Annotated in this window: 40 protein-coding genes, 1 other RNA gene and 1 pseudogene; 19 read left to right on the top strand and 23 right to left on the bottom strand. The window is 66.9% G+C overall.

Annotation, left to right across the window (positions count from 1 at the left end; translation table 11 throughout):
* From Q0996_RS13200 to Q0996_RS13190, 3 genes are all read left to right on the top strand, one after another.
* The coding region (locus Q0996_RS13200) for an ABC transporter ATP-binding protein (protein ID WP_299620265.1) at window positions 1-1,043 on the top strand (1,043 nt) is incomplete at its 5' end.
* A complete protein-coding gene (locus Q0996_RS13195; protein WP_299620262.1) occupies window positions 1,036-1,893 on the top strand; it encodes a DUF427 domain-containing protein in 858 nt (285 codons plus the stop codon). The genes Q0996_RS13200 and Q0996_RS13195, both read left to right, overlap by 8 nt.
* A 357-nt stretch (window positions 1,894-2,250) precedes the next feature.
* On the top strand, window positions 2,251-3,495 hold the full coding sequence (locus tag Q0996_RS13190) for an alanine--glyoxylate aminotransferase family protein (protein WP_299620259.1): 1,245 nt from the start codon (window positions 2,251-2,253) through the stop codon (window positions 3,493-3,495).
* Window positions 3,496-3,515: 20 nt separating this feature from the next.
* On the opposite strand, the gene cphA is transcribed toward Q0996_RS13190, so the two are convergent.
* The 3 genes from cphA to Q0996_RS13175 are packed head-to-tail and all read right to left on the bottom strand — an operon-like array spanning window position 3,516 to window position 7,997.
* Window positions 3,516-6,248, bottom strand: coding sequence for a cyanophycin synthetase (gene cphA / locus Q0996_RS13185; RefSeq protein WP_299620256.1), 2,733 nt, complete (start codon window positions 6,246-6,248; stop codon window positions 3,516-3,518).
* A 49-nt stretch (window positions 6,249-6,297) separates the two neighbouring features.
* Entirely contained in the window at window positions 6,298-7,545 is a 1,248-nt protein-coding gene (locus Q0996_RS13180) for an MFS transporter (RefSeq protein WP_299620253.1), read from the bottom strand.
* A gap of 53 nt (window positions 7,546-7,598) precedes the next feature.
* Window positions 7,599-7,997 (bottom strand): GFA family protein, encoded by a 399-nt coding sequence (locus Q0996_RS13175; RefSeq protein ID WP_299620250.1) that lies wholly within the window; start codon window positions 7,995-7,997, stop codon window positions 7,599-7,601.
* A 346-nt stretch (window positions 7,998-8,343) separates the two neighbouring features.
* Here Q0996_RS13175 and Q0996_RS13170 point away from each other — a divergent pair, with 346 nt between their 5' ends.
* Window positions 8,344-9,072, top strand: a complete 729-nt coding sequence (locus Q0996_RS13170; RefSeq protein ID WP_299620247.1) for a DUF1194 domain-containing protein — start codon at window positions 8,344-8,346, stop codon at window positions 9,070-9,072.
* Here Q0996_RS13170 and Q0996_RS13165 read toward each other — a convergent pair.
* Window positions 9,069-10,154: a phosphatidylserine/phosphatidylglycerophosphate/cardiolipin synthase family protein gene (locus Q0996_RS13165; protein ID WP_299620244.1), complete on the bottom strand. Its 1,086-nt coding sequence runs from the start codon at window positions 10,152-10,154 to the stop codon at window positions 9,069-9,071. The genes Q0996_RS13170 and Q0996_RS13165 overlap by 4 nt on opposite strands.
* Window positions 10,155-10,407: 253 nt before the next feature.
* Between Q0996_RS13165 and Q0996_RS13160 the strand changes: the two genes are divergently transcribed.
* Window positions 10,408-11,412 (top strand): adenosine deaminase, encoded by a 1,005-nt coding sequence (locus tag Q0996_RS13160; RefSeq protein WP_299620241.1) that lies wholly within the window; start codon window positions 10,408-10,410, stop codon window positions 11,410-11,412.
* A gap of 39 nt (window positions 11,413-11,451) precedes the next feature.
* Here Q0996_RS13160 and Q0996_RS13155 read toward each other — a convergent pair whose 3' ends face one another.
* The 7 genes from Q0996_RS13155 to Q0996_RS13120 all read right to left on the bottom strand — a co-directional run bounded on the left by Q0996_RS13155 (window position 11,452) and on the right by Q0996_RS13120 (window position 22,389).
* Window positions 11,452-13,596, bottom strand: coding sequence for a hypothetical protein (locus Q0996_RS13155; protein ID WP_299620238.1), 2,145 nt, complete (start codon window positions 13,594-13,596; stop codon window positions 11,452-11,454).
* Window positions 13,597-13,840: 244 nt separating this feature from the next.
* Complete coding sequence (locus Q0996_RS25485) at window positions 13,841-15,142, bottom strand: ABC transporter permease (protein WP_322096706.1); 1,302 nt, start codon at window positions 15,140-15,142, stop codon at window positions 13,841-13,843.
* A gap of 3 nt (window positions 15,143-15,145) precedes the next feature.
* Window positions 15,146-16,129, bottom strand: a complete 984-nt coding sequence (locus Q0996_RS13140; RefSeq protein ID WP_299620235.1) for an ABC transporter permease — start codon at window positions 16,127-16,129, stop codon at window positions 15,146-15,148.
* Between the two features lie 87 nt (window positions 16,130-16,216).
* The gene (locus Q0996_RS13135) at window positions 16,217-17,767 is read right to left on the bottom strand and encodes an ABC transporter substrate-binding protein (RefSeq protein WP_299620232.1); all 1,551 of its coding nucleotides are present in this window, start codon (window positions 17,765-17,767) and stop codon (window positions 16,217-16,219) included.
* A gap of 99 nt (window positions 17,768-17,866) precedes the next feature.
* Window positions 17,867-19,366, bottom strand: a complete 1,500-nt coding sequence (locus tag Q0996_RS13130; protein WP_299620229.1) for a sulfatase — start codon at window positions 19,364-19,366, stop codon at window positions 17,867-17,869.
* A gap of 3 nt (window positions 19,367-19,369) precedes the next feature.
* Window positions 19,370-20,452: a M14 family metallopeptidase gene (locus tag Q0996_RS13125; RefSeq protein WP_299620227.1), complete on the bottom strand. Its 1,083-nt coding sequence runs from the start codon at window positions 20,450-20,452 to the stop codon at window positions 19,370-19,372.
* Window positions 20,453-20,865: 413 nt separating this feature from the next.
* The gene (locus Q0996_RS13120; RefSeq protein WP_299620224.1) at window positions 20,866-22,389 is read right to left on the bottom strand and encodes a catalase; all 1,524 of its coding nucleotides are present in this window, start codon (window positions 22,387-22,389) and stop codon (window positions 20,866-20,868) included.
* A gap of 168 nt (window positions 22,390-22,557) precedes the next feature.
* On the opposite strand from Q0996_RS13120, the gene Q0996_RS13115 reads away from it, so the two are divergent.
* Window positions 22,558-23,484, top strand: a complete 927-nt coding sequence (locus Q0996_RS13115; protein ID WP_299620221.1) for a LysR substrate-binding domain-containing protein — start codon at window positions 22,558-22,560, stop codon at window positions 23,482-23,484.
* 76 nt (window positions 23,485-23,560) lie between these two features.
* Here Q0996_RS13115 and Q0996_RS13110 read toward each other — a convergent pair whose 3' ends face one another.
* Window positions 23,561-25,147, bottom strand: a complete 1,587-nt coding sequence (locus tag Q0996_RS13110) for an alkaline phosphatase (RefSeq protein ID WP_299620218.1) — start codon at window positions 25,145-25,147, stop codon at window positions 23,561-23,563.
* A gap of 302 nt (window positions 25,148-25,449) precedes the next feature.
* On the opposite strand from Q0996_RS13110, the gene Q0996_RS13105 reads away from it, so the two are divergent.
* Complete coding sequence (locus Q0996_RS13105; RefSeq protein WP_299620215.1) at window positions 25,450-27,453, top strand: PAS domain S-box protein; 2,004 nt, start codon at window positions 25,450-25,452, stop codon at window positions 27,451-27,453.
* Window positions 27,454-27,599: 146 nt separating this feature from the next.
* On the opposite strand, the gene Q0996_RS13100 is transcribed toward Q0996_RS13105, so the two are convergent.
* On the bottom strand, window positions 27,600-29,375 hold the full coding sequence (locus Q0996_RS13100; protein WP_299620212.1) for an SLC13 family permease: 1,776 nt from the start codon (window positions 29,373-29,375) through the stop codon (window positions 27,600-27,602).
* Between the two features lie 465 nt (window positions 29,376-29,840).
* Between Q0996_RS13100 and Q0996_RS13095 the strand changes: the two genes are divergently transcribed.
* From Q0996_RS13095 to Q0996_RS13080, 4 genes are all read left to right on the top strand, one after another.
* Entirely contained in the window at window positions 29,841-30,323 is a 483-nt protein-coding gene (locus Q0996_RS13095; RefSeq protein ID WP_299620209.1) for a hypothetical protein, read from the top strand.
* Between the two features lie 51 nt (window positions 30,324-30,374).
* Window positions 30,375-31,799: an NAD(P)/FAD-dependent oxidoreductase gene (locus tag Q0996_RS13090; RefSeq protein ID WP_299620206.1), complete on the top strand. Its 1,425-nt coding sequence runs from the start codon at window positions 30,375-30,377 to the stop codon at window positions 31,797-31,799.
* 103 nt (window positions 31,800-31,902) lie between these two features.
* Window positions 31,903-32,667 (top strand): TVP38/TMEM64 family protein, encoded by a 765-nt coding sequence (locus tag Q0996_RS13085; protein WP_299620203.1) that lies wholly within the window; start codon window positions 31,903-31,905, stop codon window positions 32,665-32,667.
* Window positions 32,668-32,778: 111 nt separating this feature from the next.
* A complete protein-coding gene (locus Q0996_RS13080) occupies window positions 32,779-33,822 on the top strand; it encodes a TAXI family TRAP transporter solute-binding subunit (protein WP_299620200.1) in 1,044 nt (347 codons plus the stop codon).
* A 279-nt stretch (window positions 33,823-34,101) separates the two neighbouring features.
* Here the strand turns inward: Q0996_RS13080 and Q0996_RS13075 are convergent, their stop codons facing one another.
* Window positions 34,102-34,761, bottom strand: a complete 660-nt coding sequence (locus tag Q0996_RS13075; protein ID WP_299620197.1) for a glutathione S-transferase family protein — start codon at window positions 34,759-34,761, stop codon at window positions 34,102-34,104.
* Between the two features lie 157 nt (window positions 34,762-34,918).
* Between Q0996_RS13075 and Q0996_RS13070 the strand changes: the two genes are divergently transcribed.
* Both Q0996_RS13070 and Q0996_RS13065 read left to right on the top strand, forming a co-directional pair.
* Window positions 34,919-36,310 (top strand): M17 family metallopeptidase, encoded by a 1,392-nt coding sequence (locus Q0996_RS13070; RefSeq protein WP_299620194.1) that lies wholly within the window; start codon window positions 34,919-34,921, stop codon window positions 36,308-36,310.
* Between the two features lie 101 nt (window positions 36,311-36,411).
* Window positions 36,412-36,768 carry a MarR family transcriptional regulator gene (locus tag Q0996_RS13065; RefSeq protein WP_299620191.1) on the top strand — a complete coding sequence of 119 codons (357 nt, stop codon included), beginning with the start codon at window positions 36,412-36,414 and terminating at the stop codon, window positions 36,766-36,768.
* A gap of 153 nt (window positions 36,769-36,921) precedes the next feature.
* On the opposite strand, the pseudogene Q0996_RS13060 reads toward Q0996_RS13065, so the two are convergent.
* The 8 genes and pseudogenes from Q0996_RS13060 to Q0996_RS13025 all read right to left on the bottom strand — a co-directional run.
* Window positions 36,922-37,140, bottom strand: a pseudogene (locus tag Q0996_RS13060) (GIY-YIG nuclease family protein); the annotation flags it as partial.
* 147 nt (window positions 37,141-37,287) lie between these two features.
* Window positions 37,288-38,217 (bottom strand): glyoxylate/hydroxypyruvate reductase A, encoded by a 930-nt coding sequence (locus Q0996_RS13055; RefSeq protein WP_299620188.1) that lies wholly within the window; start codon window positions 38,215-38,217, stop codon window positions 37,288-37,290.
* A 34-nt stretch (window positions 38,218-38,251) separates the two neighbouring features.
* Window positions 38,252-39,877: an ABC transporter ATP-binding protein gene (locus tag Q0996_RS13050; protein WP_299620185.1), complete on the bottom strand. Its 1,626-nt coding sequence runs from the start codon at window positions 39,875-39,877 to the stop codon at window positions 38,252-38,254.
* Complete coding sequence (locus Q0996_RS13045; RefSeq protein WP_299620182.1) at window positions 39,877-41,040, bottom strand: ABC transporter permease; 1,164 nt, start codon at window positions 41,038-41,040, stop codon at window positions 39,877-39,879. Before Q0996_RS13045 ends, Q0996_RS13050 begins: the two co-directional genes overlap by 1 nt.
* A 1-nt stretch (window position 41,041) precedes the next feature.
* Complete coding sequence (locus Q0996_RS13040; protein WP_299620179.1) at window positions 41,042-42,148, bottom strand: microcin C ABC transporter permease YejB; 1,107 nt, start codon at window positions 42,146-42,148, stop codon at window positions 41,042-41,044.
* A 44-nt stretch (window positions 42,149-42,192) separates the two neighbouring features.
* A complete protein-coding gene (locus tag Q0996_RS13035; protein WP_299620176.1) occupies window positions 42,193-44,031 on the bottom strand; it encodes an extracellular solute-binding protein in 1,839 nt (612 codons plus the stop codon).
* A gap of 293 nt (window positions 44,032-44,324) precedes the next feature.
* Window positions 44,325-45,128, bottom strand: coding sequence for a histidinol-phosphatase (hisN, locus tag Q0996_RS13030; protein WP_299620174.1), 804 nt, complete (start codon window positions 45,126-45,128; stop codon window positions 44,325-44,327).
* A 26-nt stretch (window positions 45,129-45,154) separates the two neighbouring features.
* Complete coding sequence (locus Q0996_RS13025) at window positions 45,155-45,703, bottom strand: cytochrome c family protein (RefSeq protein ID WP_299620171.1); 549 nt, start codon at window positions 45,701-45,703, stop codon at window positions 45,155-45,157.
* Between the two features lie 310 nt (window positions 45,704-46,013).
* On the opposite strand from Q0996_RS13025, the gene Q0996_RS13020 reads away from it, so the two are divergent.
* Both Q0996_RS13020 and Q0996_RS13015 read left to right on the top strand, forming a co-directional pair.
* Window positions 46,014-46,778 carry a 3-deoxy-manno-octulosonate cytidylyltransferase gene (locus Q0996_RS13020; protein ID WP_299620268.1) on the top strand — a complete coding sequence of 255 codons (765 nt, stop codon included), beginning with the start codon at window positions 46,014-46,016 and terminating at the stop codon, window positions 46,776-46,778.
* A 219-nt stretch (window positions 46,779-46,997) separates the two neighbouring features.
* Window positions 46,998-47,873: a prephenate dehydratase gene (locus Q0996_RS13015; protein WP_299620168.1), complete on the top strand. Its 876-nt coding sequence runs from the start codon at window positions 46,998-47,000 to the stop codon at window positions 47,871-47,873.
* A gap of 19 nt (window positions 47,874-47,892) precedes the next feature.
* Here Q0996_RS13015 and nudC read toward each other — a convergent pair whose 3' ends face one another.
* Window positions 47,893-48,825, bottom strand: a complete 933-nt coding sequence (nudC, locus tag Q0996_RS13010; RefSeq protein WP_299620165.1) for an NAD(+) diphosphatase — start codon at window positions 48,823-48,825, stop codon at window positions 47,893-47,895.
* Between the two features lie 123 nt (window positions 48,826-48,948).
* Here nudC and Q0996_RS13005 point away from each other — a divergent pair, with 123 nt between their 5' ends.
* The 4 genes from Q0996_RS13005 to Q0996_RS12990 form a co-directional block, all read left to right on the top strand.
* On the top strand, window positions 48,949-49,656 hold the full coding sequence (locus tag Q0996_RS13005) for a DUF6134 family protein (protein WP_299620162.1): 708 nt from the start codon (window positions 48,949-48,951) through the stop codon (window positions 49,654-49,656).
* 80 nt (window positions 49,657-49,736) lie between these two features.
* Window positions 49,737-49,831, top strand: an RNA gene (gene ffs, locus Q0996_RS13000) — signal recognition particle sRNA small type.
* A 138-nt stretch (window positions 49,832-49,969) separates the two neighbouring features.
* Window positions 49,970-51,892, top strand: a complete 1,923-nt coding sequence (locus Q0996_RS12995; RefSeq protein ID WP_299620160.1) for a DNA polymerase III subunit gamma/tau — start codon at window positions 49,970-49,972, stop codon at window positions 51,890-51,892.
* Window positions 51,889-52,069: YbaB/EbfC family nucleoid-associated protein (locus Q0996_RS12990; protein WP_299620158.1), on the top strand; the 181-nt coding region annotated here is incomplete at its 3' end. The genes Q0996_RS12995 and Q0996_RS12990, both read left to right, overlap by 4 nt.

Genomic DNA, 52,069 nt, shown 5'->3' with positions numbered 1-52,069 from the left:
AAGCCCGTCTCAGCCTCGACGCCGTCACCCGCGTCTTCGGCGGCGGGACGCTGTGGCACCGCCTCGGTTTGGCGCGGGAGCAGGTGCTGCGCGCCGCCGACGGCGTGAGCTTCGGGATCGGCCGCGGCGAGACCGTGGCGCTAGTGGGCGAATCCGGCTCCGGCAAGTCGACCCTGGCCCGCATTCTCATCGGCCTGGACGGCGCGACGGCGGGGCGGGCGCTCTACGACGGCCGGGACATCGCCCGCCTGCCCGCCCGGCGCCGGCCGGAGGCGCTGATCCGCGCCCTGCAGATCGTCTTTCAGAACCCCGACGGCACCCTCAATCCCGCGCACCGGGTCTACCGCATCCTGGCCCGCGTCGTCCGCCGCCTGGGGCTGCGCGACCGCCACGCGGTCAGCGCGTGGGTGGCCGAACTGCTGCGCCTCGTCCGCCTGCCGCCGGAGGCCGCCGGGCGCTATCCCCACGAACTCTCCGGCGGTCAGCGCCAGCGGGTCGCCATCGCCCGGGCCTTTGCCGGAGAGCCGGAGCTGATCATCGCCGACGAACCGGTCTCGGCCCTCGACGTTTCGGTGCAGGCGGCCATCGTCAACCTGCTGGCGGATGTGCAGGACAGCGCGCGCACCGCGATCCTGTTCATCAGCCACGACCTGGCCCTGGTGCGCCATGTGGCGGACCGGGTGGTAGTGCTCTACCGCGGCCAGGTGATGGAGTCCGGCCCCGTCGAGGCGGTCTTCGCCGCGCCGAGCCACCCCTACACCGAATCCCTGCTCGCCGCGGTGCACCCGCCCGACCCGGATCACCGCCCGATGGTGCTCGCGGCACCGGAGGAGGGTGCCGAACAAGCGCCGCCTCTGGCGGGCTGTCCCTTCGCGCCGCGCTGTCACCGGCGCATCGGCGCGCGCTGCGTCGAGCAGGCGCCGCCGCGCCGCGCCCTCGGGCAGGGTGATCATCAGATCCTCTGCCATCACGAACCGGCGGCCCTGGCGACGCCGCCCCCGCTTGCCAGCTTTCCCGAGACGGAGGCCTCGATCGATGCGTAAACCTCATCTCCTGGGCCGTGGTCCCCACCTGCCGGTGCTCGACCGGGTCGTCCAGTACGACTTCGAGCCGGGCTATGTGGTCTTCACCATGCCGGCGCCCAAGCGCCTACGGGTGGAGGCCGGCGGCACCCTCCTCGCCGATACCGTCGAGGGCCTCATCCTCTTCGAGTCCGACCACCTGCCGATCTACTATTTCCCCGTCGGCGACGTGCGCATGGACCTCTTCGAGCGTAGCGAACGGCGCACCAGGTGTCCCTTCAAGGGCGAGGCCGCGCATTACTCCCTGAAGGGACAGGGCGACGCCTACGACGATATCCTCTGGCGCTATGCCCAGCCGCTGCCCGCCTGTCCGCCCATCGGCGGCTATGTGTCCTTCTACTGGCACGAGGTCGATCACTGGTACGAGGAGGACGAGGAGGTCTTCGTCCACGCCCGCGATCCTTTCCGGCGGGTCGACTGCCTGCCGTCGAGCCGCCGGGTCCAGGTCTTTTTCGACGGCGAGCAGGTGGCTGATTCCCGCCGCGGTGTCTTTCTCTTCGAGACTGGGCTGCCGACCCGCTACTACCTGCCGCTGGAGGACCTGCGCGCGGACTTGCTGCTGCCCAGCGACATGTCGACCCGCTGCCCCTACAAGGGCGAGGCCAGCTATCACCGCATCAAGGTCGCGGAGGAAGCCCGCGACGGCATCGTCTGGTGCTATCGCAACCCGGTGCCCGAAGCGGCGCGGATCAAGGGGCTGGTCTGTTTCGCCGACGAGTTCGTCGACCACATCCTGGTCGACGGCATCGAGCAGCCCAAACCGGTCACCGCCTTCTCCCACGGCTACAACTACCACGGCCACAAGGATTAGAATTTTTCGCGATTTCTGGTCTCGCTTTTTTGCAGGAGCCTGACCTAATACGAAGCCTTGTCCGTCAACGGGTCACGGCCCTTCCACCTACCAAACCGTCATTGCCGGGCTTGTTCCGGCAATCCATGGCGGTCCGAGTCTCGGTCTTTCCATGGACCCTCGGGACAAGCCCGAGGGTGACGATGTGGGTGGGAAAGGTCTTGGCAAGCCATTGAAATCAAATCATTCAATTCGAACCAGACACCAAGAACGATTCTCACCGAAATCGCAGCCCCCTCGTCGTGTGCCGGGCTTGCCCCGGAGAGCGGGCGCGCATAGGCTCCTTTGGCCGCTGCCAATGACATGCTGGATTGCGCGATGACTCTGCGTAACGGACGGGAATTCCTTGCCATTCCGGGGCCCACGACGGTGCCCGACGAAGTGCTTCAGGCCATGCATCGCCCGGCCATCGAGATCTATGCCGGGGCGCTGCTGGATGTCACCACGAGCTGTCTGGACGACCTGCGGCGGATCTTCAGGACCGAGGGCCGCACCTACATCTACGCCGCCAACGGGCACGGTGCCTGGGAAGCCGCCCTCAGCAACACCCTGTCGCGCGGCGACAAGGTGCTGACCCTGGGCTCCGGCCTCTTCGCGCCGGCCTGGGGGGAGATGGCGGCCTCCCAGGGCCTTGTGGTCGAGGAACTGCCCGCCAGCTACCGCCACGCGGTGGACCCGGCGGCGGTGGAGGCACGGCTGCGCGCGGACACCGCGGGCGAAATCAAGGCGGTCCTGGTGGTCCAGGTCGACACCGCCTCCAGCGTCGTCAACGATATCCCGGCGATCCGCCGGGCCATCGACGCCGCGGGCCATCCCGCGCTCTACATGGTCGACGCCATCGCCTCCCTGGGCACCATGCCTTTCGAGATGGATGCCTGGGGCATCGATCTGGCGGTCACCGGCTCGCAGAAGGGCCTGATGACGCCGCCGGGGCTCAGCTTCGTCGCCGCCGGCAAGCGCGCGCTGGCGGCCCACGAGACCGCCGACCTGCGCACCTTCTATTGGGACTGGACCCAGCGCGAGGGCCCAAGGCACTACCAGAAATACTGCGGCACGCCGCCGGAGCACCTTCTGTTCGGGCTGCGCAAGGCCATGGACATGCTCTTCGAGGAGGGCCTGCCGGCGGTCTTCGAGCGCCACCGCATCCTGGCCGAGGCGACGCGGCGGGCGGTTGCCGTCTGGGCCGAGGGCGGAGCACTTTCCTTCAACGTCGTCGAAGCGGAAGCCCGCGCCAACTCGGTGACGACCGTGTTGCTCGACGGCCACGATCCGGCGGCGTTCCTGACCTACGCCGACAAGGTTTGCGGGGTGGTCCTGGGCATCGGCATCGGCGACCTCACCGGCAAGGCCTTCCGTATCGCCCATATGGGCCATGTGAACGCGCCGATGATCCTGGGCACCCTGGGGGTGGTGGAGACCAGCCTTTCCGCCCTCGGCATTCCCCATGGCAAGGGCGGCGTTCAGGCCGCTGTCGACTGGCTGGCGGAAGCCGCACCCGCGGCTGAGGTCGCCGGCGGGGCCGGTGGGCTCGGTACGCCGCGGGCTGCCGCGCCGGGAGAATAGAGTCTGGACGAGCGGCGCGTCTAACCAGCGGCCTTGCCGCCGTAGTCTACGATCCGTTGCCAGCCCCAGTCCAACAGCCCCGTACATATCAGGAGCAGATCGCCCGCTTCGGCGATCTCGAGTCCTTTGTCGATGGCGGCCCGGTCGGAATCGATGGTGAGGATGTTCTCCGCCGCGATGTCTCTTGCCAGCAGCGCCTGGGCGAGGCGTTTGGGGATTTCCTCGGAAGGAAAGCCGCGGACGGATTCCAGATCGTCGCTGCGTCTGACGTTGCGCGAGCAGATGAAGACGTCGAACTGGCCGGCGACGATCTCTGCGATCTGCGGAATGTGGTCGCCATGGCGATGGCCCGTGCTGGCCAGCACGCAGATGCGTCGCCCCTCGGCCTTCATCTCACGCACCGTCCCGCAGATCATCGCCAGACCTTCCGGGTTGTGGGCATAGTCCAGGACCGCGGTGAAGGGGTGCCCATCGAAGACGTTGAATCGGCCCGGATTGTCCGCCGGGTCGGTACCGAAGGTGGCGAGCGCCGCAGCGATGCCCTCATTCGACAGGCCGAGGCCGTGGGCCAGGCCGACGGCGAACATCGCATTCTGCACGTTGTGCCTGGCTGCCCCGCCCAGGGTGGCCGGGACCGCCTTGACCGGCAGGACGGCCTCGTGCGTCTCCCGGCTGTGCAGGGTGATCGTCGGGTCCCGGTCCACCGCTTCCAGGGTGACGGCCAGGCCGCCTTGGTCCAGGTGTTCGCGCAACAGCGGGCTGAGAGTTCCTGCGGAGACGAGGCAGACCTGATGCACCTCCTTGTGCCGTGCCAGGGCGAGACAGCGCGGATCGTCGGCGTTGAGCACCGCCAGCTTGCGGGCGGCTTCGGCGACCCGGCCCTTGAGGGCGGCCATCTCGTCCAGGCTGTCGATGCCGTTGAGGCCGACGTGGTCCGAGGCCACGTTGATGACCGCCCCGACATCGCACCAGTCCACCGCCAGGCCGCCCTGGAGCAGGCCGCCCCTGGCGCTTTCCAATACCGCCGCCTCCACCGTGGGGTGGCGCAGCAGCACGCGCGCGCCGGTGCCGCCGGCGAAGTCACCCTTGACGGCCATCCTGCCGTTGATATGGACGCCTGCGGTGGTGACCAGGCCGATGACCTCGGCGCCGATCTCCGTGCCGGCGCGGCGCAGGATATGGGCCAGCATGCGCGAGGTCGTCGTCTTGCCGTTGGTCCCCGTCACCGCGGCGATGGGAATGCGCCCGTTGTGCCGGTCGGGGAACAGCAGGTCGACGATCGGCCCCACCACATCGCGCGGCGGGCCCTCGGCAATCTGATGCGGGCGCAGCCCCGGCGAGATGTTGACCTCGCAGATCGCGCCTCCCACCTCCCGGTAGGAGCGGCCGATGTCCGGGGTCAGAAAGTCGATTCCCACCACGTCCAGCCCGACCACCCGTGCCGCCCGCTCCAGCATCCAGCGGTTCTCCGGGTGCACATTGTCGGTCACGTCGACGGCGGTGCCGCCGGTTGAGATGTTGGCGGTCCGGCGCAGAGAGACGACCTCGCCGGCGGGCGGAACGCTGTCGGAGGTGTAGCCGCGCTCCTTCAGCAGACCCTCGGCCTGTTCGTCCAACTCGACCCGGTTCATCAGCTTGCTGAAGCCTTCGCCGCGCCGAGGGTCCGCGTTCAGCGTTGCCAACAGTTCGGCGATGCTGCTTTGCCCGTCGCCGGTGACCGCGGCGGGGATGCGCCTGGCCGCGGCGATCATCCGGCCGTCCACCACCAGCACCCGGTGGTCGTCCCCGGGAATGTGCTTTTCCACCAGCACCTGGGCGCTGTGGCGGCGGGCTTGGTCAAAGGCCGCGCCCACCGCCTCGTCGTCGCCCAGGTTCAGCGAGATGCCCAGGCCCTTCTTGGAGTCCTGCGGCTTCACCACCACCGGATAGCCGATCTGCCGGGCCGCCCGCACCGCGGCCTCGGCATTGAGTACGCTGATCTGCGCGGCAACGGGGAAGTGGGCCTCGCCCAGAACCTGGCTGGTCGCCGCCTTGTCCCTCTGGATCCAGGTCGCGATGGCCGAGGTCCGGTCGGTGACCGACTCGCGGATGCGCCGCAGGTGGCGGCCCTGGCCGAATTGGACGATGCGCTGGTTGCGGTTGAGGATGAACCAGGGGATGTCGCGCCGCTCGGCCTCTTCGACGAGTGACCTGGCGGTCTGGTCGAGGGCCATCGCGCCGGCGCGGCGCCGGAAGGCGGCCAGCGCCGTCTCGGGCTCGAAGGTCTTGGGCAGGCGATGTTGGGGCCGTGCGTCCGGCGGCAGCAGGGCCAGCACCAGGTTGATGGCCAGGTGGCCGGCCAGCAGGGCGATGTCCGGGTCGTGGTAGCGGTAGAAGATGTCCTGGACCTTGCCCTGGCCCTTGCGTCTGGTGCCGGCCAGCATGACCGCTTCGCCCAGGCTGCGCTGCAGCTCGACGGCGATGCGCGCGGCCACGTAGCCCAGGGGAAGCTGTGGGAATGAGCGCAGCTCTGTTGCGAAACCCGCGGCCTGGTTGTCCCGCCCGGGATGCTCGGCCAGGCCCGGCAGCAGCTTGAGCAGCGCCTCGGCCGCCTCCGCGCCGGCCTGGCTGTTGGGCCAGTAGGCCGGCCCTTCGACCCGCACGGCGATGTGGGCCAGCGGCTCCGCCGCAAGCAGGTTGGGCCCAAGGTAGGCGCGCGCCTTTTGGATGATCATGTAAGCCTGGACCGAGCTGCTCCCACCGCCGCGCAGCATAGCGGTTGCCTGCAATGACGTCCAAGCGCCAAGGACTTCGCCTGGCCTGTCAACCGGGCTGGGGCCGCACCTTCCTCGGCCGCTCCGCCAGGCGTGCCAAGGCCGCGGCGAGCAGGCAGTAGAGCGCGGCGCCGGCGGCGATCCGCTCGACCGCAAAGCCCAGGTCGATCAGTACGCCCATGAAGGCCGGGGCGAGGCCGGAGGAAAAGACCATCGCGGCCTGGCCGAAAGCGCGAATCGCACCCAGGTGGGAAGTGCCGTAGAGCTCCGCCCAAAGTGCGCCGAGCAGCACGCCGGTGATGCCGGCGCTGACGCCCAGAAGGCCCATGAAAACCGGCGCCGCAAAGGCCGCATCGCTGGAGGCCAGGACGAGACAGGCCATAGCGAGTGGTGCCAGAAACAGGGTGACCAGGCGCCGGGCGGTGAAGCGGTCGACCAGCAGCCCGCCAACGATCAGGGTCGTGACCGAAGCGGCGGCGAACACGAGGTAGGAGCCGGCCAGGAGGGCAAGCGGCCAGCCTTTGGTCTCGGCCAGATGGACCTGGTGGAAGATGAGCCCGGTGAAGATGAACGAAGGGGCCAGCAGAGCCGGCAGCCGCAGCCAGAGGCCGCTGTCCCGCAGGACGGCGGCCAGGGCCCAATCCGCCGCCGCGTCACCGGCGAAGCCCGCAAGACGCCGTGCTTGCAGGGCGGCGTCGCGTGCGCGCTGACCCTTCAGCAGGACGAAGACCAGGGGCGACAGGGCCAGCAGTGTCAGCCCGGCGCCGGCCCAGATGGCCTGCCAGGCGGCAACCGCCAGGGCGGCGACCACAAGGCCCGGCAGAAACGCATCGCCGAGGGTATGGCCGAGGGACGCCAGGGAGACGGCGCGCCCGCGCTCTGCGGAGAAGTAGCGCCCCATGGCGACGATGGCGCTGTGGCTGGCAAGACCCTGGCCGAAGAGACGCAGCCCGAAGATCGCCGGCAGAAGGAGGACCGCGCCCCATTGGAGCTCCAGGGTTCCGGCCAGTCCCATGAGCAGGCACATGGCGGACAGGCCCACCAGGGTCGCCGCAGCGAAGGCCGCCAGGGGCACGCGGTCGATCAGCCGGCCGAGCCAGACGAGCACGGCGGCGCTGATCAGGGTTCCCATGGAGTAGATGCTGCCGAAGTCCCCGTCGCTGAGATCGAAGGCCCGGCGGATCTCGCCGCCGAAGAGTGCGATGAAGAAGGTCTGCCCAAGGCTCGAGCAGAAGCACATGAAAAAGCCGAAAGCGATCAGCCGGCCGTGGGCGCGCAGGAGGGAAAGCGGAAGCATCGGCCCTTCTACGCCGATCCCGGGTCGGCGGAAAGGACAGAGAAATTGTCTCTTTAGCTGCCGGTCTTCTCGTACTTCGGCAGATCGTCGTCCAGGTGGACCCAGGGCAGCCGTTCGGCCCAGTGGACATGGAAGTCCGGGACGAAGTCCTCCGGCGTCTCCAGGCCCGCCGCGTAGAAATGGGTTTCGTCCGGCCAGCGGTCGCTCTCATAGGCGATGGGGGTGCCGCAGGTGGCGCAGAAATAGCGCCGTACCCCGGGCGAGGAATGATAAACGGCGGGTGTCTCGCCGGTGAAGCGGTAGGCCGACTTGGCGACCCCCATAAAGGTGGTGAAGGGCGCGGCCGTGTTGCGCCGGCAGGAGGCGCAGTGGCAGTGGCCGCGCCAGTTCTCCGGGCCTTCGTACTCGTAGGACACCGCGCCGCAGAGGCACCGTCCGCGCTTCATTTCCATCGCCATCTCCTTTGTTCAAGGAACAGCTTATCTAACCGCCGAAGGGGAGTCAGCCGCGGCCTAGAGCGGATCATGTTTAGACGCAAACACCTTCGTGTTTGCGTCTAAACATGTGAATCCGCTCTACACTTGAGAATTAGAGCAGATTCACCTGGTTCGATGGATCGCTCCGGCGATTCCATCGAACCAGGATCTGCTCTAGGCGGATGTGCCGTATCCGCAGCGCCGGCAACCGGCTAGACTGCCCCCGGGCACTGTGGCGCAGGGGCACGCCGGTCGAAGGAGCGAACGACGGAGATCGATCATGAAATGTCCTGGACGGCCTTTGCGGGCAATTGGCGTTTGCGTGGTTCTGGCTGTGCTGGCGTCGGTGAGCCCGTCGCGGGCCGCCGAACGGGTCGACCTCGAACTGGTGCTGCTGGCCGATGCCTCCGGCTCCATCGACGACAGCGAGATCTTTTTCCAGCGCCAGGGTTACGCCGAAGCGATCACCGATCCTGACATCCTGGCGGCCATCGGCCTGGGCCAGGACGGCAAGATCGCGGTCACCTACGTCGAATGGGGTGATGCCACCTCCCAGGAAGTCGTTGTGCCCTGGACCATCATCGACGGCGAAGCCTCCGCCGCCGCCTTCGCCAAGCAGCTTCTGGAGGTGCCGCGGCTGGCCTTCGGACGCAACGCCATCGGCGCGGCCATCGCCGCCGGTCTCGCCCTGATCGAGGGCAACGACATCGAAGGCGACCGCAAGATCATCGACTTCTCCGGCGACAGCGCCAACAACTGGGGCGGCATTCCCATCGAAGTGGCCCGCCAGGCGGCCCTGGCCTCTGATGTCTCCATCAACGGCTTGGCCATCCTCTGCCGGGTCTGCGCCACCGGCCGTCCGGTTTCCTACGATCTCGAGGCGGCCTTCGAGCGCGAGATCATCGCCGGCCCCGCCTCTTTCGTGGTGACGGCCGACGGCGAGGAGAGCTTTGCCAGCGCAGTGCGCCGCAAGCTGCTGCTGGAGGTGGCCGGCGTGCCGGACGAGCAGACCTTCCGCCTGCGCCTTGCCGCCGCCCGGGGTGCCAACTAGGGCGCCGCGGGAACGGCGACGCCGTGGGCGGCGATCATGCGCTCGATTTCCTCAAGGGCGAAGGCGGCGAGGGCTTCCTGATCGGCTTGTGCGTCCGGATCGTCTTCGTCGAGGTCGCCGATCAATAGAATGTTCTCGTCGTTCAGCCGGTTGGCCGGGCCGGTGTAGTTGAAGCTGCCGGCGATGACCAGCGACGAATCGATCACCATCAACTTGTGGTGTAACTTGCCCAGTCCGTTCTTGCGTGAGGCCAGAAAGGCCTCGCCGCCGGCATTGGCGACCAGCCGGGTCGCCGCCCAGTCGCGGTTGCCCTGCCCGGAATCGAAGATGCCGCGGACAGTCAGGCCGGCCTGGGACATCGCCACCAGCGCGTCGTCGATGCCGGAGGACTGGGAGAACGTGAAGATGGCGAAGTCGATCCGCTCGCGCGCCTTCAGGATCTGCTTCATGATCTCCATTTCCGGCGCGTGGTCGGGGGCGAAGAGTGCGCGCACCCGCAGGCCCGCCACCCGGTTGTTGCGCGGCGAGGGGTCATGGCGGTTGCGCTTGCGCCCGAAGGTGCCGGTCCAGATCTCCTCGAATTCCAGGTCATATTCGTTGCAGACCCGCTGGTCGTGCAGGATCACCACGTGGTTCAGGTTGCGGCCCACGCCGGTGGGGGTGAAATTGGTGGAGCCGGCCAGCAGGGCGCGGCGGCTCTTGCCGCTGTCGCGCACGATGAACTTCTGATGGAAGATCTCCGGGTTGTAGTCGGCCCGGGCGTCGATGTTGGCACGCAGCATGGCGGCGAAGAGGGCGCGGTTCTCCTCGTCCTCGGCGCCACCCTCCGCGAAGGGATCGGCCGGCGGATTGCCGGCACGCAGGTAGTCCTGCTCCAGCACGATGCGCACCCGGACGCCGCGCTGCCTGGCGCGCACGAAGGCCTCGGTGATGGCGCGGGATTCGACTTCCTGTATGGCGACATCCAGGGAATCGCGGGCCCGGTCGATGAAGTCGACGATGGCCGCCTCCAGGTCGTCCGGCGCGCCGATGGCGCTCGGCCCCATGTGGAATTCGATGCGGTCGTTCAGATTGAACGGCATGGTCGCAACCCCCGCTGTGACCGTCGTGCGATACCACCAATTTAACTTCTTCCGGGTTACAGCCCAAAGACGATCTCGGAGCTGTTTCCGCGCAGAAGGGGTGGGGCCCGCTGCGCAAAGGGGGTGGCGTGGGAATTTCTGGCCCGAACCGGGCCGCCTTCCCGGTCGACGCGGGGGCCCCGACTTCGCTATAACCCTGCAACCCAAATTCGCCGCCCAATGGAATCCATCGGGCGAAAGGACCGACCATCGCGTGAGTGACTTCGTATCCGGCCTACCGAAGGCCGAATTGCATCTCCACATCGAGGGCTCGCTGGAGCCGGAGATGATGTTTGCCCTGGCGCAGCGCAATGCCATCACGCTGCCTTACGACTCGGTGGAGGCGCTGCGCGCCGCCTACCGCTTCGGCAACCTACAGGACTTCCTCGACCTCTACTACCAGGGTATGTCGGTGCTGTTGAGGGAGGAGGACTTCTACGACCTCACCCTGGCCTATCTGCGCCGGGCCGCCGCGGACGGTGTGCGCCATGCGGAGATCTTCTTCGACCCCCAGGGCCACACCGGCCGCGGCGTCGCCTTCGATACGGTCTTCCAGGGCATTCACCGCGCCTTGCGGGACGGTGAGCATGAGCTGGGCGTCAGCTCCAAGCTGATCCTCTGCTTCCTGCGCCATCTCTCGGCCGAGGACGCCATGGCGACCCTGGAGGAGGCGATGGACTACCGCGGCGCCATCGTCGGCGTCGGCCTCGATTCCACCGAGAACGGCCATCCGCCGGAGAAGTTCGTCGGCGTCTTCGAGCGTGCGCGGGCCGCCGGCTTCCGGGCCGTGGCCCATGCCGGCGAGGAGGGCCCGCCGGCCTATGTCTGGGGGGCTTTGCGCGCGCTGGCGGTGGACCGCATCGACCACGGCAACCGGGCGCTGGAAGACCCGGCGCTGGTGCGCGAGCTGGCCCAGCGGCGCATGCCGCTCACCGTCTGCCCGCTCTCCAACCTGCGCTTGGGCGGCGTCAAGACCATGGCCGAGCATCCGCTGAAGACCATGATGGACCAGGGCCTCTGCGTCACCGTGAACTCCGACGATCCGGCCTACTTCGGCGGCTACGTCAACGACAACTACCGCGCCGTGCAGGACGCGCTGGGGCTGAGCGACGCCGAGCTGGCGCGGATCGCCCGCAACTCCTTCGAGGCCTCTTTCCTCGACTCCGAGACCAAGGCCGCCCACCTCGCCGCCGTGGATGCCTACGTGAATGCCGGGTGAAGAGGAATAAGGTGGGCGGGTCACCCGCCCATCGGAGCCTTACGGCGTCTTCTCCCTGCGCAGCGCCTCACGGAAGATGTTCATCATGTTCTGGGTCGGCGGATCGGCAGATTTGTCGAACCCGATGCCATCCGGCGACAGCGCCAGCATGAGGTCGGTGATCGTGATGTCCTTCAGAGCCGCCTCGGCTTGCGGCGCCGCAGCCATCAACCTTAGCGCCTGGGCCCGGGCGCGATAGAAGCCTTCCATGCGCTGAAGGTAGCGATAGCGGTTGACGACGATCTGGACGAGATAGATCAGAAGGGCGACCACCGCGATACGCGTGGCGATGCGGCTCGCCCGGCGCAGCTCGTCGGCATCGGTTAAGGCGCGGGCCAGGAGTTCGGTGCCTTCCTGCACATTCATCAGCGTGTCTTCTTGCTGCTTCAGAGCAACAACAGCATCGCTGTGCAATGTGACCACCCGAGCTTCCGATTCTCGATCGCGGTCCCAAGCTGAGATCGTTTCTCTTGCCGAGTCTCGCAGCTTGGCGGTGCCTTCCGGATAGCCGCTACCGTGCTGTGAGATGATCGACAACAAACCATTGAGTGCCTGCGTGACGCGCTCAGGGTTCTCCTGCCACGAGCCGTCGCGCGGCAGGTTGCGCAACGCCTCATTTGCCTCTCCCGTCACCGAGCTCCTCCAAACCTGGCTTCCCGCTCCGAAAAGGTAGCCGTCCGGGCCTACTTCCAGCGCGGTTATCCAACCTGCCAGTCGTTCCCCGGCGACGTTCTCGGCGCGTATTGGCGACCAACTCAGTCCGTCTTCCGAGCGCAAGAGCAGAAACCTCGGGTCGCCAAAGTCACCCTCGTAACCTGCCGCAAGCAGGGCGCCACTGGGTGTCGCGAAGATTCCTGTGAGCCCGCCTTTCAACCGCCCGCCTTCAGGATTCTGCGGACGGATCGGCAACCAGCTCTGCCCGTTCACAGAACGCAGGATCAGGGTATATGCACCACTTGCCTCTGCCCCAGTCCCGTCCTGTGGCCTGCCGGTGCCAACTTCGGTCCCTACGGCAATACGGCTGCCGTCTGGGGCAAACAGCAAGGCGCTTAGGTCACCCCTGAGTCGTTCACCCTGAGTCGTCGTTGGACGGACCGCAGACCATGTCTGGCCATCTACGGAACTGAGAATGACCACTTCTGCTTTGCGGAAGTCACCTTCATACCCTGTGGCGAGCAGAAGACCATCGGTCGTCGCAGTCAGGCTGTTCAATCGTCCCCTGAGCCTCTCGCCCTGGTCGTCCTTCGGATGGATGGCTGACCAGTTCTCTCCGTTCTCGGAGCGGAGAATCAGATGAAACTCATCGACGGTCTCTTCAAGAATCCGGTTTTCGGAGCCGGCTGCAAACAGGGTGTTGTCCGTGGCCACAGCGAAGCTGCTCAACCATCCCTGAAGCCGTTCGCCCTCGGTGTTCAATGGACGTATCGGCAACCAGTTCAGCCCGTTGCCGGAACGCAGGATCAGGACTTTTGGACTGTTGATTGCGCCCTCAAAGCCGGCAGCGAGGAGGGTATTGTCCGAGGCCGTCGCGAACGCGTTGACCCACCCTTTGAGCCGCGCCCCCGAGGTCTCGATAGGACGAAGGGATGACCAGCTTTGCCCGTCGTCGGATCGCAGTATAAGAATCTCTGCGTTGGTGCTGTCACCCTCCAGTCCTGCAGTGAGCAGGCTGCCATCCGGGGCCACCATGACATCGGCCCACCTCCCGAACGGTCCGGCGGGCTCCTGGGGTTGCCAGAGGGCCAGAGGGGCACTCATCAGGGAATCAGCCTGACCCAGCAGCCGGTTGCGCCGGTCGGCATGGTTCTGCAGGCCTTCTCTAATCGAACTCAGTTCACCGTCGAGGTCCTCAAAGCGCGCCTGTGACTCAGCCACCTGATCGCCAAGCCGACGAACGGCTCCCTCGGCGTTCTCCAGCGATTGCATCGGCGGCGCTCCGCCGAATAGCCTTGTCGTCAAAAAGTCGATTTGACCGATCAGCGGCGGCAAAACGAGCAGCAGAATCAGGCCGATCACCACGATGACGACAATGAGCCTGAATTGCCGGGACGCCTCCGTTCCCAGCTCCTTCGCGCGGTCCTCGCACCAAGCGGCGATTTCGTTCACCACCGCGGCCGAGCCGCCGCTTTGTTGCCCCTCGCTCATCGGCACGTCTCGAATGCCCGCGCGGAAGACGCGCAGGGTGTGAGCATTCCACGACCTGAAATGTCATGTAAAGGCTGTTGGTCAACGATTGCGGAGTAGGCCGAATGCCGCAAAACGGACTTTCAGCTTATGCTGCTGCTTTCACTGTCCCCGCCAACCGGCATTCGTTCTTGGGCCAGAAGAAGAAAACGCTGGAGTTCGTAGGCTTCGGTGCAGGGCGCGGCTTTCTGCGCCGTCTTGCGGATCAGCGTTGCAGTCGGGGGTTCATCACGTCGCGCAGTTCGTCGCCCACCAGGTTGATGCTGGTCACCGTGATCAGTAGGGCGACGCCGGGCAGCACGCTGATCCAGGGATAGCCCGACAGCAGGTAGTCGAAGCCGTTGGAGATCAGCAGGCCGAGGGAGGGCTCGGTGACCGGCAGGCCGACGCCGAGGAAACTCAGGGTGGCCTCCAGGGAGATGGCGTGGGCGACCTCCAGGGTGGCGATGACGATCAGGGAAGGCAGGCAGTTCGGCAGGATGTGGAACAGGATCACCCGCGTGCTGCTCAGGCCCAGGCACTGCGCCGCCTCGACATACTCCTTGTTGCGCTCGGCCAGTGCCACACCGCGGGCCACCCGCGCGTAGAGCGCCCACTGCACGATGACCAGGGCGAGCAGCACGTTGAACACGCCCTTGCCCAGCAGCGCGAGCAGGATCAGCGCCACCAGGATGGTCGGAAAGCTGAGCTGCAGGTCGACCAGCCGCATGATCAGGGCATCGACCCGGCCGCCGTAGTAGGCGGCATAGAGACCCACCAGCGTGCCGATGGTCAGCGCGATCAGCACGCTGGTGACGGCGACGATGAGGCTGATGCGCAGGCCGTAGAAGATCGCGCTCATCATGTCGCGGCCCTGGTCGTCGGTGCCCAGCCAGTAGGTCATGAGATGGCGGCGTTCGCCGCCGGAGGCCGTGACCTCGAAGCGAAACGTCTCACCCGCCGAGGCGGGCAGGGTCAGCACCAGTCCCGCCAGGTCCGCCGGGGCGAGCTTCCAGACGTTGCGGAACGCGCTCTTCTCTCCGGCTGAGAGCGTGCTGCCGCGCGGCAAGCGCCTGATCTGCACTTCGGTGAGCGGATCGAGCGGCCCGCCGGCCGTCGCGGTGATCCCGAGGGCGTAGGACTGCGGCGCCCCCGGTTGCGGCGTCAGCGCGATGCCCAGGGCGGTGAGCGGCGCGTCGCCGCTGCGCCCCACCGCGGTGAGGTCGAGCGTTGCTGCGGCCTCGCCACCCAGGCCCCCGACGCTGGCCCGCACTGCGATCTCCGCCTCCTTCGACAGCTTGGGCGAGCCCGGCAGCAGGCGGCCGTCCTCCAGGTCGATGTCCAGCAGGTCGTAGGGATTCTGCGGCGAGATCACCGGTGCGAAGGCGGCGATCAGGACGATCACCACCAGCACCACCAGGGCCGCCACCGCGATGCGGTTCTCGGCGTAGTCGCGGGCGACGCGGCGGAAGCCCGTCGCTTCGCTCTGAGCCCGGGGCAGATCGCCCGCTTCGGCTTCGGCGGTCACGGCTCAGGGACCCGAGCGGTCGTGGCCCAGCCGGATACGCGGGTCGACCACGGAATAGAGGATATCGACGATGAGATTGACGGTGATAAACAGCAGCACGATGACGATGAGGTAGGCGACAATCACCGGCCGGTCGAGGATGTAGACGCTGTCGATGATCAGCTTGCCCATGCCGGGCCAGGAGAAGACGGTCTCGGTGACCACCGAGTAGGCGATGAGCCCGCCGAGCTGCAGCCCGACGACGGTGATCAGCACCACCAGCGTGTTCTTGAAGATGTGCACATAGACGATGCGCCGGCGGCTCAGGCCCTTGGCGCGGGCGAACTTGATGTAGTCCAGCATGACGATCTCGCGCACGTTGGCGCGCATCAGGCGGATCACCAGGGCGCATTGGAAAAGGGCGAGATTGGCCGCCGGCAGCAGCACGTGGCGCCAGCCGTCCAGCGTCCACAGGCTGGAGGTGATGCCGAGCACCGTGTCCACCTCGCCGCGGCCGCCGGACGGCAGCAACGTCAGGCTGACGGCGAGCACGAAGATCAGCATCAGGCCCTGCCAGAAGTTGGGGATGCTGACCCCGATGATGGAGGTGCCCATGATGAAACGCGCGGTCTTGGTGTGCGGGTTGAGCCCGGTATACATGCCCAGCGGAATGGCCGCCGCCAGGGCCATCACCATGGCGACCAGGACGAGCTCCAGGGTCGCCGGCATGCGTTGCAGCACCAGCTTCAGGGCCGGTTCGCTGAAGGCGAAGGAGCGCCCGAGATCGCCTTGCACCAGGTTGCCGAGGAAGACCAGGAACTGCTCCCACAGCGGCCGGTCGAGCCCGAGAATCCGCACCATGCGGTCGAACTCTTCCTGATCCGCCTCGGTGGAGACCAGCACGTCGACCGGATTGCCGATGACGTAGACGCCGAGGAAAACCAGTGCCGAGAGCACGGCCACGACGACTGCGCTCTGCAGCAGGCGGCGAATGATGTAGGTGGTCATGGGCCGGGCGCACTCCTCCGCGGCGTTACGATCCGGCCGGAACGCCGGGCACGCGAAGCCGGCGTGGCCCCGCGTGCCCGCACAGCATTATTCACGCACCACGGACTCGGCAAGGCTGGCTTCGTCGGCGCGCGGAATCACCCGCAGCCCCTTGCGGGCCGCCCAGCAGGCGACCTGATAGTGGGTCGGGATGATCGGCACGTCGGCGATGGCCACGGCCGTCGCCTGCTTCAGCAGGGACTCGTAGGTCTCGCCGTCCACCGTGCTCAGGGCACCGGTCAAGAGCTCGTTGAACTCGCCATGCTCCCAACGTCCGTAGTTGTTGCGCTGCCCCTCGCCGAGCGCCGGCAGCAGGATCGCCGAGGATTCCCCGGTCGCCGTGGCGAAGCCGATCTGGGCCATGGTGAACTCGTTCTTCCGCGCCTTGCCGAAGTATACGGCCACGGGCATGGTCTCGACCTGGACTTCCACACCGATGCGCGACAGCATCTGCGCCACCGCCTGGGCCAGCTTGGCATCGTTGATGTAGCGGTTGTTGGTGGCGTGGATGGCGAGCCTGAAGCCATCGCCGTAGCCGGCCTCCGCCATCAGTTGCCGGGCCTTTTCCAGATCCGGCTCGGGCATGGGGATGTCGGAGTTGTGCCCGCCGAAGCCCTCGCCGACGATCTGATTGGCCGGCACCGCCAGCCCCATCATCACGTCGTCGACGATGGCGTTGCGGTCGATGGCCAGGTTGAAGGCCTGCCGCACCCGGAGGTCGCTCAGCGGATTCTTGATCGGGCTGCCGTCCTTGGCGGTGATGTGCTCGGCCTGCTCCCGGTGGACGTCGAGGGACCAGTAGAGCACGCGCGTCGAGGCGGTGCAGGACACGGTGATGTCGGGGTTCTCTTCCAGCCGGTCGATGTCGGTGGTCGGCACCGAGGCGATGACGTCGACGTCGCCCGACAGCAGCGCGGCGACCCGCGCCGGGTTGCTCTTGATCTCGCGGATCGTCACCTTGTCCCACTTCGGCTTGCCCGCCCAGTAGTCCGCATTGGCGACATAGGTGGTGCGGTCGCCGGCCACGAATTCGACGAACTTGTAGGGCCCGGTGCCGTGGGTCTTGCTGCCGTCGTTGAACTCGGTGGGCTGGGTGTCCATGCCGATGCTGCGGCTCACGACGGGCACGCCCATGAGGGCGCGGGGCAGCAGCGGATAGGGCGTCTTGGTGTGAACCTGCAGGGTATAGTCGTCGACGGCCACCGCCTTGTCGACCTTGACCGTGCGCCGCTTGTAGGTCGAAGGCGCGTTGGGCACGTTGGGCACCCGCTCATAGCTGAAGACCAGGTCGTGGGCTGTGAAGGGCTCCCCGTTGTGGAACTTGACGTCGTTTCTCAGCTTGAACTCCCAGACCAGCGGGTCCTCGGTCGCCCGCCAGGATTCGGCGAGGCCGGGGCCCGGTTCCATCTGCGGGCTGGTGGTCAACAGGGTATCGAAGGCGTGCATCGCCAGCTCGTGGTTCGATCCCAGCGCCTGATAGTGCGGATCGAGCGAGGTCGGCGCGGTCGCCACGCCGATTATCAAGTCCTCCGCAAGTGCCGGCCCCGCCATGAATGCGGCAACCAACATCGCCGTCCCAAGACGCATCGTTTTTTTCATTGTCGTTCTCCCTCCGTCGTCGGCTTGTCGGACCTCAGTTCCTCTTCCGGTTCCCCCGCCTGGGGGTTGGGGCCGCACGCGCCTGCAGGGCGGACGGCCCTAGTAGCGGGTCGATCGCTGGGGCCCCGAGCCGATCGCCCCCATCAGCGCATCGACATGACGCTCCAGCGCCGCAAGCTTGATGTCGCGGCTGTCGGCCCTGTCCCACAAGTCCTCGAACTCGCCGGGATCCTCCTCCAGGTCGTAGAGCTCGCCCAGGTCGTGGCCGCGAAAGGTGACCATCTTATAGCGCCCGTCGAAGCTCATCACCGCCCGGGTGCGGTCGTTGGTGCCTTCGCTGAAGTTGCAGGAGTCCAAAAACTCCGAGACCACGGCCCGCTTGCCGGTATCCTCCGTCTGGCCACGCAGCACGGGCAGCAGCGAGCGGCCCTGCATGGCCTCGGGAATCTCCAGCCCGGCGCTGTCGAGCAGCGTCGGCGCGACGTCGATCAGCTCGGCCAGCGCGGCGATGCTGCGCCCCCCGGGAAAGGCCTTCGGCCAGCGCACGATCAGCGGCACCCGCACCACCCCGTCGAAGAAGCGCGCGCCCTTGAAGACCAGGCCATGGTCGCCCAGCAGGTCGCCGTGGTCGCTCTGGAAGACGACGATGGTGTTGTCCAGCACGCCCCGCTCCTCCAGGGCGTCCAGCAACTCGCCGAGGTGACGGTCGACCATCTCGATCATGGCGTAGTAGCCGCACTTCAGCAGCCGCCCGTTGAAGGCGCCGTCGTCCGCCGGCGCCGGGCCGTCGGGATCGGGAATGGCGGTGCTGAGCGGATTGCGCGCGATGGTGTTCTGGGCGCGGATGTTGGCGAAGCGCGTCTGGCGCTCCAGGTCCGCGTCGCGGAACAGCGGTGGTGCCATGGTGGCCGGATCGTAATGCGCCAGGAAATCCTCCGGCGGCAGGTAGGGCGGATGCGGGTCGTAGGGGTTGATGCTGAGCAGCCAGGGCCCCTCGCGCTTTTCGTCGACGAAGCGCAGCGCCATCTCGTTGGCCCATTTGGTCTGGCGCAGGGCCTCGTCGGGCCCCGGCCGGATCACGTCGCCCTGGCTGACCTTGGAGCGCCCGGGATCGCGGATGGTGTAGCGCGGCACCACCGCCTGGGGGTCGAGCCCCTTCTCGTCCCGCAGCCAGGCCAGATAGGCGTTGGTATCGTCGGCGCCCTCGCCGGTATAGGGCAGGTTGGAGGCGTGGAACACCCGGTAGCCGTCGTCATAGCGCGTCTCGCCGAACTCGGAGCTGGCGATGTGCAGCTTGCCCACCAGACCGCAGTCGTATCCGCCGTCGGCCAGCAGCCTGGTCACCAGAACCTCTTCGCCGGGAAAGTGGGAGGCGCCGTTTCGGTAGACGCCGTGCGCGGCGCAGTAGCGCCCGGTGACGAAGCTGGCCCGGCTCGGCGTGCAGACGGTGCTCTGGGCGTAGGTGCGGGTGAAGCTGATGCCCTCGGCGCAGAGCCGGTCCATGGCGGGCGTGCGGATGTGCGGGTTGCCGAGGGCGGCGATGGTGTCGTAGCGCTGAGCATCCGTGCAGTACCAGAGGATGTTCGGCCGCTCCTCCATGGTTTACCCCTCGATCCTCTTTAACGCGATGCCGACGACGTCCTTGCCCCGCTCCCAGACCTTTTCCATCCATGCCCGCTCTTCGGGATAGAAGCTGTCTTTCAGGTCCCGCTTGATCTGGCGGCCGAGGTCGCTGTCCAGCGCGCCATGGGCGTGCAACCAGGTGTCGGCCCGCACGGCCAGGCGCACCTTCGCGCGCTCGCGGGTGCCGTATTCGAGGCCGACGGAGGCCCAGTCCAGGCCCTGGAGCGGCGGCCGGAAGCCGTTGAGGATACTGCCTTTGGACCCGGAATAGGCGGACCCCTCCGCCCCGGTGCTGTGGACCTGCTCGCCGTACCAGTCGAACAGCAGGTCGTAGACCGCCTCGCCCGGCTTGCTCGGGGTCATGAGCTCGCCGTAGCCGTAGGGCCCCAGCCCCGTGTGCACGTCGATCAGCACCGCCCGTTCGGCCGCTTTCAGGAAGGTGCCACAGACCTCCGTCAGTATGCGGTTCGACCAGGTCGCCTTGTCGCCGCCGTAGTGGACGTTGTCGGGATGGCGGTATTGCCCCTTGCCGATCGCCTTGCGCACCGCGACCTCGCCGTGGACGTCTTCGGCCCTGGCAATCGCGTCCGCGCAGGCGGCGAGGGAGGCTTCGTCCCAGTTGCGCGGAATGGTGTGGGCGGCCAGCTCCTCGAAGAGATCGTTTTCCGGGTAGAGGCCGTTCTCGTGGTCGACGAAGTTGCGGTTGAGGTCCACGTTGTCTTCGTTGACCCGCCGGATCCAGGCAAAGCCGTAGGGGTTGACGGCGTGAACGAGCAGCAGGGCGGTGTCGCCGCCCGGTCGCGGCGCGGCCGCGTCGCGCAGCAGCCCCACCTGGATGCCCGAGCCGGCGAAGCCCTCCGCGCCATGGGTCGCCGAGGTCACGACCACGACCCCGCGGGCGGTCTCCGGCCCGATCCGGGCCACGTCCATGAACAGCGCTTCGCCCTGCGGGCCCTTCTCCGGGTTCGGGTAGCTCGTCACCTTGACGCCGGCATCCAGGCAAGCCGACAGGAAGCGCGCGCGGGCGTCGCTGTAGGTTGCCGAATAGTATTCGTCGATCATCGAGCGGCGTTTCTCCGGCCCGGCGCAGGACCCCGCGAAGCCGGGAAAACTCAACCGACCGCGAGATGATCAGGGCAGCCGGCGGCGAACTGAAAGAGGGCGGCACCCAAGCACCAGAACGAAAAAACTACGGGTAGAAGAGATATAATTTCAAATTCTTTTTTTTGGCAAACACATTACCGCATATTATTCCGCTCCCGCGCCCACCGCGTCAAGAAGAGTGGCCGGAGAAACCGGCCGCCGCGACGGAGGAGGGGAAAGCGGCGACCGGCCTCTCCGGCCGAGGTGCTCCGGTCTCCCAGAGATCAGAAAGGGAGCGGGGTCCGGAAGACCGGCAGGAGACTTGGGTGGACCCGCCCGAGATTGGCCCAGGCTTGGATGGCGCGGGCAGGCCCAGGGTTACAAAAGCGCTGTTACATGAGCTCCGATACTAAATCGCGGTTGCAGGGAAGCGGCTCCGCCGCCTCGGGGGTGTAGGCGACGCCCAGGGCCTTGGCCACGCCGGCGCCGTAGGCCGGATCGGCGGCGTGGAAGTGGGCCAACTGTTTCTGCACAATGAAATCCGGCACCCCGGCCATGGCCCCGGCGATGGCGTTGAACAGCCTTTCCTTCTGCGCGTCGTCGAACAGGCGAAAGAGGGCGCCGGCCTGGCTGTAGTCGTCGTTGCCTGCGCGGTGGTCGTAGCGCCCGGCGTCGCCGGAGATCTTCAGGGGCGGCTCGGCATAGTCCGGCGCCTGGGCGGGGCCATTGAAGGAGTTCGGCTCGTAGTAGGCATCCGGATTGCCGGTATCGTTGCGGAAGAACCGCAAGGCGCCGTCCTTGTGGTAGTGGTGCACGGGGCACTTGGGCGCGTTCACCGGCAGCGCCTCGTAGTGGGTGCCCAGGCGATAGCGGTGCGCATCGGCATAGGAGAAGATGCGCGCCTGCAGCATCTTGTCCGGCGAGAAGCCGATGCCCGGCACGATGTTGGAAGGCGAGAAGGCGGCCTGCTCGATCTCGGCGAAGTAGTTGTCCGGGTTGCGGTTCAGCTCCATCACGCCGACGTCGATCAGCGGATAGTCGGCATGGGGCCAGACCTTGGTCAGATCGAAGGGGTTGAAGGGCGTCTTTTCGGCGTCGGCCTCCGGCATGATCTGCACCTTGACTTCCCACTGCGGGAAGGCGCCGCCGTCGATGGCGCCGTAAAGATCTTCTTGATAGCTCTCCCGGCTCGCGCCGATCACCCGGGCCGCCTCCTCGTTCGTCAGGTGGCTGTGGCCCTGGCGGGTCTTGAAGTGGAACTTGACCCAGAAGCGCTCGCCCGAGGCGTTGATGAAGGAGAAGGTGTGGGAGCCGTAGCCGTTCATGAAGCGCGGGCTCACCGGGATGCCGCGGTCGGACATCAGGATGGTGATCTGGTGCAGGGACTCCGGCGACTGCGACCAGAAGTCCCACATCGCCGTGGCCGAGCGCAGGTTGGTCCTGGGATGGCGCTTCTGCGTGTGGATGAAATCCGGGAACTTCAGCGGATCGCGGATGAAAAAGATCGGCGTGTTGTTGCCCACCAGATCCCAGTTGCCTTCCTCGGTATAGAACTTCACCGAGAAGCCGCGCACGTCGCGCTCCGCATCGGCGGCGCCCAACTCGCCGGCGACGGTGGAGAAGCGGGCCAAGAGTTCGGTCTTCTTGCCGACCTCGGAAAAGATCTTGGCCCGGGTGTACGGGGTGATGTCGTGGGTGACGGTGAAGCTGCCAAAGGCGCCCCAGCCCTTGGCGTGGACCACGCGCTCAGGGATGCGTTCGCGGTTCTGGTGCGCCAGCTTTTCGATCAAATGATAATCCTGCATCAGGATCGGGCCGCGCGCCCCGGCGGTCAGGGAATTCTGGTTGTCGGAGACCGGCGCCCCAGCCGTGGTGGTCATGGTGGGTCTGCCCTTGGTCTTGCTGTGCTCTGTCATCTGAGATCGTCCTCCTGCCCTACCTGCGCCCCGCGCCGGGTCCTGTCGCCAGCCAGCGACCAGGGAAGGATGCCGCCGACCCGACAATAAGGAAAATCGATTGTTTCAATAATAACAATCGGTATAGCCTATCGCTCTGAATCTGCCATCAGAAACGGAGCCGGTGCCATGAACCTGCGGGACCTGCGCTACATCCTCGCGGTGGCGGAGGAGCGCCACTTCGGCCGCGCGGCGGAACGCTGCCACGTCAGTCAGCCGACCCTCAGCGGCCAGATCCGCAAGCTGGAGGACTACCTGGGCGTGACCCTCTTCGAGCGCACCAACCGTTCGGTGGTCACCACCCCGGTGGGGGAGACCATTGCCCGGCACGCCCGCCTGGCGGTGGAACAGGCGGAGCTGATCGAGGGCATCGCCCGTGCCCAGCGCGACCCCATGAGCGGCCCCCTGCGCCTCGGGGTCATCCCCACCATCGCGCCCTATCTGATGCCGCTGGTGCTGCGCAGCCTTACCGAGCGCCATCCCCGCCTGACACCGGTGCTCTTCGAGGAGACCACCGGCCGCTTGTTGGAACGCCTGGCCGGCCATGAGATCGACGCGGCGCTGCTGGCCACCGATCCCGGGCTTGCCGAATTGACCAGCCTGCCGCTGTTCGAGGAGCCCTTCTGGGTCGCCCATCCGCGCGACCATCCCCTGGCGGCGTTGGAGGAGATCACCGAGGCCGACCTGGCGGGCGTCGATCTGCTGCTGCTCACCGATGGGCACTGCCTGCGCGACCAGGTATTGAAGGTCTGCGCCCAACCGGGTGAACGGAAAGGCAGGAACAGCAGCGCGCTGGGGGATCTGCGCGCCGCCAGCCTGGACACACTCCTCAACATGGTCGCCGCCGGCTTCGGCTGCACCCTGATTCCGGCCCTCGCCGTGCGCGGCCCCTGGATGACCGACATGGGCATCATCGCCCGGCCCCTGGCCCTGGCCACCGCGGCGCGGCCCGTGGCCCTCTGGCATCGGCGCAGCTTTCCTCAGCCGGAGAAGATCGCGGCACTGGCCGAGGTCGTCATGGCCAAGCTGCCCAACACGGTGCGCCCCTCGAGTTAGGCGCCGGGCAAACACAGAGAGGGCGCCGCGCCGGTGCCGGCGGGCGCCCCCTTTTGTCGAAGTAACCGCCCCGTGGTCAGGCGCTGGCGGCTTCCAGGGTCACGGTGTAGAGCGCCTTGTCGTTCAGGTCCTTCAGGGTCACGGTCATGGCCTCGGTCTCGCCGTCGATCTTCACGTGGCCGAAGAACTGCAGCTCGTCGCTCGGCGGCAGGTTGGGCTTGCCGCCGGGATGCTTGGAGTAGACAACCTGCGGGCCGAAGGTGTTGTCCATCTCCCCGGGCCCGAAGGAGCCGGCGTGGACCGGGCCGGAGACGAACTCCCAGAAGGGATTGAAGTCGCGGAACTGCGCCTTGCTGGGATCGTAGTAGTGGGCCGCGGTGTAGTGCACGTCGGCGGTGAAGAAGACCGTCTGGGTGATGTTGTTGTGCTTGATGAAGCGCAGCAGGTCGGCGATGTCCTGCTCGCGGCCCAGTACCGGGCCGTCGCCGTTGGCGCTGTTCTCGAAGGTGTTCTTCTCACGCCAGTTGTCATAGACGATCAGGCCCAGCGGCATGTCGCTGGCGATCACCTTCCAGGTCGCCTTGGAGGCCAGCAGTTCGCGCTTCAGCCACATGAGCTGCTGCGGGCCCAGGAAGTCGGTGTCGCGGCTGCGGGTCGGCTGGTTGTTGGGGCCGTTGGGGCCGCGGTAGCTGCGCAGGTCTAGGAAGAAGATGTCCAGCATCGGCCCGTAGGAGACCTTGCGGTAGATGCGCTCGCGGTCGCTGGCGTGCTCGCGGATCGGCATGTACTCCAGGAACGCGCGGTTGGCCCGGCTGGCCAGCAGGGAGGCGCTCTTCACCTTGTAGCGGTCGTCGGAAATCAGCATCTCACCGGGATACCAGTTGTTGACCACCTCGTGGTCGTCCCACTGGGCGAGCATCGGCACCTCGGCGTTGAAGCGCTTCACGTTCTCGTCCATCAGATTGTACTTATAGTTGCCGCGGAACTCGGCCAGGGTCTCGGCGACCTTGGTCTTCTCCTCGATCAGGAGGTTCTTCCAGACCGAGCCGTCGGGCTTCGTCTTCTCCGCTTCCAGGGGATTGTCGGCGTAGATCGTATCGCCGGAATGGATGAAGAAGTCCGGCCGGTTGTTGCGCATGGTCTCGTAGCAGCGCATGCCGCCCCAATCCAGATCGATGCCCCAGCCCTGGCCGCAGGTGTCGCCGGTCCAGACGAAGGTGATGTCCCGCTTGTCGCCGGGCCCGGTGCGGAAGCGCCCGACCGTGGGCTCGCTGACCAGGTTGACGTCGGCCAGGTCCTGCCAGCGTAGGCGGTAGAAGATGTCCTGCCCGGCCGGCAGGTCGGTCAGGTCCATCTTGGCGGTGAAATCGCTGGCGGCAATGGCCGCGGGGCCGCGCAGGCGTTGCGCATTGGCAAAGGAATCGCTGGTCGCGACCTCCACCAGCAGCCGCGAGGGGCGGTCGGCGCGGGCCCAGATGATGCCGCTGTTGGTGGTCACATCGCCGGACTGAACGCCATGGGTGAAGACGGGCCGGTTGGCCTGGGCGATGGCGGGAAAGCCGAGCAGGCCGGCGCCTACAAGGCCGGCACCGGCGGCACCGCCGCGCAGCACCTTGCGCCGGGAATAGAGAGCGGACGATCGGGGGAAACGCGCGGACGGCATGATCTTCTCCTTGGGTTGCGCGGCTGTTTGGGGACCCGGGGCGCGGGCGCCGGCCCTCTGAGCCGTCGTTGGGGTGACTGTCTTATGGTTAACAGTTTCGATAGCGCCCAGACTTTGCCGGGGGATGTCGCTTGTGGGTCACTTTGGTGACGGATCGCTGCGGCCCGTAAGGCCCCCGAATGGCTCTATCCCTCGGGACTTTGGGGGAGAATCTTCAACGTCTTTTAACGCTTGTCTGATGAACTTTAACCCTGTCTTTAAATTTCACGAGAGGGTTTCGGTCCTTGCCTACGAAGGCGGAGTTGGCCGAGGAAGTTGTACGGCTGAGGCGCCGCGTCGAGGAGGTCGAAAGCCTGGAAGCGCAACGCGCCCAGGCCGAAGCGGCCTTGCGCGACAGCGAGGAGCGCCTGCGCGGCTTTGCGGCCGCGGCCTCCGACTGGTTCTGGGAGATGGACTCCGAACTGCGGGTCTCCTTCGTCTCGAAGCGCCTTGAGGAAGTGACCGGCGTCGACCCCAACGCCATCCTCGGCAAGACCCGCCAGGAACTCGGCGCCGGCGACACCGATACGGAGAAGTTCGACGCCCATCTCGCCGACCTCCAGGCGCATCGCCCCTTTCGCGACTTCCGCTACGTCTATCTCGCCGCCGACGGCAGCCGGCAGTACTGGTCGATCAGCGGCATCCCGCTTTTCGATCGGGACGGTGGCTTCCTCGGCTACCGCGGCACCGGCCGCAACCTGACCGAGGAGTACCATGCGCGCCGCATGGCCTTTGAGGCACAGGACCTGCTGCTGCAGGCGGTGGAATCCTTCTCCGCCGCCGTCGCCCTTTTCGATGCCGACGACCGCCTGCTGCTGTTCAACGACAGCTATCTGGAATTCCACAACACCTGCTCGGAGAACATCGGGCCCGGCATGTCCTTTGCCGAGCTGATCCGTTCGCAGACCCGCAACGGCTTGATCCCCGCCGCTTTCGGGCGCGAGGAGGAGTGGATCGCCGAGCGCATGGAACGCCACCTCCACCCGCGCGACGAGTTCGAGGTGGAACGGTCCGATGGCATCTGGCTGCGCGTGCGCGAGGAGCGGACCGCCAACGGCGGAACCTTCCTGACCGCGACGGACATTACCGAGACGAAGGTCATCGAGCGGGCCGAGCAGGAAATCCGCGACCGGCTGCACGCGGTCATCGACCACCTTCCCGCGGGCCTCACCCTGAAGGACCAGGACGGCTCTTACCTGCTGGTCAATCAGCAGTTCCGGGACCTCTATGGTCTTCAGGAGCAGACCCTGGTGGGCGATACCGCCTTCGACCACTTCAGACAGAGCGAGGCGGAGGTTTTCCGCGCGCAGGACGGGATGGTCCTGAAAACCGGCGTGCCGATGGAGGTGGAGTCCGAGGTGACCTGCGCCAACGGCGAAAAGGTCTTCGCCATGATCACCCGCTTTCCGGTGCGCGACTTCGCCGGCTCGCCCATCGGCGTCGGCGGCATTCATGTCGACATCACCGACATGAAGGAAAAGGAGCAGGAGCTGCGGGTCGCCCGGGACGAAGCCGAGCGGGCGAACCGGGCCAAGTCGACCTTCCTGGCCAACATGAGCCACGAGCTGCGCACGCCGCTGAACGCGATCATCGGCTTTTCGGAGATCATGGAGCAGGAGCTCTTCGGTCCTCTGGGCAACGACCACTACAGCGAATACGCGGTGGACATCCGCCGCTCGGCCAGCCACCTGCTGTCGATCATCAGCGACATCCTCGACCTCTCCAAGATCGAGGCCGGCCGCATGGAGCTCCATGAAGAGTCCATCGACATCGGCTCCGCGGTCCGGTCCTGCCTCAACATCGTCAAGGAAGCGGCGGCCAACGCTGGCCTGGAGCTGGTCGCCGTGCTTCCCGACGACCTGCCCCTGCTGCAGGCCGACAAGCGGGCGATCCGCCAGATCCTGCTGAACCTGCTGTCCAACGCCATCAAGTTCACGCCGAAGGGCGGCAGCGTCCATACCGAGGCCCGCATCGAAGCGAACCAGGAGTTCACGCTGCTGGTCCGCGACAGCGGCATCGGCATGTCGGAGCAGGACATCGATCTGGTGCTGCAGCCCTTCGGCCAGATCGAAAACCCCCACACCCGCAGCCACGACGGCACCGGCCTGGGCCTGCCGATCACCAAGTCCCTGGCGGAGATGCACGGCGGGCATATGACCGTCCGTAGCAAGGTCGGCGAGGGAACCGAGATCTCGGTGCGCTTTCCCACCCGCCGGGTGGTCAGCTCCGCCGCCGGCGACGGGCTCCCGTCCCTCCGCTCCGCCTGAGCGGCGTCGGCCCTAACGGGCCGAAAGTCTTTCGTGTTTTGACGGCACCGGCCCGCACCCCCTCCCGGCCACCCAATACGATTATCCTAGTGGGTGGCCGGGAGGGGGTGCGGGCTGGAACCGAATCGACGTAAGTCGCAAACGCGCTAAAGCGGCCAGACCAGCAGGATGACCGGGACGGCCACCAGGATCACCAGGGCCTCCAACGGCAGGCCCATCCGCCAGTAGTCGCCGAAGCGATAGCCGCCCGGCCCCAGGATCAGGGCGTTGTTCTGATGGCCGATGGGCGTCAGGAAGGCGCAGGAGGCCGCCACGGCGGTCGCCATCAGGAACGGGTCGGGGCTGACGCCCAGGCGCTCGGCGATGGTCGCGGCAATGGGCGCCATGACGACGGCGGTGGCGGCGTTGTTCAGGATGTCGGAGAGGGTCATGGTCACCACCATCAGGATGACCAGGACGATGCTGGCCGAGAGCCCCGCGGTGACGATGAGCAGGCCGTCGGCGATGAGGTCCGTCGCCCCGGTGGTCTGCAGCGCGCCGCCGACCGGAATGAGCGAGCCGAGGAGCACGATCACCGGCCAGTCGATGCCGTCGTAGAGTTCGCGCACCTGCAAGAGGCCGGTAACCACCAGCAGGGCGACGGCGATGCCGAAGGCGATCTGGATCGGCACCAGCCCCAGGCTGGCCGCTGCAATGGCGGCGGCGAAGATGGCGATTACCGCAGGTCCCTGCTTGCGCTTGCCGAAGTGGATCTCGCGTTCGGCCAGCGGCAGGCAGCCCAGCGCCGGCACCAGATGCGCAAGCTGCTCGGTCTCCCCGTGCAGCAGCACCACGTCGCCGGGGCGCACGCGGAACGACCGCAGGCGCCCGCGGAAGGGTTTGCCCTGGCGCGAGACGGCCAGAATGGTGATGCCGCGCCGCGCGAACAGCCGGAGCGACCCGATCAGCCGCCCGTCGAGGCGCGAACCCGGCGCCACCACCACCTCCATCAGGGTCGCGTCTTCCGGCGCCTTCGGCTTGTCCCCGGCCTCGTCGGTCGCGCTGATTTCCAGGCCGAGCTTGGTGACGAACTTGTCGATCTCCTCCGGAGCCGCCTCGATCTTCAGCACGTCGCCGGCCTGAAGCTGCTTGCGAGTCGCGGCGGGATAGACGCGGTCATGGCGGATCTGGTCCATGATCACCGCGTCGATATCTGCGGTCAGCTCGTCGATCTCGTGCAGGGTCTTGCCGATGTGCGGATTGTCGTCCGGCACCCGCACCTCGGTGATGTAGTTCTCGATGTCGAAGAGGTCGCCGCCGGCGCGGCCGGCATCGCGCTGCGGAACCAGACGCCAGCCGATCAGCGCGATGTAGGCGAGGCCGGCGACGGCGATGGCCAGGCCGACCGGCGCATAGTCGAACATGGCGAAGGCTTCGCCTGTGCGCTCGCCGCGATAGGTGGCGACGATGATGTTGGGCGGTGTGCCGATCAGGGTGACCAGGCCGCCGAGGATGGAGCCGAAGGAAAGCGGCATCAGCAGCTTTGCCGGCGATCGCGCCGCCTTGCGCGCCGACTGCATCGCCATGGGCAGCAGAATGCCCAGGGCGCCGACGTTGTTCATCACCGTCGACATGGCCGCGCCCAGAGCGGCGAGGATGCCCACGTGGCCCGTCGCCGAGCCCATGGCCGGCCGGATGAGCCGCGCCAGCAGATCGATGGCGCCGGACCCGGAAAGCACGCGGCTGAGAATCAGCACCGCCGCCACGGTGATGGTGGCCGGATGGCCGAAGCCGGCGAAGGCCTGGCCGGCCGGGACCAGCCCCGCAACGACGCAGACCATGAGGCATGCGAAGGCGACCACGTCGTAGCGCCAGCGGCCCCAGACCAGGAGCACGAAGAGCCCTGCAAGGATGGCAAAGATCAGAACCTGGGACTCGGTCATCGGGATCTCGCGGCGCGTGGTTCGCTCGGCGGGCAGTCGGGCAAGAAGCGATCCCGGCGTCAAGGCGGAAATGGGGGGAGGGCCGCTGCGCTTTCCAAGTAACCAAAACAGCTCTTTAGCAATCGTTTATCTGAAACAAGGACTATGAGAGGGCAGTGATCGCAGGAAGGGGCGGCTAATTTCATGGGATCACAAGCAACCGGGGGGCTTTGTCATGCGCTGGTCCCTTGATTAAGCACCGGCATTGGGCCCCAATAGGCCGGGATCGGCATCGAAAGGCCGGGTTTTGCGCCCGTAACGACGTGTCACATCACTGTGAGAGGCCTTTTGGCGGCATTTGGCCTTCCTATTTGACCTGCAGACGAGGCGCCGGGGGTCGGGGGAGTTGACCGGGCGGCCCAAACTCAGGTCGGGGGACCAAAGAAACAGCTTGCGACCCCGCACCAGCGATACGGAGAAGGCACCATGAAGACGGTTCTTTTGCGCACTGCTTCCCTTGCCGCCGGGGCTCTGGCCTTCGGCATCGCCTCGGCCAATGCCGAGGAGGCGGAGGTCATCGAGTTGACCCAGACGGCCTGCCAGTTCGTCGAGGTCGAGGAGGGCGGCGATCACGGCTACACCTCCAACAGCAAGGCGGATTGCGATGCGATCAACGCCAAAACAGGCGATCAGCGCCTAGCCAGCGCCAAGGTGCTGAGCCTCAAGCCGGGCAAGTACGTGTTCCGCGTCACCAACAAGAACGTCCCCTACGATCTCGGCTTCTGGGTCCGCGAGCACGACTACGACTTCCGCAATCCGCTGCACAAGCTGACCAAGACTTCGGTCTCCGGCGGCGGCCTGAAGACCGGAACGACCAAGGACTACGAAGTCACGCTGGAGGCGGGCGAATACATCTATAGCTGCCCGCTGAATCCGACGCCGAACTACAGGATCGTCGTCGAAGGGTGAGTTTCCGGGCCCTTCTCCTGAACGGAAAGACCTGAAACAAGGATGGGTGAGATGGCCAAGACCATCACTGCGGATATCTGCGTCATCGGTGCCGGTTCGGGCGGCCTCTCGGTCGCGGCCGGGGCCTCGCAAATGGGCGCCGAGGTCGTCTTGCTGGAGAAAGGCAAGATGGGGGGCGACTGCCTCAACTACGGCTGCGTTCCCTCCAAAGCCTTGATCGCCGCCGGCCATGCCGCAGACACCATCCGCCATGCCGGCAGATTCGGGGTCAACGGCCACGAGCCGGAGGTCGACTTCCCGGGCGTGCGCGATCATGTGCGCGGGGTTATCGCCGCCATCGAACCGCACGATTCCGTGGAGCGCTTCGAAGGCCTGGGCGTCACGGTCATCCAGGCGGAGGGTAGCTTTACGGGCCCGGACGAGGTGATCGCCGGCGACACGCGGATCAAGGCCAAGCGCTTTGTCATCGCCACCGGCTCCTCGGCGGCGGTGCCGCCCATCCCCGGCCTCGACCAGGTTCCCTTTCTGACCAACGAGACGGTCTTCGACCTGGCCGAGCAGCCGGAGCATCTCATCGTCATCGGCGGCGGGCCCATCGGCTCGGAACTGGCCCAGGCGCAGCGCCGTCTCGGCGCCAAGGTCTCGCTGCTTGAGATGTTCACGGTGCTCGGCAAGGACGATCCCGATGTCACGGCCTTCGCGCGCAGGCGCCTGGTCGAGGACGGCATCGACATCCACGAGGGCATTGCCATCAAGGAGATCAGCCAGGACGGCAACGGCATTGCCGCGGTGATCGAGGAAAACGGCCAGGAGCGGCGCATCGTCGGCTCGCACCTGTTGGTGGCCGCTGGCCGCAAGGCCAATGTCGACGGCCTGAACCTGGAGGCGGCGGGCGTTGCCTATTCGCCCAAGGGCATCCAGGTGGATGAGCGCCTGCGTAGCAGCAACAAGAAGATCTTCGCCATCGGCGACGTCGCCGGCGGCTATCAGTTCACCCACATGGCCGGCTATCACGCCGGTATCGTGATCCGCAACATCCTCTTCAAGCTGCCAGCCAAGGTGAACTACAAGGCCGTGCCCTGGGTCACCTTCACCGACCCCGAGGTCGCCCATGTCGGCCTGACCGAAGCCGAGGCGCGTAAGCAGTTCGGCGACAAGGTCCGCGCCCTCAAGTGGTCTTTCGAGGAGAACGACCGCGCCCAGGCGGAGCGGGTGACCGAGGGCCTGGTGAAGGTGGTGGTCGGTGCGCGCGGCAAGATCCTCGGCGCCTCCATCGCCGGCGCCCACGCGGGCGAACTCATCCAGCCCTGGGTACTGGCCATCAGCCAGGGGCTGAAGATCGGCGCCATGGCCAACATCATCGCGCCCTATCCGACCCTCGGTGAAGTCAACAAGCGGGCCGCGGGGAGTTACTACACCCCCAGCCTGTTCAGCGAGCGCACGCGCAAGATCGTCCGCTTCTTGCAGCGCTTTTAAGGTAGTAGGCGGCTGCCGGCTGGCGCCCGTCCGACAACGAAAGTTCGAGATCAGCAACCGACCGCCCTTGCGCGCCTGCGGGGCGGACAGTCCGGAGTTTGTCATGACCGACCATGCATCGACGCCTGTCCCCGCGCCGCAGCCGGGGGAAAGTCCCCGCAAGGGCTCTCTGATCAAACGCCTTCTGCCTCTGGCAGTGCTTGCGGCCGCCATCGCGGCGGCCTTTTCCCTGGGCCTGCACGAGCATCTCTCCATCGAGACCCTGCGCGAGCACCGTGCCTTCCTGAACGGCTTCGTGGCCGAGAACGCCCTGCTGGCCGCCGTGGCCTTCGTTACGGTCTACGCCCTCTCGACGGCGCTGTCGCTGCCCGGCGGGGTGGTGCTCACCGTCGCCGGCGGATTTCTCTTCGGGGTCACCCTCGGCACGCTCTATGTGGTCGTCGCGGCGACACTCGGCGCCACCGCGGTTTTTCTGATCGCCCGTTCGGCCCTCGGTTCCTTCCTGCAGGAGCGCGCGGGGCCCTTCTTGAAGCGCATGGAGGCGGGCTTCCGCGAGAACGCCCTCAGCTATCTCCTGGTGCTGCGCTTGATCCCGCTGTTCCCCTTCTTCGTTGTCAATCTGGTCCCGGCCTTCCTGGGCGTCTCCTTACGCATCTACGTGCTCGGTACCTTCTTCGGGATCATCCCCGGCACCCTGGTGTTCATTCTCGCCGGCGCCGGCCTCGGCTCGGTCTTCGACCAGGGCGGTCAGTTCACGGCGGGTTCGGTGCTGACGCCGGAGGTGATTGCCGGGCTCGTCGGCCTCTCCCTGCTGTCGCTGCTACCGGTTGCCTACAAGCGCATCAAGGCCCGCCGGGCGCAAAGCTGATCCCAATACCCGTCTGGAGGCGGCGTCGCTCTGGCGCCCGTCCGGCCGGCTTGATATCTTTGGGCGCTGCAACGGCCGGGCATTCCTCCGGCCTCAAACTATGAGGTGCCCATGCTTCGCCGCACGCCGGCCCCTTCGGCGGGCCGCAGGCTGTTCGCAATTCTTGCCGGCCTGTCGCTCCTGCTCGTTCTCTCTGTCAGCCTGGTGGCGGCCCAGGATATTCGCTTTTTCCGTATCGGCACCGGCTCCACGGCGGGGACCTATTTCCCGGTGGGCGGCATCATCGCCAGCGCCATCTCCTCGCCGCCGGGCAGCCGCGACTGCGAGCGCGGGGGCAGTTGCGGGGTGCCGGGCCTGGTGGCCGTGGCCCAGTCGACCCGGGGATCGGTGGACAACGTGCGCCAGATCCGCGACGGCAGCCTGGAGTCCGGCTTCAGCCAGTCCGACGTCGCCTTTTGGGCCTTCAACGGCCAGGCCCTCTTCGAAGAGGAGGGCGCGATGACCGGACTGCGGGCCATCGCCAATCTCTATCCGGAGACCCTTCACCTGGTGGTCCGCTTCGACTCCGGCATCAAATCCATCGGCGACATCAAGGGCAAGCGCATCTCGCTGGACCGCAAGGGCTCCGGCACCCGGGTCGACGCCCTGCTGGTGCTGAAGGCCTTCGGGATCTCCGAGGACGATCTTCAGGTCGAAGCGCTGGGCTCCGGCGCGGCGGCCGATGCCCTGCGCGAAGCGGAGATCGACGGTTTCTTCTTCGTCGCCGGCACTCCGGCGGTCGCGGTTCAGGAGCTGGCCGAGGAAGCGCTCGTCGAGCTGGTGCCCATCGGCGGCGATGGGGCCGAGCGGCTGCTGGCCGACTATCCGTTCTTCGCGAAGCATGTGCTGGCCGCCGGGACCTATCCGGGGATCGGCGAGACGGAGACCATCTCCGTCGGTGCCCAGTGGCTGGTGTCGGAAAGCGTGCCGGAGGAGATCGTCTATCAGATCACCCGCTCGCTCTGGCACCCGAGCACCCGCCAGTTGCTGGACAAGGGGCACCCCAAGGGCCAGCAGATCGTCATCGAACAGGCTCTGGAAGGCCTCGGCGTGCCGCTGCATCCGGGCGCCGAACGCTACTACCAGGAAACCGGCGCGCTGCAGCCAGGGCCTTAACGGGCACCAGCCCGCCTCGGCTTGGGGCAGGGCAGTGAGGGCTCAACGGCGAACGGCTTGCAGCAGAGAGATTGTCACCCCCACCCCGACCCTCCCCCATCGAAGGGGGAGGGGGAAGGTATTGAAGCGGCTCAAAAAAAAACTCCTCCCCCCTTGATGGGGGGAGGTCGGGAGGGGGTGAGAAACACGCACGATGGCTACCTGTTTGCGCACCGCCTCGCTTAATCGGACATCAGTGGGCACCAGCCTGCTCCGGCTTGGGGCGAAGGGGTCCGGAATTCAGAGGAACTCGATGACCTCGGTCTCTTCGGCGGCAGCGGCCACCCACTCCTGCATGGCGGGCCAGGCCATGATGGTGGCGCAGTATTCCTCTGCCGCATCCTCCAGCGTCACTTCGAAGCTGCGAAAGCGCGTCACCACCGGCGCGTAGAAGGCATCGGCGATGGTGGGTTCGCCGAACAGGAATCCGCCCCCGCCCCCACCAACATCGCCAAAGCGTTCGCGGCAGTCGCGCCAGATCGCCTGGATGCGCGCGACCTCGGCCGCGACCTCCGGGGTCAGGGGGTGGTCGGGGTAGCGCCGGCGCAGGTCCATCGGCAGGGCCATGCGCAGCGCGCGAAATCCGGAGTGCATCTCCGCCACCACGCAGCGCGCCAGCGAGCGCGCCGCCGGGTCAACCGGCCAGAGCTGGCGTTCGGGGTAGCGCTCGGCGAGATGTTCGCCGATGGCCAGGCTGTCCCAGATTGCCTCGCCGTCCTCGATCAGGACCGGCACCAAGCCCGCTGGACTGTGGCGGAGGACTTTCGCCTTCATGTCAGGCTTGCGCAGCAAGATGACCTCTTCCTCGAAGTCGATGCCCGCCAGCTTTGCGATCAACCAGCCGCGCAAGGCCCAGGAGGAGTAGCTCTTGTTGCCGAGGATCATCGTGTAGTTTGGCATGGGGTCTCACCTCCGGGTCGACAGGGCGGAGATTTAGCGCAAAGATGCCGGCGCTGTGCAAGTCGGTCGTGGCCCGTCTGTGCGGCCTCATCATTCCGACGCGCGATCCCGCCGCGTTTCATTCCAGACTTTTTTTCCGGAGCTTTCTGCCTTGGCGATGACTTCCCCTCTCGTTTCAGACGACCCGGCGGCCAAAGCGATCACCGCCCTGGCCCGCGACGCCTATGAATCCTGGCTGAAGGCGCAGAGCGCACCGCGCCGCGCCTGGGTCGCGCAGAGCGGTTTCAAGGCCAGGCCGGGGGAGACCTGCCTGCTGCCTTCCGCCGAAGGCGGGCTGGAGGAGGTGCTGCTGATCCTGGACGAGGAGGAGCCGATCTGGTCCTTCGCGGCCCTGCCCGGCACGCTGCCCCCGGGGACATACCATCTGGCACCGGCGCTGCGGCCCGCGGCGGCGACGCGCGCTGCCCTCGGCTGGTGGCTCGGCACCTATGCCTTCAGCCGCTACAAGGAGAACAACCGCGAGTTTGCGCGCCTGGTCTGGCCCAAGGCGGCGGATCAGGACCTGGTCGCCCATACCGCCGAGGCAATCTTTCTCACCCGCGACCTGATCAACACGCCGGCCAACGACATGGGGCCGGCGGAGCTGGCCGATGCCGCCAAGGCGCTGGCCCGGCGCCATCGCGCCAAGTGCAGCGTCATCGTCGGCGACGCGCTGTTGCGCAAGAACTATCCGGCGGTTCACGCGGTGGGCCGGGCCAGCACCGACGAGCCGCGCCTCATCGACCTGCGCTGGGGCACGCGCGGCCCCAAGGTCACGCTTGTGGGCAAGGGCGTCTGCTTCGATTCCGGCGGCCTGGACCTGAAGCCGGCGGCCGGCATGAAGCTGATGAAAAAGGACATGGGCGGCGCGGCCCATGTCCTGGGGCTGGCCTCCCTGATTATGGCGCAGAAGCTGCAGGTCCGCCTGCGCGTGCTGGTGCCGGCGGTGGAGAACGCGGTCTCCGGCAACGCCTTCCGCCCGCTCGACGTGCTGCAGACCCGCAAGGGGCTCACGGTGGAGATCGGCAACACCGACGCCGAAGGCCGGCTCATTCTCTGCGACGCGCTGGCCGAGGGGGACAGCGAGAGCCCGGATCTGATGATCGACTTCGCCACCCTGACCGGGGCGGCGCGGGTGGCGCTGGGCACCGACCTGCCGGCCTTCTTCTGCAACGACGACAAGCTGGCCGGCGCAGTGTTGCGTCAGGGCGCGGCGGAGCACGACCCGGTCTGGCGGATGCCGCTCCACAAGCCCTATCGCCAGGGCCTGGACAGCAAGGTGGCCGACCTCAACAACATCTCCAACAGCCCCTACGGCGGGGCGATCGTCGCGGCGCTGTTCCTGGAGAACTTCGTCAGCCCAGCGACCCGCTGGGCGCACTTCGACATCATGGCCTGGAACCCCGCCGGTCGCCCGGGCCGTCCCGAAGGGGGCGAGGCCATGGGCCTGCGCGCCGTCTACGCGGCCATCGCCGAGTTCTCGCGGCGCAACGCCGCCGGCAAACGCTGACCGGCTGCCCTTTGTGCGTTCCCGGCGGTCGCTATCCTTGCGCTCGGCTAAGCAAATCGGCAGAATTTGTTTCGCACCTGTAACGACAACCGGTCTGACCGATGGCCGCCCCGCCGCTTCTGACGCCGGGCCAGGCGCTGGCCCTTTGGCACAGCGTCATGGTCACCTCGCTGAACCGCGCCCTGCCGGATCTGACGGCGCGGCAGTTCGCCCTGCTGCTGCATGTCTATCAGGCCGCCCCGCCCCACACCGTGCGCGGGCTGGCGGCGCTGCTGAACATCTCCAAGCCCGCGGTCACCCGCGCTCTGGACCGCCTGGAGGCGCTGGAATTCCTGCGCCGCAAGACCGACGAGGCCGACCGCCGCTCGGTCCTGGTTCAGCGCACCGTGAAAGGCTCGGTCTTCCTGCGCGAGTTCGCCGACCTCGCCGCCGAAGCCGCCCGCACGCTGGAGGGGTAGTAGGGCTCTCAACCACGCATAGGGGGCAAAGGCCCCACGACCTCCCATCGCGTCACCCTCGGGCTTGTCCCGAGGGTCCATTTCTGAGCCGCTCAAGCCTTCGTAGAGATCCTCCCAATTTGGGTTCTCGCGTTCGATCTGGTTGATTTTCCATCCGCGAGGCCAGCGCTTCATCGTCTTCTCTCGCTGGATCGCCGGTTCGACTTGATCGTAGGTCTCGAAGTAGATGAGCCTTTTCACTCCATGACGCTTGGTGAATCCGGCGACGAACCCTTCCCGATGTTCGTGAACGCGCCGCAACAAATCATTGGTCACGCCGATGTAGAGGGTACCGTTCCTGTGGCTCGCGAGGATGTAGACGTAGTAAGCCAAGGCTCGAGCGTGTCACCACCATGGATGCTCGGGACAAGCCCGAGCATGACAATTGAGGTTTAATCCCGTCACCCTCGGGCTTGTCCCGAGGGTCCATCGCGCCGCCCGCTGGGGCTTCGCAGGCGGGCTCGAGCATGACGGTGTTGGCTAATACCCGCGTGCCATGTCGACGACGTGGCGCAGGGGTTCGCCGGCTTCCAGGCGGTGGATGTTGGCGACCACCGCCTGGCAGGCGCTCTCGGGGATGGTCATGCTGGCCACGTGGGGGGTCATGAAGATGCGCGGGTGGTCCCAGAAGGGATGGGACTTCGGCAGCGGTTCCTCGCGGAAGACGTCCAGGGTGGCACCGCTGAGCCGGCCGCTGTCGAGCGCCGCCAGAAGGTCCTCTTCCACCAGATGCCCGCCGCGGCCGACACTGATCACTGCGGCACCGCGGGGGAGCTGATCGAAGGTCTCGCGGCAGAGGATGCCCTCGGTCGCCGGTGTCAGCGGCAGCAGGCAGACCAGGATGTCGGTGCCCGCCAGGAACTCACGCAGGCCCTCCTCGCCGTGATAGCAGGAGATACCGGTGATGCTCTTGGGCGTGCGGCTCCAGCCCGCCAGCTTGAAGCCGAAGGGCGCCAGCTTCTCCAGGGCGTCGCGCCCCAGAACGCCGAGCCCCAGCATGCCAACCTGGCGCGCCGCCGCGGCGATCTGGGGGATCTCCTTCCAGAGCTTGTCGCGGCGCTGGACGGCATAGTCGTGCAGGAAGCGGTGGTGGCTCAGCACCGCCAGGGTCACGTACTCCGACATGCCGGCGGTCAGCCCCGGCTCCACCATGCGCACCACCGGCACGCCCTCGGGCAGGTCCGGGTCGCTCGCCAGATGGTCGATGCCGGCGCCGACGGAGAAGATCGCCTTCAAGTTCGGATAGCGCTTCAACTCGCCCTCCGGCGGTTGCCAGACCAGGGCGTAGTCGATGGCCGCCGGGTCGCCGTCGTAGGGCCAGGTGTGGGTGGTCAGTTCGGGATAGGCGGCGGCCAGGGCTTCGGTCCAGGCATTGCCGCGGTCGATGTCGGTCTTGATGAGGAGTGCCACGGAAGAACCAGAAAGTGGAAGGGAAGGACTTGGCTCAGGTTGCCACAACCCCTTCCACCGCTTCCAGTTCAAAGGCGGCTTTCATCAGCGCCTGGGTATAGGCGGCCTGGGGTGCGTCGAAGATCTGCTCGGCGCTGCCCTGCTCCACCACCTGGCCGCCGCGCATGACGATCACCTCGTCGGCCAGGGCGCGGACGACCTTGAGATCGTGGCTGATGAAGAGATAGGCCAGGTTGTGGCGGCGCTGCAGGTCGCGCAGCAGGTCGACGATCTGCGCCTGCACCGACATGTCCAAGGCCGAGGTCGGTTCGTCCAGCACCACGAAGCGCGGCTTCAGGATCATCGCCCGGGCGATGGCGATGCGCTGGCGCTGGCCGCCGGAGAACTCGTGGGGATAGCGGTGGCGGCTTTCGGGGTCGAGGCCGACCTCCTCCAGCGCCTCGACGATCATCGCCTCCCGCGCCTCTTCGCTGTCGCCCAGATCGTGGATTCTGAGGCCCTCCGAGACGATCTGGCCGACCGACAGCCGCGGGCTGAGGGAGCCGTAGGGGTCCTGGAAGACGACCTGCATGGAGCGGCGCAGCGGCCGCAGCTCCTTGGAGCCGAGGCCCTGGATGATCCTGCCGTCGAAATGAATGGCGCCCTCGGAGGAGAGCAGGCGCAGCAGCGCGAGGCCCAGGGTCGTCTTGCCGGAGCCGCTTTCCCCCACCACGCCCACGGTATGGCCCTCGCGGACCGAAACCGAGATGCCGTCCACCGCGCGGACGTGGTCGACGGTGCGCTTCAGCACGCCCTTCTTGATGGGGAAGTAGACCTTCACCTGGTCGCCCTGAACCACCACCGGCGCGTCCGCCGCCGCGGTCACCGGGGCGCCCTTGGGCTCGGCCGCCAGCAGGCGCTGGGTATAGGGGTGCTGCGGGCGCTCGAAGATTTCCTCCTCGTTGCCCTGCTCGACGATCTCCCCCTGGGTCATGACACAGACCTTGTCCGCCATCTTGCGCACGATCCCCAGGTCGTGGGTGATCATCAGCAGGGCCATGCCCAGCTCACGCTGCAGCTCCTTCAGGAGCTTCAGGATCTGTGCCTGGATGGTGACGTCCAGGGCGGTGGTGGGTTCGTCGGCGATCAGCAGGTCCGGCTCGTTGGCCAGGGCCATGGCGATCATCACCCGCTGGCGCTGCCCGCCGGAGAGCTCGTGGGGATAGGCCGAAAGGCGCTTCACCGCATCGGGGATGCCCACCAGCTTCAGCAGCTCCACGGTGCGCACACGGGCCTGGTCCTTGTTCATGCCCTTGTGCAGGATCAGCGTCTCGCGGATCTGCTTCTCAACCGTATGCAGCGGGTTGAGGGAGGTCATGGGCTCCTGGAAGATCATCGAGATCTGATCGCCGCGCACCTGGCGCAGGGTCTTGTCGTCGGCGCCGACCAGTTCCTGTCCGTTGAACAGGATGGAACTGCCGTGGGTGTGGCGGGCCAGCGGATAGGGCAGAAGCTGCAGCACCGAAAGCGCGGTCACCGACTTGCCGGAGCCGCTCTCCCCGACCAGGGCCAGGGTCTCGCCCTTGGCGATCTCGAAGTTCACGGTCTTCACGGCATCGACGGCGCCGCCGGGCGTCCGAAAGCGCACACCCAGATCGCGGACCTGCAGCAGCGGCTCCATCAGTCGTCTCCCCGTCCGCTGGCCGGTGCCGGTTCCGCGGCCGCTTCGGCCAGGGCGTCTTCGGCCGCCGGCGCGCCGACGAAGAGCTTGCGCGGGTCGAAGGCATCGCGCACCGCCTCGCCGATGAAGACCAGCAGGCTCAGCATCACCGCGATGACCACGAAGCCGGTGAGCGCCAGCCAGGGCGCCTGGAGGTTCGCCTTGCCCTGGGCCAGGAGTTCCCCGAGCGAGGCCGAGCCGGGCGGCAGGCCGAAGCCGAGGAAGTCGAGAGAGGTCAGGAGCGTCACCGAGCCGGAGAGGATGAACGGCATGAAGGTAAAGGTGGCGACCATGGCGTTGGGCAGGACGTGGCGGTACATGATGACGGCATTGGTGGCGCCCAGCGCCCGCGCCGCGCGCACGTAGTCGAAGTTGCGGGCGCGCAGGAACTCCGCCCGCACCACGCCCACCAGCCCCATCCAGGAAAACAGCAGCATCAGCCCCAGCAGCGGGAAGAAGCCCGGGGTGATGACGCTGGCCATGATGATCAGAAGATAGAGGATCGGCAGGCCCGACCAGATCTCGATGAAGCGCTGGAACAGCAGGTCGGTCCAGCCGCCGAAATAGCCCTGCACGGCGCCGGCCATCACCCCGATGATCGAGGAGATGATGGTGAGCGTGAGGCCGAAGAGCATCGACACGCGAAAGCCGTAGATCACCCGCGCCACCACGTCGCGGGCCTGGTCGTCGGTGCCCAGCCAGTGCCGGCTGTCCGGCGCCGAGGGCGCGGGCTCGGTCAGGTCGAAGTCGATGGTGTCGTAGGAGAAGCGAATCAGCGGATAGAGAATCCAGCCCTTCTCTTCGATCAGCTCGATGACGAAGGGGTCGGTGTAGTCCGCCTCCAGTTCGAATTCGCCGCCGAAGACGGTCTCCGCATAGGTGAAGACGACCGGTACGTGCGGTTTGCCGTCGTACCAGATGAACAGCGGTTTATCGTTGGCAATGAACTCGGCGAAAAGCGAAAGCACGAAGATGGGCACGAAGATGATGGTGGCCCAGAAGCCGCGCTTGTTGGCGCGGAAGTTGCCGAGGCGCCGGCGGTCGATGGGCGAGATCCGAAACCACAGGAAGCGGCTGTCGCCCGTGCCCGTCGATTCCGTCACCGGTGCCGCGGAGGCCGTCATCTCAGGTCTCCCGGCTCTCGAAGTCGATCCGCGGATCGACGATGGTGTAGGTGATGTCGCCGATCAACTGCATGATCAGGCCCAGCAGGGTGAAGAAATAGAGCGTGGCGAACATCACCGGATAGTCGCGGCTGAGGGCCGCCTCGAAGCCCAGCAGGCCGAGGCCGTCGAGGGAGAAGATGACCTCGATCAGCAGAGACCCGGTGAAGAGAATGCCGACGAAGGCGCTGGGGAAGCCGGCGATGACGATCAGCATGGCGTTGCGGAAGACGTGGCCGTAAAGCACCTGGCCCTCGGTCAGGCCCTTGGAGCGTGCCGTCAGCACGTACTGCTGGCCGATCTGATCGAGGAAGGAGTTCTTGGTCAGCATGGTCAGGGTGGCGAAGCCGCCGATCACCAGCGCCAGGACCGGCAGCGTGATGTGCCAGAGATAGTCGAGCACCTGTTCGACGGGCCCCAGGCTGTCGAAGTCCTCGGAGACCAGGCCGCGCAGGGGGAACCAATCGAGATAACGCCCGCCGGAGAAGACGACGATCAGGAGCACCGCGAAGATGAAGGAGGGCACGGCATAGCCGACCACCACCACGCCGCTGGTCCAGATGTCGAAGCGGCTGCCGTCGCGGGTCGCCTTGGCGATCCCCAGCGGGATGCAGACCAGATAGACGATCAGCGTGGTCCAGAGCCCGAGGGAGATGGAGACCGGCATCTTTTCGAGCACCAGTTCGACAACCCGGCGGTCGCGGAAATAGCTCTCGCCGAAATCGAACCGCAGGTAGTTGCCCATCATTAAGAGGAAGCGCTCGTGCATCGGCTTGTCGAAGCCGAACATGCGCTCGATTTCCTTGATCACCTCGGGATCGAGGCCCTGGGCGCCCCGGTAGGTGGTGTTGGAGCCGCCCTCGCCGCCGCGTTCCTGAACCTGCTGGTTGACGTCGGCGCCGCTGCCGGAAAAGCGTTCCGTCGCGCCGACGGCCTCGCCGCTGAGTTCGGCGATCAACTGCTCGACCGGGCCGCCGGGCGCCAACTGCACGATCACGAAATTGATGATCATGATCCCAAGCAGGGTCGGGATGATCAGAAAGAGGCGCCGGACGATATAGGCGAGCATGGGCGCTTCAGAGTTTCAGAAGGACGTGCACCGGCCCCTGTCCGTCAGTTCGTGAGCCGGGCCGCGCGTTCTTCATCGTACCACCAGGTGGTGGAGAAGCCGCCGCTGTAGCGTGCGGACTTCTCCGGCATGCCGAACTTGTCCCAATGGGCGAACCAGGTTTTGTCAGGGTAGTAGACCGGCACCAGGTAGTGATTCCACAGCAGCACGCGGTCCAGAGCCCGGGTCGTCGCCTTCAGGGTGTCCAGATCCTCGGCCGTGATGATCTGTTCGATCAACGCGTCGGCGACCGGGTTCTTGATGCCCATGGAGTTGGCGGAGCCGCGCACATCGGCGGCGGCCGAACCGAAGTAGGAGCGCAGCTCGGTGCCCGGCGGCGGGAAGAAATTCAGGCGTCCGGTGCTCAAGTCGAAGTCGAAGTCATCGCCGATGACCCGCCATTGGGAAGGGTCGACCAGGCGGATGGAGGCGTCGATCCCGGCGCGCTGCATGGACTGGACAAAGGGCTCGGCCATGCGCAGGGTCGGCGGCGAGGCGGTGATGATCTGCAGTTGGAACTGCTCACCCGTCTCGGCGTTCACCAGCTTCTTGTCGCGCAGTTCCCAGCCGGCTTCCTTGAATAGCGCCAGGGCCTGGCGCAGGTTCTTGCGGTTGCGCCCGCTGCCGTCGCTCTTCGGCGGCTCCCAGGTCGCGGACAGCACTTCCGGCGGCAATTGATCGCGGAAGGGCTCGAGAATGGCGATCTCCTCCGGCGTCGGCGGGCCGGATACCCCGAAGTCCGAATTGGGGAAGTAGCTCTTGATGCGCTGGTACTGGCCGAACAGCAGGGTGCGCTGGATCGCCTCGAAGTCATAGAGATGCAGGATCGCCTCGCGGACCCGCTGGTCCTTGAACTTGTCGCGGCGATTGTTGATGAAGAAGGCGCCGATGCCCCGCGGGTTGTTGTTGGGCTTTTCCACCTTGAGGATCTGACCGTTGTCCACCTGCGGAATGTCGTAACCGGTAAACCAGCGCTTGACGTCGCCCTCGCCCCGGTAGTCGATCTTGCCGGCCTTGAAAGCCTCGAACTGCACCGTGGCGTCGCGGTAGTAGTCGTAGCGGATTTCATCGAAGTTGTGCCGGCCCCGGTTGATCGGAAGATCGGCGGCCCAGTAGTCCTCGACCCGCTCGTAAACGATGTTGCGGCCCGCCTCCAGGCTCTTCATGCGGTAGGGCCCGGAGCCGAGCGGCGGCTCAAGAGTGGTCTTGGAGATGTCGCGCGTTTCCCAGTAGTGGCGCGGCTGCGGCGCTGTGCTGGCGACGATGGTCAGCGGCTTCATCGAGTTGCGGGTACGGAAGCTGAACTTGATCCGGCGCTCGGAGAGAACCTCGGCGCTTTCCACATCGTCATAGAAGGACTTCAGGAAGGGGCGCCCATGCTCGCGGATCGTGTCGAAGGTGAACTTGAAGTCGGCGGCGGTGATCGGCACGCCGTCGTGGAAGCGCGCCTCGGGCCGGATGTTGAAGATCGCCCAGCTCTTGTCGTCGGGATACTCCACGCTCTCCGCGATGAGCCCGTAGTGGCTGACCAGCTCGTCGCCGGAGCCTTCCATGAGGCTGTCGTAGATCAGGCCGATGGAGCCGGGGAACTCACCCTTCAGGATGTAGGGATTGAGGGTGTCGAAGGACCCGAAAGCCCCCAGGGTGATCTTGCCGCCTTTCGGCGCGTCGGGGTTGGCGTAGGGCCAGTGCTCCAGGTCTTCGCCGTAGAGCGGCTCACCGAACTCAGCGATGGCCCAGGTCTTGGTGATCCCGTCTTCGGCGGAGGCCGCCAGGGGCGTCAGCAGCGTGAAGGCCAGAGCCGCTGCTGCAGTGTGGCCGGAGAGGCTGAATCGTCCAGTCATTCGCAAGTCCCTTTCCGCGTCACGGGCCGCCCGTGCGCGTTTGTCTTTGCCCCTTGTTTCACCGATCTGCCGGTTGACTGCGCATGCTACGGCCTTCGTTCCAGTCGTGGCGGCCGCGGTGCGGCGCGCGCCGACTGGCTATGGAAGTGTCTCGAAGCAACGTCTCGCAGAGTCCGACAGTCTCTCTCCGCCCGGGATTCTAGACCCAATTTGGCGCCGAATCCGCACCAAACAAGCATGCTCGCCCTAATGTTACGGCGATTTAACGCGCCAGCGGCAAGAAAATGTGGATCTCAGGCGCCGCCGAGCAGGGAAACCGCCGCCCGGTGACAGGCCTGGTCGCCGGCGCAGATCACCCGGCCGTCGGATTCCAGGGTCAGGGGCGCGCCCTGCCAGTCGGTCATGGCGCCGCCGGCGCCGAGGATGACCGGCGCGTGGGCCAGGTAGTCGTAGGGCGCCAGGTCGGCCTCGATCACCAGATCGGCAAAGCCGCTGGCCAGCAGTCCGTAGTTGAAACAGTCGCCGCCGTAGAGGGTCAGCTTGGCCGCGGAGCGCAGCGCCTCGAAGGCGGTTCCGTTGGCGCCCTGGAACATCTCCGGTGCCGTCGAGAGGATGGTTGCCTGGGCGAGGTCGGGGCAGGGTCGCACCCGGGCCTCGCGGCGACCGTTCTTGTCGCTGAAGGTCGTGGGCCGCCCGGCGACCCCCAGCCAGCGCTCTTCCAGGATCGGCATGTCGATGACGCCGAGGATCGGCGTTTTCTTGTGCAACAGGGCGATCAGGCAGCCGAACAGCGGGTTGCCGGTGATGAAGCGCTTGGTGCCGTCGATGGGATCGAGCACCCAGAGGTAGTCGGCGTCCGGGTTCTCGATGCCGTGCTCTTCCCCGAAGATGCCGTGCTCCGGGAAGGCTTCGGCGATGAGGGCCCGCATCGCCGCCTCGGCCTCCCGGTCGGCCCGGGTGACGGGGCTTTCGTCGGCCTTGTCCTCGATGGCGAGGCCCTGGCGGAAATATTGGCGGGCCACGGCGCCGGCCGCATCGGCCAAGCGTTCCGCCAGCTCGACCGAAGCTTCGGGCAGGAGGGTCTCGGTGCCGCTCATCGCTCCTGCGAACCGGCGGTCAGGCCCTACTCCGGCAGCGGTGCCGGGTTGTCGCTGAGGCCGCGCATGTAGGCGATGATGTCGGCGCGGTCGCCCGCTTTCCGCAGCCCGGCAAAGGACATCTTGGTCCCGGGCGCCCAGTCCTTCGGCTTGTGGAGGAAGGCGTTCAGGCTCTCGTAGTCCCAGGTGCTGTCCGCCTTCTCCGTCAGGGCCGGCGAATAGGAAAAACCGTCACCGCCGGCGATCGCCGCGTTGACGATGTCGTAGAGGTTGGGGCCGACCTTGTTGGCGCCGCCGGCCTCGAAGGTGTGGCAGGCCGTGCATTTCTTGGCCACCTTCTCGCCGTTGGCGGGATCGGCCGCGGCCAGCATCGGGCCGATGGGTTCCAGCGCCGGGGCGGCCGCCACTTCGGTGCCGCCGGCATCCGCCGCGTCGGCTGCGGCGACCACGTAGACATTCTGCTCCAACGCCTTGGGATGGTAGAGCAATTCGGCGGCGAAACCGGAAAACATGGCGATGACGCCCGCTGTCAGAACGGCGGCGGCGATCTTGTTTCCTTCCAACGACGAAGCCATGTGCAAACCCTTGCATTCCCTAGATGACGCGCGGGACAATAGCGGTGCGATTTCGGGGGTTCAATAGCCCCCGGGCGCCAATGCACCGGAATCTGGGAAATTCACCGCTTTCGGTTCCCCGGATCTCGACAAATCCGGCATTTCCGGGCAAGTCGTTCGCGCCTGACTCCTATCCCTCGGCCACGCCAGCCCGATTCGCCCGACAGAACCCTCTCACGCCATGCCTGCAGACTCTTCTCCCACGCAGCCCTCCCCCCCAAGTGATCGACCGGCCAATCCCCCGGCCGGGACGCCGGCCAATCCCGTTGTCCTGATTCCGGCCCGTATGGCCTCGACGCGGCTGCCGGATAAGCCGCTGGCCGACATCCACGGCGAGCCGATGATCGTCCATGTCTGGCGCCGGGCGGTGGAGGCCGACATCGGCCCAGTGGTGGTGGCCTGTGCCGAGGAGGCGATTGCCGAGGCCGTGCGCGCGGCGGGCGGCGAAGCGGTGCTGACGCGGCCGGATCACACTACGGGTTCCGACCGGATCTTCGAGGCGCTGGAGACCATCGACCCCGAGGGACGCCACGACGCGGTGGTCAATCTGCAGGGCGATCTGCCGACCCTGGAAGGGGCGTTGATCAAGGCTGTGTTGCAGCCCCTGGACGAAGCGGCCGTCGACATCGGCAGCCTGGTGGTGGAGATCAGCGACCCGGAGGAGCGGCGCAACCCCAATGTGGTGAAAGCGGCGGTCTGCTTTCCCGAGGGCCGGACGGTGGCCCGCGCGCTCTATTTCAGCCGCGCGGCGGTGCCCTGGGACCCCGGCGACCATGGTCATCCCGGCGGCGAGGAGGGGCCGGCCCGGCCGCTCTATCATCACATCGGAATTTACAGCTACCGGCGCGCCGCCCTGGAGCGCTTCGTCAAACTGCCGCCCTCGCCCCTGGAAACCCGCGAGCGCCTGGAGCAACTGCGGGCGCTGGAAGCGGGGCTGCGCCTGGATGTGGCGCGCGTTGACACCCTGCCCCTCGGCGTCGATACTCCCGCCGATTTGGCCCGGGCGCGCAGGCTTCTGGCGCCCCGAGAAGGCTGAAGTCCCGCGCAATTCCGGCCTAGAGCAGATCCTGGTTCGGTGGAATCGCGGAAGCGATCCACCGAACCAGGTGAATCTGCTCTAATTCTTGAGTATAGAGCGGATTCACGTGTTTAGACGCAAACACGAAGGTGTTTCCGTCTAAACATGATCCGCTCTAGCGGGCGCCGTCGGGCGGCCCCGTATTCCTGTCCGGATCAACGGAGAGAAGGTTAAGTTATGGCAGAGGCCCCCGCAGCGGCGGCGTCACACGACACGGTTGCCTTTCAGGGCGTCCCCGGCGCCTATTCGGATATGGCCTGCCGGGCCGTCTTTCCCGAGATGACAACCCTGCCCTGCGCGTCCTTCGAAGACACCTTCGCGGCGGTGCACGACCGCAAGGCCCTCTACGCGATGATCCCCATCGAGAACTCCAGCGCCGGGCGGGTGGCCGACATCCACCACCTGCTGCCGGAATCCGGCCTGCATATCATCGGCGAGCATTTCCAGAAGGTGGAGCACCAGCTGCTGGCGGTGAAGGATGCCCGCCGCGATCAGGTGGAGACCGTGCACAGCCACGTCCAGGCCCTCTCCCAGTGCCGCCATTACGCGCGCCGCGAGGGGTTGACCCCGGTGGTCCACGCCGATACCGCCGGTGCGGCGGCGGAGATCGCCGAACTGGGCGATCCCAGCCGGTCGGCCCTGGCCTCGGAACTGGCGGCGGAGATCTACGACCTGCAGATCCTCGACGGCAACGTCCAGGACACCGATCACAACACCACCCGCTTTCTCATCATGGCCGAGGAGCCCATCGATCCGCCGCGGGACAACGGCCTGGTGATCACCACCTTCGTGTTCCGCGTCCGCTCGGTGCCGGCCTCGCTCTACAAGGCGCTCGGTGGCTTCGCCACCAACGGCATCAACATCACCAAGCTGGAAAGCTACATCATCGACGGCGGCTTCACGGTGGCCCAGTTCTATGCCGATATCGAGGGCCATCCCGACGACCGCATGGTGCGCCTGGCGTTGGAGGAGCTGAGCTTCTTCTCCCGCGAGGTGAAGATCCTGGGCGTCTACCCGGCCGACGATTTCCGCAGCGACACCAATCCGACATAGGCTGGAAGTCCGGCCCGAATTAACCCTCGGCCAGCCAGTCGTTGACCAGGCGGCGGGCGATGGAGTCGCGCCGGGGCAGGCGGAAGGTCTCGTCCTCCGGGGAGCGCCGCAACTGCTCCCGGGTGAACCATTCCGCGCTCTCCAGCTCGTCCTCTGCGGTCTCCAGCGCGGCGAACTCGGCCCGGGCGTAGAAGCCCAGCATGATGGAGGAGGGAAACGGCCAGGGCTGGGAGGAGTGGTAGAACACCTCCTCCACCGGGATCTTCAGGCCCACCTCCTCATAGATCTCCCGCGCCACGGCCTCTTCCAGGCTCTCCCCGGGCTCGACGAAGCCGGCCAGGGTGGAGTGCATGCCCGGCGGCCAGATGGCCTGGCGCCCGAGCACGCAGCGCTCGCCGCCGTCGTGGATCAGCATGATCACCGCCGGGTCGGTGCGTGGAAAGTGAACCGCGGCACAGCGGGGATTGGTGCAGCGCCGCTGATGGCCGGCCTTCTCGCTGACGGTGGGGCTGCCGCAGACCCCGCAGAAGCCGTGGCGCGCGTGCCAGTGCACGAGGCCGCGGGCATAGGCCAGAATCGCGCTGTCGCGGCGGTCCATCACCGGCCCGACGGCACGCAGGTCGCGGAACGACCCCCAGGCCTCGGCCAGCGGTTCGATCTCCGGTTCCTCCAGGTGAGAGAGGTCGACGGCCAGATAGGCGACCTCCTGGCGCAGACCCAGGAACATACTTTCCCGGGCCAGGGTGATCAGATGCTCGGCCTGGGTGCGTTGCAGCCAGATTGCCTCCGCCGCCTCGCCGATCAGGTGTTTGGCGCGCCACACCGGGACGATGACGCAGTGCGGATCGTTGATCAGGGTTTCGATGTAACCGCTGTCGGCCCGGCGCTGGTCGACCCGGTCGAGGGGGACGCCGGCGTAGAAGTTCGGCGCCGGATTCTTCCGTGGTGACATGGCCGGAAGGTGGCACAGGCCTCCAGGCGCTGGCAATTGCTCTCTCCGTCACCACTCCGTGATGGGTTGAGCCCCTGGGCGGCCCTTGCGCCGGCCTGCGCCTTACTCCAGGCTTGGATGCCAATGGAAGACCGTGACACATTCGGGCGCCGCGGAGCGCTGCGCCTGATCGGCCGTTCCCTGCTGGGCGGCTCTTTGCTTGGCGGGGCGGCAGTCACAGGCGCATTGCGGCCCGCCCCGCTTGCCGCTGCCGAGCTGGTGCCCAGGGAGCCGGCCCGGCGCTTTCTGGTGCTGCGCCACGGTACCGTGATCGGGGAGCACCGTTTCGACTTCTCCCGCCGGGGTGCGGATTTCGTCGTCGAGGTGGCCATCGACATTGCCGTCGACGTGCTGGGGATCACCCTCTTCCGCTTTACCCACCGCGCCGAGGAAGTCTGGCGGGACGGCTGGCTGCACGCCCTGACCACCGCCACCGACGACGACGGCCAGCTCTGGCGCCTACGCTCGGAACGCAGCGAGGGCGCCTTGCGCGGCACGGTCAACGACGTCGGTTTCGATGTCTCCGGCTTCGTCATTCCGGCGAGCCTCTGGCACCGCGACACCCCCTTCACCCAGGTGCTCTTCGGCACCATCGACGGGCGCACCAAGCTGGTGAAGACCGAGGCCCTGGGCGAAGAGCCGCTGCAGCTGGGCGGCGAGCGCCGCCAGACCCGCCACTTCCGCCTCACCGGGGAGATCGAGCGCGACGTCTGGTACGACGCCGACTGCGGCATCGCCAAGGTCACCTTTCCCGCCCGCGACGGCTCCCTGATCACCCTCGAACGGCAGTAGACCGGCAGCGACGGCCGCCGCGCGCTCACCGCTCGAGGCCTTGCTCTCCCGCCCGCGATGCCCGATATTGGTGCCGGGAGGTTGGCTGCGGACGTATCGCTCGCCAACCCGGTCAGGTCCGGAAGGAAGCAGCCGTAACGAGTTTCCGATGCGGGTCGTCTGTCCAGCCTCCCACCCGAAGTCCTTGATCGGGCGCCGTCTTCCAGGGTGCAAGCGGCCCCGCCTGACGGGAGCCCGCTAACCGATCTTTTGCGGGATTCCCGGCCAGGACAGTTTTCCGCCCAGTCAGCCCGGACGGCCCCCGGACAGCCTTATGAGCGACGCCCCCTGCGCCCCCTCCCAAGATGCCCCCTCCCAACAAGCCAGGGGCGAGAGAGACGAGAACAGCCTCTATCGGGTGCTGGCGCGCAAGTACCGGCCCGCGAACTTTGCCGATCTGGTGGGTCAGGAGGCGCTGGTGCGCACGCTCACCAACGCTATCGAGACCGGCCGCCTGGCCCATGCCTTCATCCTCACCGGCGTGCGCGGTGTCGGCAAAACTACGACGGCACGGATCATCGCCCGCGCGCTGAACTGCATCGGCGCCGACGGGAACGGCGGACCGACGCCGCAGCCTTGTGGAGTCTGCGAGCACTGTCAGGCCATCGCCCAGGACCGCCACGTGGACGTGATCGAGATGGACGCGGCCAGCCGCACCGGCGTCGCCGACATCCGCGAACTGATCGAGGGGGTGCGCTACCGCCCGGTCCAGGCGCGCTACAAGATCTACATCATCGACGAAGTCCACATGCTCTCCAACAGCGCCTTCAACGCGCTGCTGAAGACCCTGGAAGAGCCGCCGGAGCACGTGGTCTTCATCTTCGCCACCACCGAGATCCGCAAGGTGCCGGTGACGGTGCTCTCGCGCTGCCAGCGCTTCGACCTGCGGCGCCTCGGCCAGGAGGAACTGGCGGCACTGTTCACGCGCATCGCCGAGACCGAGGGCGTGCGCCTGGAGGAGGAAGCGCGGGCGATGATCGCCCGGGCCGCCGACGGCTCGGCCCGCGACGGCCTCTCGCTGCTGGACCAGGCCATCGCCCTGGGCGGCGGCAAGGCGGTTGAGGCCGCTCAGGTGCAGGCGATGCTGGGGCTGGCCGACCGCGCCCGCACCTTCGATCTCTTCGCCGCGGTGGTGCGCGGCAAGGTGCCCGAGAGCCTGGAGATTCTGGGCGACCTCTATGCCGCCGGCGCCGACCCGGCCGTGGTCATGCAGGACCTTCTGGAACTGGCGCACCTGCTGACCCGCGCCAAGCTCGTCCCCGCCACTCTGGAGGCGCCGGGCCAGCCGGAAACCGAGCGTCGGCAGGGCCGGGAGTTGGCCGAGAGCCTCAGCCTCGCCAACCTGGCGCGGGTCTGGCAGATGCTGCTGAAGGGCCTGGGCGAGGTGCAGGCCGCACCGATCCCGCTGCAGGCGGCGGAGATGGCGCTGATCCGCCTGGCCTATGCCAGCGACCTGCCAAGCCCCGCCGAACTGGTGCAGCGCCTGTCCGGCGCCCCGGGTGCGGCACCTTCGGCGCCGGCGCGCGGCACGGCCAGCACGGCCAACGCTGGCCCGGGCACGGCCGGCCCCTCGGGCGAAACGCCGGATTTGCTGGCGGACCCCTCCGCCGGGCGCGGGCGCCCGCTGCAGGCCCCGGACGGCGCCCCCCAGGCAGCCCTGGCCCAGCCCTGGCCAGACGAAATTGGCCTGCCGGAGGTGCAGGCCGCCGCACAACCGGACCCAAGCCCGGCGCTGGCCGCGGCCAGTGAACCGAAGAGCTTTGCCGAGGCGGTGGCGCTGGTCCGCGCCCAGGGCGAGACCATCCTGGCCAACCACCTGATGGACGATGTCCATCCCGTGCGCTTCGAGCCGGGGCGCATCGAGATCCGTGTGCGCGAGGCGGCCCCGGCGAACCTGGCGCCGCGCTTCGGCGCGATCCTCGAGCAGGCTTGTGGCAGCCGCTGGGTCATTGCCATCTCCCAGGAGGAGGGGGCGCCGACCCTGCGCGCTGTGGCGCAGCGCGAGGAGGCGGAGAAGCGCGCCGCGGTGCTGGACCACCCGCTGGTGAAAGCGGCCCTGGAGACTTTTCCCGGGGCTGAACTGGTGGCGCGCCGCGAACGCGCGCAGCCGAAAGCGGAAGACGAGACTCAAGACGGCGGGACTCAAGGCGGGCCGCAGCAGGTCCGTGGCGACAAGGAAGGAGAGCAGGACGCATGAAGAACCTGGGCCAGATGATGAAACAGGCGCAGGCCATGCAGGCCAAGATGGCCGAGATGCAGGAGAAACTGGCGGAACTGGAGGTGTCCGGGCAGGCCGCCGCCGGCATGGTCAAGGCAACCCTGAACGGCAAGTCGGAGCTGCGCGGCCTGAAGATCGATCCCTCCCTGGTCGACC

Origin of the sequence: Pelagibius sp. (assembly GCF_028289705.1) — a bacterium.
Taxonomy (GTDB): Bacteria; Pseudomonadota; Alphaproteobacteria; order Kiloniellales; family Kiloniellaceae; genus Pelagibius.
This window is presented reverse-complemented; position numbering and strand designations above follow the sequence as displayed.

What these genes read in the sequence shown, in the direction of transcription:
- Q0996_RS13195 (WP_299620262.1), top strand. Translation starts at nt 1,036, where the DNA reads ATGCGTAAACCTCATCTCCTGGGCCGTGGTCCCCACCTGCCGGTGCTC.
- Q0996_RS13190 (WP_299620259.1), top strand. Translation starts at nt 2,251, where the DNA reads ATGACTCTGCGTAACGGACGGGAATTCCTTGCCATTCCGGGGCCCACG.
- cphA (WP_299620256.1), bottom strand. Translation starts at nt 6,248, where the DNA reads ATGCTGCGCGGCGGTGGGAGCAGCTCGGTCCAGGCTTACATGATCATC.
- Q0996_RS13180 (WP_299620253.1), bottom strand. Translation starts at nt 7,545, where the DNA reads ATGCTTCCGCTTTCCCTCCTGCGCGCCCACGGCCGGCTGATCGCTTTC.
- Q0996_RS13175 (WP_299620250.1), bottom strand. Translation starts at nt 7,997, where the DNA reads ATGGAAATGAAGCGCGGACGGTGCCTCTGCGGCGCGGTGTCCTACGAG.
- Q0996_RS13165 (WP_299620244.1), bottom strand. Translation starts at nt 10,154, where the DNA reads ATGCCGTTCAATCTGAACGACCGCATCGAATTCCACATGGGGCCGAGC.
- Q0996_RS13155 (WP_299620238.1), bottom strand. Translation starts at nt 13,596, where the DNA reads ATGAGCGAGGGGCAACAAAGCGGCGGCTCGGCCGCGGTGGTGAACGAA.
- Q0996_RS13140 (WP_299620235.1), bottom strand. Translation starts at nt 16,129, where the DNA reads ATGACCACCTACATCATTCGCCGCCTGCTGCAGAGCGCAGTCGTCGTG.
- Q0996_RS13135 (WP_299620232.1), bottom strand. Translation starts at nt 17,767, where the DNA reads ATGAAAAAAACGATGCGTCTTGGGACGGCGATGTTGGTTGCCGCATTC.
- Q0996_RS13130 (WP_299620229.1), bottom strand. Translation starts at nt 19,366, where the DNA reads ATGGAGGAGCGGCCGAACATCCTCTGGTACTGCACGGATGCTCAGCGC.
- Q0996_RS13125 (WP_299620227.1), bottom strand. Translation starts at nt 20,452, where the DNA reads ATGATCGACGAATACTATTCGGCAACCTACAGCGACGCCCGCGCGCGC.
- Q0996_RS13120 (WP_299620224.1), bottom strand. Translation starts at nt 22,389, where the DNA reads ATGACAGAGCACAGCAAGACCAAGGGCAGACCCACCATGACCACCACG.
- Q0996_RS13115 (WP_299620221.1), top strand. Translation starts at nt 22,558, where the DNA reads ATGAACCTGCGGGACCTGCGCTACATCCTCGCGGTGGCGGAGGAGCGC.
- Q0996_RS13110 (WP_299620218.1), bottom strand. Translation starts at nt 25,147, where the DNA reads ATGCCGTCCGCGCGTTTCCCCCGATCGTCCGCTCTCTATTCCCGGCGC.
- Q0996_RS13100 (WP_299620212.1), bottom strand. Translation starts at nt 29,375, where the DNA reads ATGACCGAGTCCCAGGTTCTGATCTTTGCCATCCTTGCAGGGCTCTTC.
- Q0996_RS13095 (WP_299620209.1), top strand. Translation starts at nt 29,841, where the DNA reads ATGAAGACGGTTCTTTTGCGCACTGCTTCCCTTGCCGCCGGGGCTCTG.
- Q0996_RS13090 (WP_299620206.1), top strand. Translation starts at nt 30,375, where the DNA reads ATGGCCAAGACCATCACTGCGGATATCTGCGTCATCGGTGCCGGTTCG.
- Q0996_RS13085 (WP_299620203.1), top strand. Translation starts at nt 31,903, where the DNA reads ATGACCGACCATGCATCGACGCCTGTCCCCGCGCCGCAGCCGGGGGAA.
- Q0996_RS13080 (WP_299620200.1), top strand. Translation starts at nt 32,779, where the DNA reads ATGCTTCGCCGCACGCCGGCCCCTTCGGCGGGCCGCAGGCTGTTCGCA.
- Q0996_RS13075 (WP_299620197.1), bottom strand. Translation starts at nt 34,761, where the DNA reads ATGCCAAACTACACGATGATCCTCGGCAACAAGAGCTACTCCTCCTGG.
- Q0996_RS13070 (WP_299620194.1), top strand. Translation starts at nt 34,919, where the DNA reads ATGACTTCCCCTCTCGTTTCAGACGACCCGGCGGCCAAAGCGATCACC.
- Q0996_RS13065 (WP_299620191.1), top strand. Translation starts at nt 36,412, where the DNA reads ATGGCCGCCCCGCCGCTTCTGACGCCGGGCCAGGCGCTGGCCCTTTGG.
- Q0996_RS13050 (WP_299620185.1), bottom strand. Translation starts at nt 39,877, where the DNA reads ATGGAGCCGCTGCTGCAGGTCCGCGATCTGGGTGTGCGCTTTCGGACG.
- Q0996_RS13045 (WP_299620182.1), bottom strand. Translation starts at nt 41,040, where the DNA reads ATGACGGCCTCCGCGGCACCGGTGACGGAATCGACGGGCACGGGCGAC.
- Q0996_RS13040 (WP_299620179.1), bottom strand. Translation starts at nt 42,148, where the DNA reads ATGCTCGCCTATATCGTCCGGCGCCTCTTTCTGATCATCCCGACCCTG.
- Q0996_RS13035 (WP_299620176.1), bottom strand. Translation starts at nt 44,031, where the DNA reads ATGACTGGACGATTCAGCCTCTCCGGCCACACTGCAGCAGCGGCTCTG.
- hisN (WP_299620174.1), bottom strand. Translation starts at nt 45,128, where the DNA reads ATGAGCGGCACCGAGACCCTCCTGCCCGAAGCTTCGGTCGAGCTGGCG.
- Q0996_RS13025 (WP_299620171.1), bottom strand. Translation starts at nt 45,703, where the DNA reads ATGGCTTCGTCGTTGGAAGGAAACAAGATCGCCGCCGCCGTTCTGACA.
- Q0996_RS13015 (WP_299620168.1), top strand. Translation starts at nt 46,998, where the DNA reads ATGGCAGAGGCCCCCGCAGCGGCGGCGTCACACGACACGGTTGCCTTT.
- nudC (WP_299620165.1), bottom strand. Translation starts at nt 48,825, where the DNA reads ATGTCACCACGGAAGAATCCGGCGCCGAACTTCTACGCCGGCGTCCCC.
- Q0996_RS13005 (WP_299620162.1), top strand. Translation starts at nt 48,949, where the DNA reads ATGGAAGACCGTGACACATTCGGGCGCCGCGGAGCGCTGCGCCTGATC.
- Q0996_RS12995 (WP_299620160.1), top strand. Translation starts at nt 49,970, where the DNA reads ATGAGCGACGCCCCCTGCGCCCCCTCCCAAGATGCCCCCTCCCAACAA.